Annotated in this window: 45 protein-coding genes and 2 pseudogenes (1 of these 47 running past the window's edge); 28 read left to right on the top strand and 19 right to left on the bottom strand. The window is 71.1% G+C overall.

Annotated elements, in window-relative coordinates:
• A protein-coding gene (locus ACGF5U_RS06030) for a proline--tRNA ligase (protein ID WP_392710743.1) crosses the window boundary here: on the top strand, positions 1-1153 show its 3' portion. The gene continues 542 nt to the left of window position 1, outside the view; the window shows 1153 of its 1695 coding nt (coding positions 543-1695); the start codon falls outside the window, past its left edge; it ends in the stop codon at positions 1151-1153.
• A gap of 50 nt (positions 1154-1203) precedes the next feature.
• Here ACGF5U_RS06030 and ACGF5U_RS06025 read toward each other — a convergent pair whose 3' ends face one another.
• The 4 genes from ACGF5U_RS06025 to ACGF5U_RS06010 all read right to left on the bottom strand — a co-directional run bounded on the left by ACGF5U_RS06025 (position 1204) and on the right by ACGF5U_RS06010 (position 4407).
• Complete coding sequence (locus tag ACGF5U_RS06025) at positions 1204-2151, bottom strand: slipin family protein (RefSeq protein WP_392711273.1); 948 nt, start codon at positions 2149-2151, stop codon at positions 1204-1206.
• Positions 2152-2265: 114 nt separating this feature from the next.
• Positions 2266-3171: an aminoglycoside phosphotransferase family protein gene (locus ACGF5U_RS06020; protein ID WP_392710742.1), complete on the bottom strand. Its 906-nt coding sequence runs from the start codon at positions 3169-3171 to the stop codon at positions 2266-2268.
• 88 nt (positions 3172-3259) lie between these two features.
• On the bottom strand, positions 3260-3667 hold the full coding sequence (locus ACGF5U_RS06015; RefSeq protein WP_392711272.1) for a ferritin-like domain-containing protein: 408 nt from the start codon (positions 3665-3667) through the stop codon (positions 3260-3262).
• A gap of 185 nt (positions 3668-3852) precedes the next feature.
• A complete protein-coding gene (locus ACGF5U_RS06010; protein WP_392710741.1) occupies positions 3853-4407 on the bottom strand; it encodes a hypothetical protein in 555 nt (184 codons plus the stop codon).
• Positions 4408-4559: 152 nt separating this feature from the next.
• On the opposite strand from ACGF5U_RS06010, the gene rimP reads away from it, so the two are divergent.
• From rimP to ACGF5U_RS05960, 10 genes and pseudogenes are all read left to right on the top strand, one after another.
• The gene (gene rimP / locus ACGF5U_RS06005; RefSeq protein ID WP_392710739.1) at positions 4560-5057 is read left to right on the top strand and encodes a ribosome maturation factor RimP; all 498 of its coding nucleotides are present in this window, start codon (positions 4560-4562) and stop codon (positions 5055-5057) included.
• A 2-nt stretch (positions 5058-5059) separates the two neighbouring features.
• On the top strand, positions 5060-6103 hold the full coding sequence (gene nusA, locus ACGF5U_RS06000; protein WP_392710738.1) for a transcription termination factor NusA: 1044 nt from the start codon (positions 5060-5062) through the stop codon (positions 6101-6103).
• Between the two features lie 169 nt (positions 6104-6272).
• Positions 6273-6551: a YlxR family protein gene (locus ACGF5U_RS05995; protein WP_392710737.1), complete on the top strand. Its 279-nt coding sequence runs from the start codon at positions 6273-6275 to the stop codon at positions 6549-6551.
• A gap of 149 nt (positions 6552-6700) precedes the next feature.
• The gene (infB, locus tag ACGF5U_RS05990) at positions 6701-9787 is read left to right on the top strand and encodes a translation initiation factor IF-2 (RefSeq protein ID WP_392710736.1); all 3087 of its coding nucleotides are present in this window, start codon (positions 6701-6703) and stop codon (positions 9785-9787) included.
• A 138-nt stretch (positions 9788-9925) separates the two neighbouring features.
• Positions 9926-10219 carry a DUF503 domain-containing protein gene (locus ACGF5U_RS05985; protein WP_392710734.1) on the top strand — a complete coding sequence of 98 codons (294 nt, stop codon included), beginning with the start codon at positions 9926-9928 and terminating at the stop codon, positions 10217-10219.
• A gap of 27 nt (positions 10220-10246) precedes the next feature.
• A pseudogene (gene rbfA / locus ACGF5U_RS05980) lies at positions 10247-10705 on the top strand (30S ribosome-binding factor RbfA); the annotation flags it as partial.
• Positions 10706-10875: 170 nt separating this feature from the next.
• The gene (gene truB, locus ACGF5U_RS05975; RefSeq protein ID WP_392710732.1) at positions 10876-11775 is read left to right on the top strand and encodes a tRNA pseudouridine(55) synthase TruB; all 900 of its coding nucleotides are present in this window, start codon (positions 10876-10878) and stop codon (positions 11773-11775) included.
• Positions 11776-12051: 276 nt separating this feature from the next.
• Positions 12052-15825: a serine protease gene (locus ACGF5U_RS05970; protein ID WP_392710731.1), complete on the top strand. Its 3774-nt coding sequence runs from the start codon at positions 12052-12054 to the stop codon at positions 15823-15825.
• Positions 15826-15866: 41 nt separating this feature from the next.
• Positions 15867-16832: a bifunctional riboflavin kinase/FAD synthetase gene (locus tag ACGF5U_RS05965; RefSeq protein ID WP_392710730.1), complete on the top strand. Its 966-nt coding sequence runs from the start codon at positions 15867-15869 to the stop codon at positions 16830-16832.
• A 402-nt stretch (positions 16833-17234) separates the two neighbouring features.
• Positions 17235-17609, top strand: a complete 375-nt coding sequence (locus ACGF5U_RS05960; RefSeq protein WP_392710729.1) for a DoxX family protein — start codon at positions 17235-17237, stop codon at positions 17607-17609.
• Between the two features lie 58 nt (positions 17610-17667).
• Here ACGF5U_RS05960 and ACGF5U_RS05955 read toward each other — a convergent pair whose 3' ends face one another.
• The 3 genes from ACGF5U_RS05955 to eccE form a co-directional block, all read right to left on the bottom strand.
• Positions 17668-20610: an SCO5717 family growth-regulating ATPase gene (locus ACGF5U_RS05955; protein WP_392710728.1), complete on the bottom strand. Its 2943-nt coding sequence runs from the start codon at positions 20608-20610 to the stop codon at positions 17668-17670.
• Between the two features lie 303 nt (positions 20611-20913).
• Positions 20914-21804 (bottom strand): hypothetical protein, encoded by an 891-nt coding sequence (locus ACGF5U_RS05950; RefSeq protein ID WP_392711271.1) that lies wholly within the window; start codon positions 21802-21804, stop codon positions 20914-20916.
• Between the two features lie 50 nt (positions 21805-21854).
• Entirely contained in the window at positions 21855-23189 is a 1335-nt protein-coding gene (eccE, locus tag ACGF5U_RS05945; protein ID WP_392710726.1) for a type VII secretion protein EccE, read from the bottom strand.
• A gap of 199 nt (positions 23190-23388) precedes the next feature.
• On the opposite strand from eccE, the gene eccB reads away from it, so the two are divergent.
• From eccB to ACGF5U_RS05910, 7 genes are all read left to right on the top strand, one after another.
• Positions 23389-24942 (top strand): type VII secretion protein EccB, encoded by a 1554-nt coding sequence (eccB, locus tag ACGF5U_RS05940; protein WP_392710724.1) that lies wholly within the window; start codon positions 23389-23391, stop codon positions 24940-24942.
• 17 nt (positions 24943-24959) lie between these two features.
• Entirely contained in the window at positions 24960-26219 is a 1260-nt protein-coding gene (gene mycP / locus ACGF5U_RS05935) for a type VII secretion-associated serine protease mycosin (protein WP_392710723.1), read from the top strand.
• Positions 26220-26389: 170 nt separating this feature from the next.
• Positions 26390-26767: a hypothetical protein gene (locus ACGF5U_RS05930; protein ID WP_392710721.1), complete on the top strand. Its 378-nt coding sequence runs from the start codon at positions 26390-26392 to the stop codon at positions 26765-26767.
• Positions 26768-26784: 17 nt separating this feature from the next.
• Positions 26785-28125, top strand: a complete 1341-nt coding sequence (locus ACGF5U_RS05925) for a hypothetical protein (RefSeq protein ID WP_392710720.1) — start codon at positions 26785-26787, stop codon at positions 28123-28125.
• A gap of 122 nt (positions 28126-28247) precedes the next feature.
• Positions 28248-29372 (top strand): S8 family serine peptidase, encoded by a 1125-nt coding sequence (locus ACGF5U_RS05920; RefSeq protein WP_392710718.1) that lies wholly within the window; start codon positions 28248-28250, stop codon positions 29370-29372.
• Positions 29373-29412: 40 nt separating this feature from the next.
• Positions 29413-29742: a hypothetical protein gene (locus tag ACGF5U_RS05915; RefSeq protein WP_392710717.1), complete on the top strand. Its 330-nt coding sequence runs from the start codon at positions 29413-29415 to the stop codon at positions 29740-29742.
• 69 nt (positions 29743-29811) lie between these two features.
• Positions 29812-30120: a WXG100 family type VII secretion target gene (locus ACGF5U_RS05910; protein WP_392710715.1), complete on the top strand. Its 309-nt coding sequence runs from the start codon at positions 29812-29814 to the stop codon at positions 30118-30120.
• Between the two features lie 73 nt (positions 30121-30193).
• Here ACGF5U_RS05910 and ACGF5U_RS05905 read toward each other — a convergent pair whose 3' ends face one another.
• The 10 genes from ACGF5U_RS05905 to eccCa form a co-directional block, all read right to left on the bottom strand.
• Positions 30194-30451: a GntR family transcriptional regulator gene (locus ACGF5U_RS05905; RefSeq protein WP_392710714.1), complete on the bottom strand. Its 258-nt coding sequence runs from the start codon at positions 30449-30451 to the stop codon at positions 30194-30196.
• Between the two features lie 841 nt (positions 30452-31292).
• Positions 31293-31526: a DUF397 domain-containing protein gene (locus tag ACGF5U_RS05900; RefSeq protein WP_392710712.1), complete on the bottom strand. Its 234-nt coding sequence runs from the start codon at positions 31524-31526 to the stop codon at positions 31293-31295.
• Positions 31527-31620: 94 nt separating this feature from the next.
• On the bottom strand, positions 31621-32652 hold the full coding sequence (locus ACGF5U_RS05895) for a hypothetical protein (protein WP_392710711.1): 1032 nt from the start codon (positions 32650-32652) through the stop codon (positions 31621-31623).
• Positions 32653-32828: 176 nt separating this feature from the next.
• Complete coding sequence (locus ACGF5U_RS05890) at positions 32829-33764, bottom strand: hypothetical protein (protein ID WP_392710710.1); 936 nt, start codon at positions 33762-33764, stop codon at positions 32829-32831.
• A gap of 267 nt (positions 33765-34031) precedes the next feature.
• Positions 34032-34946 (bottom strand): hypothetical protein, encoded by a 915-nt coding sequence (locus tag ACGF5U_RS05885; RefSeq protein WP_392710709.1) that lies wholly within the window; start codon positions 34944-34946, stop codon positions 34032-34034.
• A 487-nt stretch (positions 34947-35433) separates the two neighbouring features.
• A complete protein-coding gene (locus ACGF5U_RS05880; RefSeq protein ID WP_392710707.1) occupies positions 35434-36123 on the bottom strand; it encodes a hypothetical protein in 690 nt (229 codons plus the stop codon).
• 441 nt (positions 36124-36564) lie between these two features.
• Positions 36565-37626 (bottom strand): hypothetical protein, encoded by a 1062-nt coding sequence (locus ACGF5U_RS05875; RefSeq protein ID WP_392710706.1) that lies wholly within the window; start codon positions 37624-37626, stop codon positions 36565-36567.
• Between the two features lie 9 nt (positions 37627-37635).
• On the bottom strand, positions 37636-39915 hold the full coding sequence (locus tag ACGF5U_RS05870; RefSeq protein ID WP_392710704.1) for a hypothetical protein: 2280 nt from the start codon (positions 39913-39915) through the stop codon (positions 37636-37638).
• An 85-nt stretch (positions 39916-40000) separates the two neighbouring features.
• Positions 40001-40504 (bottom strand): hypothetical protein, encoded by a 504-nt coding sequence (locus tag ACGF5U_RS05865; protein ID WP_392710703.1) that lies wholly within the window; start codon positions 40502-40504, stop codon positions 40001-40003.
• A gap of 109 nt (positions 40505-40613) precedes the next feature.
• Entirely contained in the window at positions 40614-44573 is a 3960-nt protein-coding gene (gene eccCa, locus ACGF5U_RS05860) for a type VII secretion protein EccCa (protein WP_392710701.1), read from the bottom strand.
• Between the two features lie 573 nt (positions 44574-45146).
• On the opposite strand from eccCa, the gene eccD reads away from it, so the two are divergent.
• The 6 genes from eccD (at position 45147) to ACGF5U_RS05830 (ending at position 52545) form a co-directional block, all read left to right on the top strand.
• Positions 45147-46616, top strand: coding sequence for a type VII secretion integral membrane protein EccD (gene eccD, locus ACGF5U_RS05855; RefSeq protein WP_392710700.1), 1470 nt, complete (start codon positions 45147-45149; stop codon positions 46614-46616).
• A gap of 344 nt (positions 46617-46960) precedes the next feature.
• Positions 46961-47251, top strand: coding sequence for a 30S ribosomal protein S15 (gene rpsO / locus ACGF5U_RS05850; RefSeq protein WP_006346214.1), 291 nt, complete (start codon positions 46961-46963; stop codon positions 47249-47251).
• A gap of 411 nt (positions 47252-47662) precedes the next feature.
• Complete coding sequence (locus ACGF5U_RS05845; protein ID WP_392710699.1) at positions 47663-49882, top strand: polyribonucleotide nucleotidyltransferase; 2220 nt, start codon at positions 47663-47665, stop codon at positions 49880-49882.
• Positions 49879-51258, top strand: coding sequence for a M16 family metallopeptidase (locus ACGF5U_RS05840; protein WP_392710697.1), 1380 nt, complete (start codon positions 49879-49881; stop codon positions 51256-51258). The genes ACGF5U_RS05845 and ACGF5U_RS05840 overlap by 4 nt, the downstream gene beginning before the upstream one ends.
• A gap of 70 nt (positions 51259-51328) precedes the next feature.
• Positions 51329-52084, top strand: coding sequence for a 4-hydroxy-tetrahydrodipicolinate reductase (gene dapB, locus ACGF5U_RS05835; RefSeq protein WP_392710696.1), 756 nt, complete (start codon positions 51329-51331; stop codon positions 52082-52084).
• 8 nt (positions 52085-52092) lie between these two features.
• On the top strand, positions 52093-52545 hold the full coding sequence (locus ACGF5U_RS05830) for a hypothetical protein (RefSeq protein ID WP_392710695.1): 453 nt from the start codon (positions 52093-52095) through the stop codon (positions 52543-52545).
• A gap of 48 nt (positions 52546-52593) precedes the next feature.
• Here the strand turns inward: ACGF5U_RS05830 and ACGF5U_RS05825 are convergent, their stop codons facing one another.
• Together ACGF5U_RS05825 and ACGF5U_RS05820 are read right to left on the bottom strand one after the other, a co-directional pair.
• Positions 52594-53145, bottom strand: a complete 552-nt coding sequence (locus tag ACGF5U_RS05825; RefSeq protein ID WP_392710694.1) for a hypothetical protein — start codon at positions 53143-53145, stop codon at positions 52594-52596.
• Positions 53146-53272: 127 nt separating this feature from the next.
• Positions 53273-53512: a hypothetical protein gene (locus ACGF5U_RS05820; protein WP_392710693.1), complete on the bottom strand. Its 240-nt coding sequence runs from the start codon at positions 53510-53512 to the stop codon at positions 53273-53275.
• Between the two features lie 192 nt (positions 53513-53704).
• Here ACGF5U_RS05820 and thyX point away from each other — a divergent pair, with 192 nt between their 5' ends.
• The 4 genes and pseudogenes from thyX to ACGF5U_RS05800 all read left to right on the top strand — a co-directional run.
• Positions 53705-54445 carry an FAD-dependent thymidylate synthase gene (gene thyX, locus ACGF5U_RS05815; protein ID WP_392710691.1) on the top strand — a complete coding sequence of 247 codons (741 nt, stop codon included), beginning with the start codon at positions 53705-53707 and terminating at the stop codon, positions 54443-54445.
• Positions 54446-54633: 188 nt separating this feature from the next.
• The gene (dapA, locus tag ACGF5U_RS05810) at positions 54634-55533 is read left to right on the top strand and encodes a 4-hydroxy-tetrahydrodipicolinate synthase (RefSeq protein ID WP_392710690.1); all 900 of its coding nucleotides are present in this window, start codon (positions 54634-54636) and stop codon (positions 55531-55533) included.
• A 126-nt stretch (positions 55534-55659) separates the two neighbouring features.
• Positions 55660-57345: a ribonuclease J gene (locus tag ACGF5U_RS05805; RefSeq protein ID WP_392710688.1), complete on the top strand. Its 1686-nt coding sequence runs from the start codon at positions 55660-55662 to the stop codon at positions 57343-57345.
• Positions 57346-57451: 106 nt separating this feature from the next.
• Positions 57452-57671, top strand: a pseudogene (locus tag ACGF5U_RS05800) (hypothetical protein); the annotation flags it as partial.

Genomic DNA, 57671 nt, shown 5'->3' with positions numbered 1-57671 from the left:
CCGCGAGGCGTACATCAAGATCTTCGAGCGCCTCGGCCTCAAGCACAAGATCGTCTCCGCCGTCTCCGGCGCCATGGGCGGCTCCGCCTCCGAGGAGTTCCTCGCCCCGGCCGCCGCCGGTGAGGACACGTTCGTCTACTGCTCCTCCTGTGACTACGCGGCCAACACCGAGGCCGTCACCTTCCGGGCCGAGCCCGCCGACGCCTCGGCGCACGGCCCGGTCGAGGAGCTGGACACCCCGGACACCCCGACCATCGAGACGCTCGCCGAGCACCTGGGCGTCCCCGCCTCCGCGACCCTGAAGAACCTGCTGGTCAAGGTCGACGGCGAGATCGTCGCCGTCGGCGTCCCCGGCGACCGCGAGGTCGACATGGGCAAGCTGGAGGACCACCTCGCCCCGGCCGCGGTCGAGCTGGTCACCGCCGACGACTTCACCGGCCGCCCCGACCTGGTCCGCGGCTACGTCGGCCCGCAGGGCCTGGACAAGGTCCGCTACATCGCCGACCCCCGCGTCGCCCCCGGCACCGCCTGGATCACCGGCGCCAACAAGCCCGACACGCACGCCGCGAACGTCGTCGCCGGCCGTGACTTCGAGGTCGACGACTACCTGGACGTCGTCGTGGTCGAGGAGAACGACCCCTGCCCCAACTGCGGCAGCGACCTCAAGCTCGACCGCGCCATCGAGATCGGCCACATCTTCCAGCTGGGCCGCAAGTACGCCGACGCCTTCCAGCTCGACGTCCTCGGCCAGAACGGCAAGCCCGTCCGCGTCACCATGGGCTCGTACGGTGTCGGAGTCTCGCGCGCCGTCGCCGCCCTGGCCGAGCAGACCGCCGACGAGCAGGGCCTGTGCTGGCCCCGCGAGATCGCCCCGGCCGACGTGCACGTGGTCGCCGCCGGTAAGGCGCTCCAGACCGAACTGGCCCTGGACGTCTCCGACAAGCTCGCCGAGGCCGGCCTGCGGGTCCTGGTGGACGACCGCGCGGGCGTGTCCCCCGGCGTGAAGTTCACCGACGCGGAGCTCATCGGCGTGCCGAAGATCCTGGTCGCCGGCCGCCGCTCGGCCGAGGGCGTCCTGGAGCTGAAGGACCGCCGCACCGGCGAGCGCGAGGAGCTCACCGTGGACGAGGCGATCGCCCGCCTCCGCGCCTGACCGCGGTCGGGCGACACGCCCGCGCCCGGCGCACCGCGAGGCGACACGCCTCAGATGCACCCCGCCGTACCGGCGTCGTCGTCCAGGACAGGGACGGTCGGCGCCGGTTCGTGCGCCCGGGGCGCCGCGCCACCGCCGCCCCGGGCACCGGCCGGAGCGAACGTCGCGGGTACCTGCGGCTGGTCCGTACGCCCCGCCTCCACGGCTCCCGTCGCCGCCGCCACCTGATGCTCGGCGGACTCGGCGGACCGCTCCAGGAACCGCAGCAGCTCCACCGGGATCGGCAGCACCAGCGTCGAGTTCTTCTCGGCTGCCACCGCCATCACCGTCTGCAGCAGCCGCAGCTGCAGCGCCGACGGGGTGTCCGACATCTCCCTGGCCGCCTCCGACAGCTTCTTCGACGCCTGGAGCTCCGCGTCCGCGTTGATCAGCCGGGCGCGCCGCTCGCGGTCGGCCTCGGCCTGCCTGGCCATCGAGCGCTTCATCGTCTCCGGCAGCGACACGTCCTTGATCTCGACGCGGTCGATGGTCACACCCCATTCGACGGCCGGGTTGTCGATCATCAGCTCCAGGCCCTGGTTGAGCTTCTCCCGGTTGGACAGCAGATCGTCCAGGTCGCTCTTGCCGATGATCGACCGCAGGGACGTCTGGGCGATCTGGGACACCGCGAAGCGGTAGTCCTCGACCCGGATGACGGCCGCCGCCGCGTCGACCACCTTGAAGTAGATGACGGCGTCGACGCGCACCGTGACGTTGTCCCGGGTGATGCCGTCCTGGGCGGGCACGGGCAGCGTCACGATCTGCATGTTCACCTTGCGCATCCGGTCCACGAACGGAACGATCATGGTGAAGCCGGGGCCCTTGACGCCGCTGCGCAGCCGCCCGAAGCGCAGGACGACACCCTTCTCGTACTGCTTGACGACCTTCGCGGCGGCGGCCACGTACGCGACGGCGGCCGTGCCCGTCAGCGCTGCCGCGGTGAGCAGTTCCTCGACCATGACGATCCCCTGCCGTCGGAAGCCGGGCGTACCGGTGGTGGTATGCCCCATAGTGCACCCGTACGGCCCACTGTGGGAGCCCGGCCGCCCGATGGCAGTGCCCTGGCCCTGGCCCTACAGCCAGCCCGCGAACTCCAGCAGCAGCTCGCCGTCCTGCCGCCGCCCGGCCGCCAGCGCCCGCGTCCCGGACTCCACCGCGCGGAACAGCGTCCAGCCGCGCAGCCGGTCACGGTCCACCTCCAGCGAGTCCGCCAGCCGGTTCACCCGGCGGCGCGCCGACGACGCCCCGGCAGACGCCGCGACCAGGTCCTCCACCCGGTCGCGGACCAGCCGCGCCAGGTCGTACGCCCGCTCGCCCACCACCGGGTCAGGGCCCACCGCGAGCCAGGGCACCCGGTCACCCGCCAGCACCTTGCCCTGCCGGAAGCAGCCGTGCAGCAGCAGCGCCTCCGGCGCGGCCGCCACCAGCTCGTCCCGCGCCTCCAGGGCCGCCGCGACCAGCGGCCCCGCCACGTCGTCCGCCCGGTGCCGCTCCATCGCCGCCGCCTGCTCCGCCGTGCGCTCGGCCACCGACGCGAAACCGTGCCCCTCGGGCGGTTCCACCCACAGCCGGCGCACCGTGCCCGCCGCCTCCAGCAGCGCCTTGGCCTCCGGCAGTGAGCGCAGCGACACGTCGGGCCTGAGCCGCTCAAGCAGCAGTCCCGGCCCCGGGCCCGCCGGATCGTCCAGCAGCCGTACGGCGCCGAAGCCGTTCCAGTGCGCGAGCGCGGCCCGCTTCCGTTCGGGTGCGGCGAACGGCGGGGCGACCTTCAGCGCCGCCGGCGTCCCGTCGGACCGGCGCACCAGGACGACCAGGCTGCTCCGGCCGCCCGGCGCCACGACCCGGTCGGTCGCCAGGCCGCGCAGGTCCACCGCTTCCCGGGCGAGCTCGGGCAGCCGGGCGAGCCAGTCGCCCGCGACGGCGTCCCCGTACGTCTCGCCGAGCGCCCGCTCCAGTCGTCGCGGCGGTTCAAAACCCATGCGTGCGTTGTTCCCTCTCAGAGCCGGTGCTCACGGACGCCCAGGACCGGAAACCCAGGACCGGACGCCCCAGGACCGGAGGCCGGGCTCACGGACGCTCGGCGAGCCCAGGAAAGGCTACGCCGGTGCCGCGCCACCGTACGGCCCGCACCGCGGCTTCCCGCAGGGCGCCCGCGGCCTCCCGCCGCAGCGGCCCGTCGGCCGCCCGTACGAGGTCGGAGTAGACGCCCGCCACCCGGTCCTCCAGCTCGGCCGCGAGCCGTACCGCCGCCGCCGCGTCCGGCACCGGGAACGGCAGGGCGTACGCCGGTGCCGAGGCGCCCGGCCTGCCGCCCAGGTCCCGCACGGTCCGCTCCAGCGCGTCCCGCCGTGCCCGGTGCGCGGCGAGCGCCGCCGTCGCCTCCGCCCGCCGGTCGTCCCCGGCGCGGCCGCCGACGACGCCGTAGCCGTACACGGCCGCGTGCTCCGCCGCGAGCGCCGCCTGGGCGGCCTCCAGGGCTTTCGCGGCCTCCCCGGCCTTCGGCGCCCCAGGTGCCGGTGATGCCGATGGCGCCTGGGGGGCTGGTGGAGCCTGGGGGGCTGGTGGAGCCTGGGGTGTCTCCAGCGCTCCCGTGCCCAGCGGTGTCTGCGGTGTCAGCGGCGTCAGCGGCGTCAGCGTGTGCTGCGGTGTCCGCGCGGCGGTCATGACCGGCTCCCCTCCGTGAGCAGGTACGCGTGTGCGGAGCCCGCCGCGGCGACGGACGCGAGCAGCCGGGCGTACTCCGGCGGCGCGGTCATCAGCGTGGCGGTGTGGGCGGCGGCGGTACGCGAGGACAGCGCGGCCAGCTCCTTCAGCGCGGCCCCCGGCTCCGCCGGCACGGCGGGCGGGGCGGTCGTGGAGGGCGCCGCCGAGGGCGCCTCGGGTGCGGGGGACGGCGGGCCCTCCGGCTCGTCCGGCGGGGCCAGCGCCTTCACGTGCAGGGCGACCGCCTCGCGCAGCGGCGCCAGTCTCGACCGCAGCGTCGGATGGGCGCCGAGCACCTCGTCGTACCGCGACAGCAGCGCACGGCTCGACGCGGCCGCCCCGTGCCGCAGAGTCGTTTCCGCCCGTCGTGCGCGCTCCGCCGCCGACGGACCGCGCGGGCCGTCGGGCTCGTCGCCCGCGCACCCGGCCAGCAGCCCGGAGGCCAGCGCGGAGGCGGCCACCGCGCCCGTCGCGACGAGCGCACGCCTGCGTGTCGTTCCCGTGCGCCCCACGCGTCACTCCCTCGGCCCGGCTGAAGATCACCGCAGGCGAGCGTACCCGCGGGTCGTCCGGAGGTGGACGGCAACACCCCCCGGGACCGGATACCCTTTGATCTGACACACGACGATCCCACAACAGCACACGCGGCCGAGGAGTCACCCGGATGAGCACCACCCAGAGCGAGAGGCTGCGCGGGCTGCTGGAACCGCTGGTCACCGTCAGGCACCTGGATCTCGAAGAGATCGAGATCTCCCGGGCGGGGCGGCGGCGGATGCTGAGGATCATCGTCGACTCGGACGAGGGCGTGGAGCTCGACGCCTGCGCCGAGCTGAGCCGCGCCATCTCGGAGAAGCTCGACGAGACGGACGCGATGGGCGAGGGCGAGTACGTCCTCGAAGTGAGCTCGCCGGGCGCCGACCGCCCGCTGACCGAGCACCGCCACTACGTACGGGCCACCGGCCGCCTCGTGAAGTTCCAGCTGCACGAGGGTGGCGAGCTGGTCGCCCGGATCCTCGGCGTGGACGACGAGGGGCTCGATCTGGAGGTGCCGGGCGTGAAGGGGCGCAAGCCGACCGCCCGCCGTGTGGAGTTCCCCGCCATCGCGAAGGCGCGCGTGGAGATCGAGTTCAGCCGCAAGGACAAGAAGGAAGAGGAGGCGTAGCCGTGGACATCGACGTGAAGCTCCTTAAGGGCTTGGCACAAGAGAAGGAGATCCCCTTCGACCTGCTGGTCGAGACCATCGAGTCGGCCCTCCTCATCGCCTACCACCGCACCGAGGGAGCCCGCCGCCACGCCCGTGTCGTGCTGGACCGCCAGACCGGTCATGTCACGGTGTGGGCGAAGGAAGACCCCGCCGACCTGGAAGAGGGCCAGGAGCCCAAGGAGTTCGACGACACGCCGTCGGACTTCGGCCGGATCGCCGCGACGACCACCCGGCAGGTCATCCAGCAGCGACTGCGGGACGCCGAGAACGACGTCACCTTCGGCGAGTACGCCGGCCGTGAGGGCGACGTCGTGCACGGCCAGGTGCAGCAGGGCAAGGACCCCAAGAACGTCCTGATCAAGCTGGACGACAAGCTTGAGGCGATCCTGCCGGTGCAGGAGCAGGTGCCCGGCGAGGAGTACACGCACGGCACCTGGCTGCGCACGTACGTCGTGCGCGTCGCCAAGGGCGTCCGCGGTCCCTCCGTCACCCTGTCGCGCACCCACCCCAACCTGGTGAAGAAGCTCTTCGCGCGCGAGGTGCCGGAGATCGCGGACGGTTCCGTCGAGATCGCGGCCATCGCCCGTGAGGCCGGCCACCGCACCAAGATCGCCGTCCGGTCCACCCGTTCGGGGCTGAACGCCAAGGGTGCCTGCATCGGCCCCATGGGCAGCCGTGTGCGCAACGTCATGACGGAGCTGCACGGCGAGAAGATCGACATCGTCGACTGGTCGGACGACCCGGCCGAGATGGTGGCGAACGCGCTCTCCCCGGCCCGCGTCTCCAAGGTCGAGGTCGTGGACCTCGCCGCCCGCTCGGCCCGGGTGACCGTGCCGGACTACCAGCTGTCGCTGGCGATCGGCAAGGAAGGGCAGAACGCCCGGCTCGCCGCCCGCCTCACCGGCTGGCGCATCGACATCCGCCCGGACACCGAGCAGAGCGCGGACCGTGACGGGGACCAGCGCCCCGGCCGGGACGCCGAGCGCGGAGCCGGCCGGAGCTGACCCGAGCCGGCCGGAGCCGATCGGCCCCTGGGGCTGCTTCGGTGACGGCCGGGAATGGATTCCGTCGTGGTCACGTTGAGCAACGACGGAAGCACGACGAGATCACGACAACAACCGTTCGATTTTTGCCCCAAAGGGGTGGGGTCGGTGCGGGGAGGTAGACTTAGCCGTGTCTGGCCGGACGCACGCCCGTGTATGCCCTGAACGCACCTGTGTGGGATGCCGGGAGCGAGCGGCCAAGAGCGATCTGCTGCGCATCGTGGTGATCAAGGGCGCCTGCGCCCCCGATCCTCGCGGTACGCTGCCCGGCCGGGGTGCGTATCTGCATCCCGTCCCGGCCTGTCTGGACCTGGCGGTCCGCCGCCGGGCGTTCCCCCGGAGCCTCAGGGTTCCAGGACCGCTCGACACCGCGGACGTACGCCAATACGTCGAGCAGGCGACACCGTAAGAAGAAGTACGGCACGGATCACCCCGTGCGGTCAGGTACCTCGCGAGTTGGAAGTAGGTCGAGATTGCGATGAGCACTCGATGAGTACGCGATGAGTACGCCCATGAAGTAGCAACGGTCCGGCGGTAACCGGACCTCAAAGGAGCGAAGTGGCTAAGGTCCGGGTATACGAACTCGCCAAGGAGTTCGGCGTGGAGAGCAAGGTCGTCATGGCCAAGCTCCAAGAACTCGGTGAATTCGTCCGTTCGGCGTCATCGACGATCGAGGCGCCGGTTGTCCGCAAGTTGACCGATGCTTTGCAGGGCCCCGGCGGCACCGCCGGCAAGTCCGCTGCCAAGCCCGGCGCGCCCCGCAAGGCCGCGCCCGCCCCCGCCGCCAAGCGCGCCGGTGGCACCCCCTCGTCCGCCGCGCCGTCCCCGGCGCAGGTGGCCCGTCCCGCCGCCCCGAAGCCCGGCGCTCCCGCGCCGAAGCCCGCGGCGGCCGAGAAGCCCGCGGCGCCGGCCCCCGGCCCGCGTCCCACCCCGGGCCCCAAGCCCGCCGCCGCGCCGAAGCCGGCGCCCGCGGCCCCGGCCAAGCCCGAGTTCACCGCGCCTCCGTCGGCTCCGGCCGCCGGTACGCGGCCCGGTGCCGCCCCCGGCCCCCGTCCCGCCGGCCGCCCGCAGGGCGAGCGCGGTCAGGGCGGTGCCCGTCCCGGCGCCCCGCGTCCGGGCGGTCAGCAGGCCCCGCGTCCGGGCGGTGCCCGTCCCGCGGGTCCGCGTCCCGGCAACAACCCGTTCACCTCTGGTGGCTCCACCGGGATGGCGCGCCCGCAGGCGCCCCGTCCGGGCGGCGCACCCCGACCGGCCGGCGGCCACGGCGGCCCCGGTGCCCCCGGTGGCGGTCCGCGCCCGCAGGGTGCTCCCGGCCAGGGCGGTCCCCGTCCGCAGGCGGGCCCCGGCGGTCCGCGTCCCACCCCCGGCTCCATGCCGCGCCCGCAGGCCCCGCGCCCGGGTGGCGGTCCGGCCGGTAACCGCCCGAACCCGGGCATGATGCCGCAGCGTCCCGCTGCCGGCCCGCGTCCCGGCCCCGGTGGCGGCGGTCGCGGTCCCGCGAGCGGCGGCCGTCCGGGTGGTCCCGGCGGCGGTCGTCCCGGTGGCGGCGGCTTCGCCGGCCGTCCCGGCGGTGGCGGTGGCGGCTTCGCCGGCCGTCCGGCCGGTCCCGGTGGTGGCGGCGGCGGTCGTCCCGGTGGTCCCGGCGGCGGTGGCGGCGGCTTCGGCGGTCGTCCCGGCGGCTTCGGCGGCCGTCCCGGTGGCCCCGGTGGCCGTGGTGGCACGCAGGGCGCCTTCGGTCGCCCCGGCGGTCCCGCGCGTCGTGGCCGTAAGTCGAAGCGGCAGAGGCGCCAGGAGTACGAGGCCATGCAGGCCCCGTCGGTCGGCGGCGTGATGCTGCCTCGCGGCAACGGCGAGACCGTTCGCCTGTCGCGCGGTGCGTCCCTCACCGACTTCGCGGAGAAGATCAACGCCAACCCGGCGTCGCTCGTCGCGGTCATGATGAACCTCGGCGAGATGGTCACGGCCACGCAGTCCGTCTCCGACGAGACGCTGCAGCTCCTCGGCGACGAGATGAACTACACGGTTCAGATCGTCAGCCCGGAGGAGGAGGACCGCGAGCTGCTCGAGTCCTTCGACCTCGAGTGGGGCGAGGACGAGGGCGGCGAGGAGTACCTGACGCCGCGTCCGCCGGTCGTGACCGTCATGGGTCACGTCGACCACGGTAAGACCCGACTGCTCGACGCCATCCGCAAGACCAACGTCGTCGCGGGCGAGGCCGGTGGCATCACCCAGCACATCGGTGCGTACCAGGTGGCCACCCAGGTCAACGACGAAGAGCGCCGGATCACCTTCATCGACACCCCCGGTCACGAGGCGTTCACCGCCATGCGTGCCCGTGGTGCCAAGTCCACCGACATCGCGATCCTCGTGGTGGCGGCGAACGACGGTGTGATGCCCCAGACGATCGAGGCGCTGAACCACGCCAAGGCGGCCGACGTGCCGATCGTGGTCGCGGTCAACAAGATCGACGTCGAGGGTGCCGACCCGGTCAAGGTGCGCGGTCAGCTGACCGAGTACGGCCTGGTCGCCGAGGAGTACGGCGGCGACACCATGTTCGTCGACATCTCCGCCAAGCAGGGTCTGCACATCGACTCCCTGCTGGAGGCCGTGATCCTCACGGCGGACGCCTCGCTCGACCTGCGGGCCAACCCGGAGCAGGACGCGCAGGGCATCGCCATCGAGTCGCACCTCGACCGTGGCCGCGGCGCCGTCGCGACCGTCCTGGTCCAGCGCGGCACGCTGCGGGTCGGCGACACGATGGTCGTCGGCGACGCGTACGGCCGTGTCCGGGCCATGCTCGACGACAAGGGCAACAACGTCGAGGAAGCGGGTCCCTCGACCCCCGTCCTGGTCCTGGGTCTCACCAACGTCCCGGGCGCCGGCGACAACTTCCTCGTCGTGGACGAGGACCGCACGGCCCGCCAGATCGCCGAGAAGCGCGCTGCGCGCGAGCGCAACGCCGCCTTCGCCAAGCGCACCCGCCGGGTGTCCCTCGAGGACCTCGACAAGGTGCTCAAGGCCGGTCAGATCCAGGAACTCAACCTCATCATCAAGGGCGACGCGTCCGGTTCGGTCGAGGCTCTCGAGTCCTCGCTGCTCCAGCTCGACGTCGGTGAAGAGGTCGACATCCGGGTCCTGCACCGCGGTGTGGGTGCGGTCACCGAGTCCGACATCGACCTGGCGATGGGCTCCGACGCCATCGTCATCGGCTTCAACGTCCGTGCGGCCGGCCGTGCCGCGCAGATGGCGGAGCGCGAGGGCGTCGACGTCCGCTACTACTCGGTGATCTACCAGGCCATCGAGGAGATCGAGGCGGCCCTCAAGGGCATGCTCAAGCCGGAGTACGAAGAGGTCGAGCTCGGCACGGCGGAGATCCGCGAGGTCTTCCGCTCGTCCAAGCTGGGCAACATCGCGGGTGTTCTCATCCGCTCCGGCGAGGTCAAGCGCAACACCAAGGCCCGCCTCATCCGCGACGGCAAGGTCATCGCGGAGAACCTCAACATCGAGGGTCTGCGTCGCTTCAAGGACGACGTCACCGAGATCCGCGAAGGCTTCGAGGGTGGTATCAACCTCGGGAACTTCAACGACATCAAGGTCGACGACGTCATCGCGACGTACGAGATGCGCGAGAAGCCGCGCGGCTGACGCGCGAGCCGATGGCCGGGGCCGGTCGGCGGAAGAATTTCCGTCGAGCGGCCCCGGCCGCTGCGTGTACGGTTCTGGTGACCCCGCCAGGCTCTGACGGGGCCACCGAACCCGAACCGGCGGGACATCCGGGCACACATGTATGTGGGGACTCTGTCCTTCGACCTGCTTCTCGGCGACGTACGGTCGCTGAAGGAGAAGCGCTCCGTCGTCCGCCCGATCGTCGCCGAGCTCCAGCGGAAATTCGCGGTGAGCGTGGCGGAGACCGGAGCACACGATCTCCATCGCAGGGCCGAGATAGGCGTCGCGATGGTGTCCGGGGACGTGGGGCACCTGACCGGGGTACTGGACCGGTGCGAGCGTCTCGTCGCCGCCCGGCCCGAGGTGGAGCTGCTGTCCGTACGGCGGCGGATGCACACCGATGAAGACTGAACGCAAGACGAAAGAGGAGACGGACCGGTGGCCGACAACGCGCGGGCCCGCAAGCTGGCCGATCGCATCCAGGTCGTGGTCGCGGAGACCCTGGATCGGCGTATCAAGGATCCGCGACTGGGGTTCGTGACCATCACGGACGCCCGTGTCACCGGTGACCTGCGGGAGGCCACGGTCTTCTACACGGTTTACGGCGACGACGAGGAGCGGGCCGCCTCCGCGGCCGCACTGGAGTCCGCCAAGGGCATCCTGCGCTCCGAGGTCGGCAAGCAGACCGGGGTCCGCTTCACGCCGACCCTGACGTTCGTGCCCGACGCCCTGCCCGACAACGCGCGCACCATCGAGGACCTCCTCCACCAGGCGCGCGCCAAGGACGCCGAGGTACGCGAGGTCTCCACGGGCAAGACGTACGCCGGCGACGCCGACCCGTACCGCAAGCCCGGCGACGAGGACGCCGAGGACGGTCCGGAGGGCGGTTCCGAGGGTGGTTCCGTGGTCGGTTCCGAGGTCGGTTCCGGCGGTGGTTCTGAGGTCGGTTCCGGCGGTGGTTCCGAGGGTGGTTCTGAGGTCGGTTCCGATGCCGGTTCCGACGGCGGTTCCGACGGCGGTTCCGGTGGCGCCCGCGGCGGGGACGACAAGGACGGCGCCGGCGCCTGATGAGCAACGCTAGCCGCACGCCCGACGGACTTGTCATCGTCGACAAGCCGTCGGGCTTCACTTCGCACGACGTCGTCGCCAAGATGCGGGGCATCGCCCGCACCCGGCGCGTCGGACACGCCGGCACGCTGGACCCCATGGCCACCGGCGTCCTCGTGCTCGGCGTCGAGAAGGCCACCAAGCTCCTCGGCCACCTCGCGCTGACCGAGAAGGAGTACCTGGGCACCATCCGGCTCGGCCAGAACACGATCACCGACGACGCCGAGGGCGAGATCACCTCGTCCACCGACGCCTCCCGGGTCACCCGTGAAGCCGTCGACGCCGGCGTCGCCAAGCTGACCGGCGACATCATGCAGGTGCCGTCCAAGGTCAGCGCCATCAAGATCGACGGCAAGCGGTCGTACGCCCGCGTGCGCGGCGGCGAGGAGTTCGACATCCCCGCCCGGCCGGTCACGGTGGACCAGTTCGCCGTGTACGACATGCGCGACGCCGTTGCCGAGGACGGCACTCCCGTGGTCGACCTGGTCGTCTCCGTGGTCTGCTCCTCCGGTACGTACATCCGCGCCCTCGCCCGTGACCTCGGAGCGGACCTCGGCGTCGGCGGACACCTCACGGCGCTGCGCCGCACCCGCGTCGGACCGTACAAACTGGACGCGGCACGGACACTCGACCAGCTCCAGGAGGAGCTGACCGTCATGCCCATCGCCGACGCGGCCGCAGCCGCGTTCCCGCGCTGGGTCGTCGACGAGCGCCGCGCCAAGCTGCTCCTCAACGGGGTACGCGTCGACATGCCCGCGTACGACACGGCACCCGTCGCCGTCTTCGGGCCCGACAACCGGTTCCTCGCCCTGGTCGAGGAGCGGGGCGGCAAGGCCAAGAGCCTCGCGGTCTTCGGCTGACGCCCCAGGACGTCCCACTGCCCCGTCGCGGCTTCGCGGCGGGGCAGTGTCGCGGTGGGGTGGTGTGGGGTGGTGTGGGGTGGAGCGGGCGGGTCGCCGTGTCGCCGCGTTGGCGGTCTGCCGCGCTCCACGATCCCCCTCCTGCGGGATCTATCCGCGCCCGCCCCTGGATTCACTCGGTTGGGCAGGCGCTCGAAGTGAATCGCGGGGGCACTCGGGGGCGCTTTTCCCCGGCGTCCTTCTCCCGGTGATCACCACGGACCTACCGTCGAACCCATGGCACGCGGGGACCTGGCAACGCTGGTACGGATCTGCGATCTGGCGGGCCGCCCACGCGGTACCGGCTTCGTCGCTGACGACCTCGGCACCGTCGTCACCAGCCACGAAGCGGTGGACGGCCTGGTGCGGGTCGTCCTGCACGCGCCCGGCGACCGTACGTGCCTCGCCGAGGCGGACGCCATCGTTCCGCTGGCCGACGACGCCTTGGCACTCATCCGTACCGAGGGCCTCGGCGTCGCACCCCTGCCCGTGGCGGGCCGCACGGACATCGCGACCGGTACCTACGTCCGGCTGCCCGCCGACGGCTGGCGCGAGGCCCGTGTCCTGGGCGCGTCGCAGGTGACCTACACCGCGACGGACCGCTTCCACCTGCTCGGCGACGCCCTGGAGCTGGCCATGGGGACGGACGCCAGGGAGGCGCTGCGGCTGGGTGGCGAGGCCGCCGGGGGGCCCGTTCTGGACGCCGCGACCGGGGCGGTGCTCGGCGTCCTGGGGACCGCCCTGCACGCCGAACACCGTGCGGCGGGGTTCGCCGTGCCGCTCGCCGCGGCGGCCGTACGGGATCCCGAAGGGCCGCTGGCCGCGCTGCTGCGGCGCAACGCGGCCGCCGCGCCCGCGTACGGGCCCGACCTGAACGTCGCCGGAGTGCTGGCCCTGACGGCGACCACCGGAGCGATGGGCCGGGGCGGCGGCGCGGGCCGTGCCTGGCCCGAACCCGTCGAGCGACCCGTGGTGAACCGGGAGCTGGCCCGGTTCGCCGTGTCGGACGCGCTGGTGTGCGCCCTGGTCGGCGACCCGGGTACGGGACGTACGACCGAGCTGGCCGCGTTCGCCGCGCGGCGGGCGCGCGGTCCCGAACCGGCGCCCACGCTGTGGTTGCGCGGCGCGGACCTGCGGGCCGACGACCTCTCCCTCGCGGACGCGGCGGGCCGCGCGTTGCGCACGGCCGGGCGGATCGTCGCGGGCGGGCGGATGGCTGCGGGTGGGGGGAGCGTCGCGGGTGGGCTGATGGTGGCGGGTGGGGGAGTGGCGGGTGGTACGGATGACCTGCCCGGTGGGGGGTCCGGGCCCCTCCGGGCTCACCTCCTCGGCGTCGGCGGGTTCGGCCCCCGGTCCGCGCAGCCCCGCGGATCCGCCGACGCCTGCGGGGGCGACCCTCCGCGGCCCGTCCCGCCGGGGGAGAGCCTCGGCGCCGTGCCCGCCCGGGTGGCGCGCATCGCGGCGAGCGCGGGGCGGCCGCTGGTCGTCCTCCTCGACGGACCCGAGGAGATGCCGCCCGCACTCGCGCAGCGGCTCCCCGAGTGGACCTCCGGGACCGTCGCCTGGCTGCGCGCACACGGTGTACGACTCGTGGTGGGCTGCCGTACGGAACACTGGGAGCGGGCGCGCGGTCTGTATCCGGCCGGTACGGTGCACCGGCCGCGCGAGGGCGCCGCGCCGCGGGTGCCGGACGCGCTGCGGCTGGGCGACCTGTCCGCCCGGGAGGCCCGGCGGGCCCGCGAGCGGTACGGACTGCCGGGGCTCGCCGTCGCGGCCGACGACGCCCGCCATCCGCTGGCGCTGCGGCTGCTCGCCGAGGTACGCGAGGCGCTGCCGGCGGACGCACCGGGGCGGCCGGGCCGGGAGGAGATCTTCTCCGCCCACCTCGACCTGTCGTGCCTGCGCGTCGCGGTGCGGATCGCGGCCGGAACGGCAGACGCCGCCGCCGTGCGGCGGCTCGCCGCCCGCGTGGCGGGACGCGTGCACGAGGCGGCGCGCCGCTGCCTCGGCCCCGGGCAGGGCGAACTGGACCGTGCGGCGTTCGAGGAACTGTTCCCCTGGGCCACGGGCTGGGCGTCGGCCGTGCTCACCGAGGGCCTGTTCGTTCCCGCGGGTACGGGCTACCGGTTCGCGCACGAGGAGGTCGCCGACCGGGTGCAGGGCGCCCATCTCGATCTGGACGGCGCCCTGTACGCGCTGGTCCACCGCTGGCACGAGGAGCCTTCGGGGGACGACGCCGGTTCCCTGCCGGTGCCGAGGCACCGGATCGGGCCCGTGCTGCAGGCGCTGCTGCTGCTGGAGCGCGTCCGTGGCGCGCAGGCGCTCGCCCGGCGGCTGGAGGCCCTGGCCGATGCGCTGGACCGGCTGTCCGGCGGCGAGGGCTCACCGGCCGGGCGGATCGAGGACGCCGTGTGGTGGGCCGCCAGGTTGCTCAGGGAGGTGCTGCTCCGGGTGCGGGACGCCCGGCCGTACCTGGGCGTCCTGCGCACACTGGCCGACCGGATCACCGCGTGCTCCGGCGGCTTCGAGGAGTTCGGGCCTTGGTTCTGGGAAGCCCTGGGCCTGGGCGAGGACGACCGGCTCGACCTGCTGCGCCGGCTGGTACCCGCCGACGGACCGTACGGGTCGGGCGGGGCCGAGGGGCGGTTCCTCGACGTGGCCGCCGCGCGGCTGGAGGCCGACCCCCGGGGCGTACAGCCACTGCTGTGCCGTTGGTTCGGCGACGAACGCCCGCTGCCCGCCGCGCCGGGTGCCCACGTGCGCCCGACCGTCGCGGGCGTCGCGCAGGCCCTGCTGTACGCGCGGCGGGACCTGGCCGTCGACGATCTGTGCGAGGCACTCGTCACGACCGCCCACCCGCGTGCCGACGAGCTGCTCGCCGCCCTCGCCGAGGACGAGCCCTCCGCGCTGTGCCGGGCGGTCGACCGCTGGGCCCACGACGACACGCGAGCGGGCCGCCGGGTCGCGGCGGCCGCGTACGGGCGGCTGGTGTGCGAGTACGTCACCGAGGACGCCGACAGGGAGCTGCTGCGCTTCGCCGCCCTCGCGCTCCTCGCCCGCCCCGGGGACGTCGCCCTGCACGGTCCGGCGCTCGGCCTCCTCGTCCGCGACCCGCACACCCGGTGCCGCCACCTGCCGCGGGCGCTGGCCGTGTTCCGGTCGGGTGACCCGGGGCTGCCCGCCACCGCGCTGGCCGCCGCCATGACGACGCACCCGGAGCCGGTTGTCGCCGCCTTCCGCGCGCGGCTGCGCGAGCCATGGCGGGCGGCCACCGGCTACGACGGCGGCGCGGCCGAGCTGCTGGGCGCGCTGGCCACGGTGAACACGCCCGCGCTGGCCCGCCGCGCCGCCGCGCTGGTGCGCGAGTACGTCGACCTGCACCCGGCGGGTGCCGTGCACGCCGCCGCCTATGTCGACCGGCGACTGGAGCAGGGGACCGCCGCACGCGCCGTACTGTTCCCGCTCGTCGCCGGCCTGCTCCGGAGCGGCCGCGTCGAGGTGCGTTCCGCCCTCGCCCCCGTCCTTGCGGCGCCCGGCTCGGCCGCCTCGCGAGCGCTGCGGGCCGAACTCCTCGACGTACTGCTGGAGTACGAGGGGTGCGAGAGCCGTGACCCGGCCGTGCCGGACGCCCTGCTCCGCGCGGCCGCCCTCGGTGCGGCGCGGCGCCCGGAGGCCCGTACCCGGGAGCTGGTGCGCCGCTCGGCGCTGCTCCTGCTCCGTACGGCCGAGGGCGCGACCCGCTTCGACGGGCGACTGGTCGAGCTCGCCCGGGAGGTTCCGGGGTTCGCGGCCCTGGTCGCGGGATGGCTGGCGGAGGAGCCCGGCGAGTGGGCAGCGGTCGTCGGGCCGAGCGCACGCCGTACGATCGAGTCGATCGCGGGTCCGGTCAGGGTGGCCCTCACCGTGCCGTCGCCCACGGCCGCGCAGCCGGTGCCGATGCCGGAACGCGAGCCTCCGCCGATGCCGGTGCGGGCCGAGAGCCGTGGGCATGGCAGTCTTAGACCTGCGTAATCGGTCATGACGTACACGGGTTCGGGCGAGGAGCGGTCACAGTGCAGCGCTGGCGTGGCTTGGAGGACATCCCCCAGGACTGGGGGCGCAGCGTCGTCACCATCGGCTCCTATGACGGGGTGCACCGAGGACACCAGCTGATCATCGGGCGGGCCGTGGAGCGCGCCCGTGAGCTGGGCGTCCCGGCCGTCGTCGTCACGTTCGACCCGCACCCCTCCGAGGTCGTCCGCCCCGGCAGCCACCCGCCGCTGCTGGCGCCGCACCACCGGCGTGCGGAGCTGATGGCGGGCCTCGGCGTCGACGCCGTACTCGTGCTTCCCTTCACTCAGGAGTTCTCGCAGCTGTCGCCCGCCGACTTCATCGTGAAGGTCCTGGTTGACAAGTTGCACGCCCGCGCGGTCATCGAGGGACCCAACTTCCGGTTCGGTCACCGGGCCGCCGGGAACGTCGAGTTCCTCGCCGAACTCGGTACCACGTACGACTACGAGGTCGAGGTCGTCGACCTGTACGTGACGGGTGAGGCGGGCGGCGGACAGCCGTTCTCGTCCACGCTGACCCGCCGCCTGGTGGCGGAGGGCGACGTCCAGGGCGCCGGCGAGATCCTCGGCCGCCCACACCGCGTCGAAGGCGTGGTCGTACGCGGTGCGCAGCGCGGCCGCGAGCTCGGCTACCCGACGGCGAACGTGGAGACCCTGCCGCACACCGCGATCCCGGCCGACGGCGTCTACGCGGGCTGGCTCACGGCGGACGGCGAGCGCATGCCGGCCGCCATCTCGGTCGGCACGAACCCGCAGTTCGACGGCACCGAGCGGACGGTCGAGGCGTACGCGATCGACCGCGTCGGACTCGACCTGTACGGGCTGCACGTGGCGGTGGACTTCCTCGCGTACGTGCGCGGCCAGCAGAAGTTCGAGTCGATCGAGGCGCTGCTGGAGGCGATCGCCACGGACGTGAAGCAGTGCCGTGACCTCACCGCCGCGTACGACGCCCACGACGGCGAGGAGTAGGCGGCGCGCACGGCGCGGCACGACGCACGACGCGTCGACAGGGGCCTCCGGCGGTGTCCGCACCGACCGGGGGCTCTTTCGCGTCCGGGGACGGCCGCCCTCGTGAGGGGGGCGTGGGGACTGCGGGTGGGTGGTCGCCTTCGCGGGGACTGTGGGTCGGTGGGGTGGTCGCCTTGTCGGGGACTGTTGGTGGGTGGTGCGTGGTGGTGGGTGGGGTGTGGCGGGGGGCGGGGACTGTCGGTGGGTGGGGTGTCGCTCTCTCGGGGGCTGTCGTGGGTGTGGGTGTGGGTGTGGGTGTGGGTGTGGGTGTGGGTGTGGGTGGCGGGGGTTGTGGGGGTGGCTTCGCTGGCTCATGATTACTCGCCAGTAATGCCGCCGTTTCGCCTACCCCCGGGATCTCAGATGGCTTCGAACGACCGCTCGTCCCTGCTGCTGGCCGGCCTGCTCGCCACCGCCGGCATCGCCCATTTCGTCGCGCCCCGGCAGTTCGACGCGATCGTGCCCGAAGCGCTGCCCGGCAGTCCGAGGACCTGGACCCGGGCGAGCGGTGCGGTGGAACTCGCCCTCGCGGCGGGCCTCGCCACCTCCCGTACGCGCCGCCGGAGCGCGCAGGCCGCTGCGCTCTTCTTCGTCGGGGTGTTCCCGGCCAACGTGAAGATGGCCTACGACTGGCGGCACCGTCCCGCTCCGGCGCGGGCGGTCGCGCTCGGCAGGCTGCCGCTGCAGGTGCCTCTCGTGCTCTGGGCCCGGTCGATCGGCCGTCGCTCGGCCGGGTGAGCGCAACAGGGCCCGCACCATGGACGGTGCGGGCCCTGCCGCGTTGGCTGCCGCTGCCCTACTGCTGCGGAGGCGGCGGGAGCTGGGGTGGCTGCTGAGGCTGCGGCTGCTGCGGAGCCTGCTGCGGCCAGCCCTGGGGCGGGAACTGCCCCGGGGCGTTCGGATCCGGCTGGCCAGGCGCCGCCGGGGCGCCCGGGTGCTGCTGCCAGTCCTGCGGCGGGTACGGCTGACCCGCCATCTGCTGCGGCGGGTACGGCCCGGTCTGTCCCGGCGGCATGCCGTGCCCTGGCACGGGCTGGCCCGGCATCGGCTGGCCGGGGGGCATGCCGTGCCCCGGCATGGGCGGTGCCATGTGCGGCGGCATGGCGCCCTGGCCGTCCGACGTCCACAGTCCCTGCGCCTGCTGGGCCCGTACGAAGTCCTCGGCGACCATCGCGGAGAGGTTGAAGTACGCCTCACGGGTCTTCGGGCGCATCATGTCGAGGTCGACCTCGGCACCGGCGGCGAGGTGCTCGTCGAACGGTACGACGACCACCCCTCGGCAGCGCGTCTCGAAGTGCTGCACGATGTCCTCGACCTTGATCATCTTGCCCGTTTCGCGGACGCCCGAGATGACCGTGATGGAGCGCTGCACCAGCTCCGCGTATCCGTGTGCGGAGAGCCAGTCGAGCGTGGTCGACGCGCTGGACGCGCCGTCCACGGAGGGCGTGGAGATGATGATCAGCTGGTCGGCGAGGTCGAGCACGCCGCGCATCGCGCTGTACAGCAGACCCGTGCCCGAGTCGGTCAGGATGACCGGGTACTGCTTGCCGAGGACGTCGATCGCCCGGCGGTAGTCCTCGTCGTTGAAGGTCGTGGAGACCGCCGGGTCGACGTCGTTGGCGATGATCTCCAGGCCGGAGGGCGCCTGGGACGTGAACCGGCGGATGTCCATGTACGAGTTGAGGTACGGGATCGCCTGCACGAGGTCACGGATGGTCGCCCCGGTCTCGCGCCGCACGCGGCGGCCGAGCGTACCGGCGTCCGGGTTGGCGTCGATCGCCAGGATCTTGTCCTGCCGCTCGGTGGCGAGGGTCGCGCCCAGCGCGGTCGTCGTCGTGGTCTTGCCGACGCCGCCCTTGAGGGAGATGACCGCGATCCGGTAGCAGGAAAGCACCGGCGTACGGATCAGCTCCAGCTTGCGCTGCCGCTCCGCCTCCTCCTTCTTGCCGCCGAGCTTGAAGCGCGCGGCCCCGGACGGCGTCCGGCTGCTCTTGGGCTTCTGCTTGCTGTTGCGCAGGAGGCGGTCGGAGGAGAGCTCCACGGCCGCCGTGTAGCCGAGGGGGGCGCCCGGGACGGAACGCTCGCGCTGGTCGTGCGTCACGCTGTTCGGCCAGGCCGCGCCGGTGCGCGGGTCCACGGGCGGCATCTGCGCCCCGGGGTGCCCGGGGTGGCCCTGCTGGACCGGCTGTCCGGGCTGGACCGGCTGTCCGGGCTGCCCCGGGTGTCCGGGCTGGCCCGGCTGCCCCTGCGGGCCCGGCGGGGGGAATCCGTAGCCGCCCTGCTGGGGCTGGGGCTGGGGCTGGGGTACCTGCGGGGCCGGGGGAGTCGGCTGCTGGCCGGGGTGCGGGAACCCGTAACCGCCCTGCGGCGCGGGCTGGTTGGGTACCGGAGCCTGCGGATGCGGAGCCTGCGGGAGCTGCGGCTGGCCGTGCTGGCCCGGGTGTCCCTGCTGGCCCGGGTGCGGGAAGCCGTAACCGCCCTGCGGGGCCGGGGGTGCGGGCTGCTGGCCGGGGTGCGGGAAGCCGTAACCGCCCTGCGGCGCGGGCGCGTTCGGGTCGCCCGCCTGCGGGGCCTGCGGGGCCTGCGGCGGCAGTGGCGCGGGCGCGGGCAGCGGTGCGGGGGCGGGCACGGGCCACGCGGGCGCCGGTGCCGGTACGGCAGGCGGCTGCGTGACCGCAGGCGCGGCAGACTGGTCCGCGCTCGGCGCCGGAACAGGCCACTGCGGCGCGCCGGTCGGCGCGGCCGGCTGGAACGCGGGCGGCAGCGGCGGGAGTTCCGCGCCCTGCGGCCCCGGCTGCACCGCCCACGGCTGGACCGCCCCGGGCGGTGTGTCCTGCGGTGTTTCAGGGGTTTGAGGCGTTTCAGGGGCGGCGGCGTCATCGGCCGACGGCTGCGAGCCCGTGTCGGTCTCGGTCTCCGCGTCGGCCCCCTTCTCGGTGTCCGTGACGGCGGCCGCGTCTGTCCTGGTGTCGGCGGGCGGGGTGCTCTCGGCGGCGGCGCCTCCGGGCTCCTCGTCGGAACCGTCCGTACTGTCCGAACCCTCCGTGCCGTACGGGCTGTCGGCGTCCTGGACGTCACGCTCGCCGTCGCCGGAACCGCCCGGGGCCTCCGCCTCGGCGGTCTCCTCCGTCGGCTCGGCGTTGCCGGCGAGTTCGGCCATCTCGCGCTTCAGCGCGGCGGGCGAGAAGCGCATCGTGGCGCCGCTCTCCACGTCACCGGCGCCGAAGGGCTGCGGCGCCTCACCCGTGGCCGCCTCGGCGACCGGGGGCGCGACGGGACCAGCGGGCGCCGGGTCGACAGCGGCGGGAGCGGGGGCCGGTGGAACCGGCGCTGCGGGAGCCGGAGCCGGAGCCGGATCCTGGACCGGAGCCGGAGCCGGAGCCGGAGCCGGAGCCGGGGCGGCCGGGGGCGCGGGCGGTGTGGGCGTCGTCGTCCAGCTCGGCTCGAACCCGCCGGCCTGCGGGAGCCCGGGTACCGCGACGGGCTCGCCATGCGGCGGCGGGGGAGGGGTGGTGGCGCCCGGGGCGGGCGCGGGTGCGGGAGCGGGTGCCGGGGCGGGGAAGGCCCCACCGGCCGGTGCCGCGCCGCCGGAGGTGTCCCCCGCGTTCTGCGTGTACCAGGCGGGCGGGGTGTAGTCGATGGTGAACTCACCCGTCATCTCGGCGGGATCCGCGTCGGACTGATCGTCGACGGGAGGCGCGTTCCAGCCCCCGCGGATCTCGTCCCGATCGCCGTTCACTTTGCCTCCTGGTGTGGTCGAGCACCCTTGTGCCGTCGTGGGTGGGGGCGACCGTTCCTGTCGTCCGTCCGCCCGGCTCTCCCCCTTGGGACGCCGCGCACTGCGCGCGGGCTCGTGCCGCGCCCTTCCACCCTAATCGCCAACGGTGTCCGTACGTCAGGCCCGTCGGTCCACCATCGGCCGTCCCCCACATTCCCCCACATCCCCTGCTTCCCCCAAGTGACGCCGCTACGCCGCAGCGTGAGAACAAGGCCCGTGAAATCGGTACATACGGGCATCGATTCCCGGGGGGTGGGGGGTCTCTCAGTCCATGCGGCGCGCGCTGCCCAACAATCCGGTCTCGGCGTCCGTGGCCTGCGTCATGACGAACTGCCGGTCGCTGCCGGCGCACCAGAGCGTGACACCGTCGGCGAGGGTGGACAGGGCGTCCGTCTCGGGGCGCGAAAGGTTCAGGACGCGTCCGATCTGGGTTGCTTCGTCCGGTGACACCCGCTGCACGCCGACGAGTCCCGACTTCTCCATCAGACGCGGTGCCACGGGGCTGAGGTACGGCAGCAGCGTCACGACCGACTGCCACGGCCCGGACACCACGCGCCCGCGCGGCGGCCGCATGCCGCAGTCCCTGACGACGACCACCGGACTGCCCGCCGACGCTCCCTGCGGTGGTACGCGCCCCACGTCGTGCAGCGTGATGCACGGCTGCCCGCCGCCCGCCGCCTGCGCGAGCGCGGTCCACACCGGGGCGCGGCCGGTCTCCACGGCGACCCGCGCACCGGTCGCGGCCGCGCGCAGCGCCATCACCTGGGCGGTCCACAGGCCGCCGATGAGCGTGATCTCGTACGGGGTCGGGCGGTTGACGCCCAGGACGGCGGGCCGCCCATCGGCGTTGACGCCGATGACCATGCCGTCGTCACCGACCGGCAGCCCGAGGGACTCCAGCTGGTCCAGCGTCACCGCGTGCCGGTCGCGGCGCGGTCCGATGAGACCGAAGCCGATCCGTGGCCGTCCGCCGCGTCCACCGCCGCGTCCGGCACCGCCGCGGCCGCCCCCGGCGGCCGGAACCGGCCCCGAAGGCCCCGAAGGCCCCGAGGACCCGGCGGGTCCCGGAGGTGCCGAGCCGGGAGCCGCTCCCGTACCCGGAACGCCTGGAGCCGCGGCCCCCGGCGTCCAGGGAGCCGCGGCCCCCGGTGCCATGCCGCCGGGAACCGTCCCCGGAACCGGCGGCTGGGTGTGAACGGACGACATCAGCGGGCACCCCCGAGCGGCAGAGTGGCGAGCATCGCGGGCAGCTGCTCGCGGTCGAGCCGGACCAGTCCGGTCTTCACGCCGCGTGCCGCGCGCTCCAGTTCATGGCGGGCGGCCACGAGCTCCTCGTCGCTCCGCCCCGTGATGCGCACGTGCCCGGTGACGGTGGCCTCCTGCCGGTCGCCGCCGGAGAGGGTGAGGCTGAACGTCGTGGCGAGGGCCGGTATCGACGTCAGCAGCGCGACCAGCTGCGGCAGCGACGCGCCGCCCGCGCCGAGCTGCGGCCAGCGGCCCACCCAGTACGTGGTGTGCCGCCGGTCGTCGCAGCGCCAGGTCCGCGAGGTCTCCCGGGTCCTCCGCCCCTGCGCCCGCACCCGCCCGGCCTGCGCTATCGCGAGCGGGTTGGCGCACGTCGACGTGGCGAGGGCCGAGGTCAGTTCCTGTTCGGTGAGCACCGTCGCCCGGAACCCGGCACCGGTCAGCCGGCTCGCCAGCTGGTCGGCCGCGCGGAGCACGCACTTCTGCGCGCCCTCCAGGCCGCCGCCGCGCGCGGCCACGGCCTCCGGGCACAGTTCGGGATCCAGCTTCAGCGCGATCCAGGTGATGCGTACGGCGGGCGAGCCGGTCTGCGCCTGCAGCGGGGCGTAGTTGCGGGCGGCCACCGACTGCTGCGGCAGATGCGGTGCGGGGGCCGGCTGGGTGTGCTGCACGACCTGCGCCGACTCCAGCCGTATGCCGTCGACCTCCAGCACGTCCCGTACGAGACCGAGCGGCAGCGGCCGCGCGGACCGGTCCGGGCGCAGCGCGGTGGCGTTCGACTCGACCTGGAGCACGGCCGTCAGAAACGTTCCGTCGCCGATCAGGCCGACCGGCCGCCGGTCCCGGTCGCTGTAGGTGTACGTCCGCAGGGCGGGGTCGCACTCCACGACGGGCGCCAGCCCCGGCTCCGTACCCTCCGGCACCGTCTGCGACGCGGCCCGACGGGTACGCGCGCGCAGCGCGAGGACCGTCGACAGCCACTCGGGCAGCGACCGCCGGTGCCTGCGCACGACCGCCAGCAGCACCAGCAGCGCGGCCACCACACCGGCCGGGACCAGCATCAGCGGGTCGATGACCCACGCCACGAGCAGCAGCGCCGCCGCGAGCTCGATCAGGACGAGCTGTTGCAATCGGAACGGGCCGAAGCGTCCAGGACGCCCCTTCAGCCGGGGTGCCGCGCCCGGGTGGACCTGCGGCGACGGTGTCCCGGAGGAGGTCCGCCCCCTGCCCCTGCCCCGGGACCGCGCCCTGGTCGGCGCGGCCGCGGCGGGCCGTGACCGCGTCGCGGAAGCCATGATGGAGATCCCCCAATTCGTCCCGATCACCCTGGCCTGCCAGGGCTTTGGCGGCTGGATCACCCTACCCGCCACACAAGCGCCTACGGACAACAGGCATAGTAGGGGGCCGGTCCGACAATGAGCCCGCGGGTGTCATGCCCCCCGCAGGTCGCTCATGGCGGACCGTGCCTTTCGAAGAATTCGAAGACGGGGACTCATGGCATCACGGCGGGATGAGCTCAACGCATACACCTTTGCGAAGAAACGCACGGTGGCCGCATTCCTCCAACCCTCGGCCGCGGGTACGGAGGAGGGGGCGCCGCGCCCGCTGCGCGCCGTCCTGCCCAGCCTGATCGTGGCCGCCCTGGTCCTGGCCGGGTTCGGTGCCTGGGGCATGTTCAAGCCCAAGGCGCCCAAGGGCTGGGACAACCCCGGCGAGAAGGTGATCGTCGGCAAGCAGTCCACGACCCGCTACGTGGTCCTCACCACGGGCAAGGGCAAGGACAAGAAGACGCTGCTGCACCCCGTGCTGAACCTCGCCTCCGCCCGTCTGCTGCTCCTGCCGCAGAAGTTCGCGGTGATCCAGGTCAGTGACGACATCCTGGACGCGGGCAAGCCGCCGCGCGGCCCCATCCTCGGCATCCCGTACGCCCCGGACCGCCTCCCCAGCGACACCGAGGCGGCGAAGGCCAAGCGCTGGGCGGTGTGCGTTCAGCCCGGCGGCGGCAAGGGCTCCAGCGTGCAGAAGGCCACGTTCGTGTTCGCCGAACGGGACTTCGGCCTCACCGAAGGCAAGCAGCGCCTGTCGGGCGGCCAGGTCCTGTACGTGAAGGGGCAGAAGGGCACCCGGTACCTGGTCGACGCGTCAGGCACCAGGTACGAGGTGCGCGGCACGCCCACCGACGCGGCCGTCCTCACCCGCGCCCTCGTCGGCAGCGAGGAGCCGCAGCCCGTCACCGAGGACTGGCTGGCCACGCTCCACGAGGGCAGCCCCGTCGACTTCCCCGTCATCCCCGGCACGGTCGGCGCCGACGCGGGCATCGGCGGCGGGCTGAGCGACGCCGAGGACCGGGTCGGCATGGTCCTCCAGGCCCAGACCGGCTCGGGCCCGCAGCACTACGTCGTCCTGCCCGGCAAGGTCCAGCCGGTGTCCGACTTCACGGCATGGCTGCTCATCAACAGCCCGCAGACCGACGACCTCGACATGGACGGCAAGCCGTCCACCGTCGACGCGGCGTCCTTCGCGCCCGAAGCGCGGGACTTCGGCGCCGAGTACCGCTGGCCCGCCGAACGCGCCGAGCAGGTCAACGCGACCGGCGGCGGCGACGGCGGCGCCCGCGACACCGTGTGCAGCGTTCTGCGCAAGGTGGACGACAAGGGCCGCACCACCCTGTCCACCTGGGCCGGCACCACCTACCCCGCCGACATCACCGCCGGCGGCACCAGTACATACGTCACCCCCGGCACCGGGCTCCTCTACACCCAGGTCCAGGGCAAGCAGACCCGGCCCGACGGGTCCCTGTTCCTCGTCACCGACACCGGGCTGCGCTACGCGGTCCAGGCCAACGGCGACAGCGACTCCGAGCGCTCCGACATCGGCACCGGCGACCAGTCGAAGGCCGAGGACGGCCGCCCCGAGCCGAGCCAGGCGCAGATACGGCTCGGATACGAGAAGGTGACGCCGTCGCTCGTCCCCATCGTCTGGTCGGAGTTCCTGTCCAAGGGGCCGCGCCTCGACACCAACAGCGCGCGCCAGCCGCAGGGTTCGTAAGGGGAATGGGGACGACCATGCCGTACCGCACCCTGACCGCGGCCGCCGCGCTGGCGTCCGCCGCGGCGCTGCTCACCCCGGCCTCCGCCGCCCACGCCGCCGAGGCGCCCCAGCCACCCCGGCTGTACCTGAACGGCAGCGGCGAGTGCACGTTCCCGATGAAGAAGCAGATCGAGGGCACGCCGTGGCCGCTCCAGCGGGTGCTGCTGGACGAGCTGTGGCAGGACACCAAGGGCGAGGGCGTACGGGTCGCCGTCATCGACACCGGCGTGGACGACGTCAACCCCCAGCTGAAACCCGCCGTCGACGCGAAGGCGGGCGCGGACTTCCTCAAGCCCGAGAAGGACGACCGCGACAGCAAACGCGGGAAGACCGACGGCACGGTGGACGAGGTCGGCCACGGCACCAAGGTCGCCGGCATCATCGCGGCCCGGCCCCGCAAGGGCACCGGCTTCGTCGGCCTCGCGCCGGAGGCGACGATCATCCCGATCCGCCAGAACGACGAGAAGAACAGCGGCACGTCCAACACGATGGCCGACGCGATCGACCACGCCATCGCCAAGGGCGCCCACGTCATCAACATCTCCCAGGACACCACGCAGGCCCTCGGCCCGGACTCCAACCTCGGCAAGGCGGTCGCCCGAGCCCTGGCCAAGGACATCGTGGTGGTGGCGTCGGCGGGCAACGACGGCCTGGACGGCAAGCTGAAGAACACCTACCCGGCCGCCTTCCAGGGCGTCCTGGCGGTCGCGTCGTCGGACCGCAACAACGAACGCGCGGCCTTCTCCCAGGCGGGCGAGTTCGTCGGCGTCGCCGCCCCCGGCGTGGACGTCGTCTCGACGGTCCCCGGCGGCGGCCAGTGCGTCGACAACGGCACCAGCTTCTCCGCCCCCTACGTGGCGGGCGTCGCCGCCCTGATCCGGGCCAAGTACCCCAAGTGGAAGGCCAACCAGGTCGTCGCGCAGATCGAGCAGACGGCCGAGCGCTCCATCAACGGCCATGACAACTACGTCGGTTGGGGCGTGGTCGACCCGGTACGCGCCCTGGACGGCGACGCGGGCCCCATCGAGGCCCCTCGCCCCGACCCGGGCCCACCCAAGCCCCCGGCGCCCGAAGCCGCCCACCTGGCCATGACGGAAACCCCCCAGGAGCGCGACGAACGCCTGGCGACGTACGCGCTCGGCATCGCGGGGATCCTGGTCGCGGTGGTGGCGGGCACGGCGACGGTGATCAGAGACACCGGCCGCAGACGCCGGAGGCATGTGCGAGCCGAGTGAAATGCCTCTCACGGCAGACCGGTAACGCGTGTTGGGCCATGGGTAGGTATTGACTAGAGTGATGATCGGATTCACGAGTGTGACGAGGGGGCACTGAAGTGGAAGCGCCGATCGGGGGCGGCAAGGGCCTGGACGTCAAAGGGGTAACCCTCCAGACGTTCCGGAACCGCATGGACGAACTTCTGAGGTCGCTGGCGGAGTCGCCGGCGGAACACAAGAAGATCGGTGAGCAGAAGGTCACAGCGGACGCGTACGGCACGGGCTTCAGCGCGGCGACGGACCTCCACACCGCGTACGAAAAGGTACGCACCCGCCTGGAGGGACTGTCCCGGACGTTCGGCGAGACGATCGAGGCGCTGGGGATCACCGTGGATATCGCCCAGAAGGGCTACGGCGGTATCGACCAGGAAGAGAAGGAGCGCTTCGAGCAGATCCAGAAGCGCAACGAGGACTTCTACAAGCCGAACACCGCTCAGGACGGCACGGGCAAGGGTGAGACCAAGCCGAAGCAGCCCGCCGACACCGGTGATTCCGGCGGATTCAGCTGACGGGGGAGTACGGACACATGGCAGGAAGCGAGTTCGAGGGCAAGTCCCTGGATGCTCTGTACGCGATGATCGCCTCCGCCAGGCCGGGCGAACTCACCGCAGTGGGCGACGCCTTGGAAGCGGCGATTCCGGAAATCATCAGCATCGCCACGGATCTGCGCCTCTACATCGACAACGTGCAGTGGAAGGGCGAGGGCGGCGACGCGTTCCGGATCTGGGGCGCCGACATGGTCTCGGAGACCCTGAGGCTCGGCGACTTCACCCAGGTCGTGGCGAGCGAGATGCAGCGCGCGGGTCAGGCGCTGAGCGAGGCGAAGAAGGCCATTCCCAAGCCGGCCGGTATGTGCTTCGCGGACCCGGACAAGGAGAAGGCCCGCATCGAGGCGGAGACCGGCCCGAAGCTCCAGGAGGCGATCCACCAGCTGGAGCGGCTGTCGTCGTACTACAAGACGACGCACGAGCGGATCGCTTCTCAGCCGGAGCCGGAGTTCGCTCCGCCTAGGCCTCCTGAGACCGGGGAACGGGCCTACGCCTCCGGCGGCGGCGCAGGTGCGGGCTCGACGTACTCGTCCGGCGGGGGCGCCTACGCCGGATCGCCGTACTCGACGGCGGGGGGTGCTTCGGCGAGCTCGGCCGGTCGACAGGTCTCCGAGCCGGTGATCCGTCCTACCGCACCACCTGTGGTGCCGGAGGTTCCCGTTGGCACGAACCTCGACAGTGTCGGCACGCTTCCTCCGGAATCGACTACCCGTCCCGGGCCGCAGGCTCCGGTAACGCCGCCGACGGCTGGTGGACCCAACACTCCGCCCGGTCCGCTGCTCCCGCCCGTCGCTCCGGTGGTGGGCCCGCAGACCGGCGGTGGCCCGTCCCGCACGCCATCCGTTCCGACCGGTACCGGCGGACCGCGCGGCACGGGTCCGTTCGGTGCGCTGCCGCCTCGCGCCGGGGGCGGTGACGGCATCGTCGGTGGGAAGCAGATGCCGGGCCGGGCCGGTGGCCCTGTCATGCCTCGACTGCCCATGGGAACCGTGGTCGGCGAGGAGCGCACCGGGTTCGGCCGTGGAGCCGGCATGCCCGGGTACGGTGCCGGAATGCAGGGCGCACCCGGAGCAGGTACGGGTGGTGGCCGTCGACTGGCGACCCAGCCTGGTGGAACCGTCGGGGCTCCTGGTGCGTCAGGTGCCAGTGGGCGCGGCGCGTTCACACCTGGCGGGACCGGCCTGGTCCGCCCGCCCGCCTCGACAGCCTCGCCCCAGGAAGAGCGCCGGGGGTCCTCCACGCGACCCGACTACCTGGCCGAGGACGAAGAGACGTGGGCGATGGGTCAGCGCAAGATCGTTCCGCCCGTCATCGACTAGGAGCTCCACTGATGTCCCCCCTTGCCCGACCCTTCCACAGGCGTGCGATCGGTCTTCTCGGTGCCCTGACAGCGGTGATCGCCTTCTGGACAGTGGGAGCGCCCGCGGCCCAGGCCGAGGACATGCGCGCGCGTCAGTGGTACCTGGACGCGATGAAGGCCGAGCAGCTGTGGAAGGTATCCACGGGCAAGGGGATCACGGTCGCCGTCCTGGACACCGGCGTCGACTCCACGGTGTCTGAACTCCAGGGTGTCCAGGTCCTGCCCGGCCGCAACTTCTTCGACGAAGGAGGCGGCCCGGGCCGTATCGACGAGAAGGACCGGGAGCGGCACGGCACCAACATGGCGATGACCATCGCCGGGAACGGCCTCGGTGGTGGCGTCAAAGGCCTGGCGCCCGAAGCGAAGATCCTGCCGGTGAAGGTAGGCATCCACGGACTCATGGCGCTGGGGCCCGCCACCAAGGGCATCCGCTACGCCGTGGACAACGGTGCGAAGGTCATCAACATGTCCTTCGGTGGATCCGATGACCAGGACGAGACCGCACAGTGGCAGGCGGCCGTCGACTACGCCCTGCAGAAGGGCGCACTGGTGCTTGCCAGCGCCGGTAACAACGGTCTCGAGGCGAAGAGGCACCCGGCGGGCATCCCCGGTGTGATCGCGGTCGGAGCGCTGGACACCAAGGGCAAGGTGACCAAGTTCTCCAACTACGGTGACCACGTCGCACTCGCCGCCCCCGGAGACGACATCCCCGGCCGCTGCTCCAACGACAAGAACACCTACTGCGAGACGTTCGGCACCAGCCAAGCCACCGCCATCGCCTCCGCGTCCGCCGCGCTGATCTGGTCCGCGCACCCCGACTGGACCGCCAACCAGGTCCTGCGCGTCATGATGGAGACCGCCGGTCACGTCGGCCCGGTGCCGAGCAAGTACATCGGCTACGGCTCCATCCGCCCCGCCCAGGTCCTCCTGGAGGGCAAGGGCGACCCGGGCCCGCCGGACGTCAACCCGCTGCTCGCCGCGCGGGCGAGTCAGTCACCCGCACCACAGACCTCCCCCTCTCCTGAGAGCACGGGGGCGAGCGACGGCGGCCAGTCGTCCCAGGGATCGCCGTCCAAGGCTCCTGAGACGGCGGCCGGGTCCGATGAGGGCGGCCTTCCGCTCTGGGCCATCGTCGCCAGTGCCGCCGCCGGCGTCGTCGTCATCGGCGTCGTCGTGGCGGTGAGCGTACGCAGCAGGAGAGCGTAGCTGCACGCATGACGACCACTCCCACAACAAGGAGCTTCATATGACCAACCCCGCAGGCGGGTTCGGACTTGCCGACGACCCGGTCGTCCAGGCGAAGAACAAGGTCATGGAGACCGGCACCGCGGTGAGCAAGCAGGCGCGTGAGCTGGCCAACATCCTGGAGACGTGCAGCGCCGGCTGGACCGGTGTGGGTGCCCAGGGCTTCAAGAAGGCCCAGGTCCTCCTCAACGAGGACCACGACACCATTCGCCGTCTGCTCAACGTACTGCTGAACGCGGTCGGCCAGACCAAGAACCTCAGCAACGCCAACGACGAGGACGTGCGCGCCACGTTCGCCGCCGCCAACAAGTCGGCTCTGAACAACATCTGAGCGACTTCAGCGCGGCGCTCGCGCCCGGGTGCCGCCGCACATACTCACTGACACGCGAAGGGGAACAGCATGGCCGGGGATGACATCGGTACCAAGGTCCGGTATGAGAGCGTCCAGGAGATGGCGAACCGTATTCGCGCCGTCTCGCAGAACATCGTCAACGACCTGATGGAGATGGACGCCGCGCTGAAAGTCGTCACGGGCACGTGGGACGGTGACGCGCACCAGGAGTACACGATCCTCCAGGGCAAGTACAAGAAGCGGGCCGAGGACATGAGGGACCGCCTGGAGATGGTCGCCAAGATCATCGAGAACGGCAAGGACAGCTACCGCTCGACCGACGTGAAGGCCTCGCGCCTGTTCACCGAGGCTTACTGACACCGACCCCTCGGGGGTACGAGAAGGGGCCCGCTCCACCGGAGCGTGCCCCTTCTGGCATGTTCGGGCCGGATCAGTGACCCGGCGCCCCCGGCTCCTGGGGCCGCTGCTCCGACACGAACGTGCCCAGACGCGGAACGGTGTAGACGACGCCCTCGTCCCGGAGGTGCGCGATCACCTTGCGGGCGGTTCCGCGCGCGATGCCGAACTCTCCTATGAGCTGGTTCTCCGACGGCATCGGTTGACGCGGCCGGTATGTGCCGTCGGTGATGCGTTTCCGCAGCTCCTCGGCGACCTGAACCCACCTGTAGCGGTCTGCAGCGAACTCCATACCAAGAACGTAGACGCACACGAACGAGTGAGTGCGTCCGGGTATCAACATGCTTAAGCATGTACAAGCATGATGTAGCCGCTACGGTTGTCCAGGACCGAGAAGACCCCGGCGACGGAGGCAAGCCGTCCCGGGGCATGGCCGACCTGTCAGGAGCAGACCGACATGAAGGACCCTATCCGCGCCCTCCTCCTCTGGGCGAGACTCAGGTTCGCTTCAGGACCCGCGAGTGGCCGGCACCGGCGGCGGCCGGTTCGACGTACGTCTGCCACGGGTCGCCCCAGCCCGGCCGTGGCCACGGCGGCGCCCGGGCGTCCGGTGCGGGGCCGGCTACCCGTACCGCGTTCCCCGTACGGGCTGGACGTGCCGCTGGACGGCGCCGCGACGGTGATGGTCCGTCCGTATCTCGTCGCTGACGAGCGGCGGGCGTGGCGGCTCGACGCCCTGGCGGTGACCCTGTGAGCGAGGAGGAGCCCGACTGCTTCCGTTGTGGTGATCGGGACGGACCGCTGCGGGCGACCGGTGAGCGGTACCCGTCCGGTGCGCAGGTGCTGGTGTGTGCGGCCGACTGCCGGAGGGGGCCCTGGAGGCCTGCCGGAACCGGTCGCCGCCCGGTGCGGATGTGCGTGCGCTGCGAGCGGCTGACCGACACCCCGGTCGTGGTGTGCGAGGTGCATGCGGCTTCGGGGCCGGGGTTCACCGTCTACGCGTGTGCGGCGTGCGCCGGGTCGCTTCCGAGGCCGCCGGGCCCGTTCGAGGGGGTGTAGCCCGGCCGATGGACGAGACGACGCCGGGGGAGGCCGCCGCGCAGAGCGGACCCCCCGGCGTCGACCGGCTCGGCTCACTGCAGGTCGAACTCACCGTCTTTCGCGCCCAGGACGAACGCGCGCCACTCCGCCTCGGTGTAGCGCAGCACGGTGTCGGGGTCGAGGGACGACCGCATGGCGACGGCACCGCCCGGCAGGTGGGCGATCTCCACGCGCTCCTCGTCCGGACTCGTGCCCGGGGCGCCCTGCCACTCCACCCCGCTGATGTCGAGCGCGTACAGCTCGTCCTTCTCCTGCTGAGTGCCCATCAGGCGCTTCCCCTTCGTGCCGGTGGCGGTGGTACAGCGTTGCGGGGTCAATTATCCGCAGGTGAGCGCAGCGCGACACGAGAACGACGGAACGTCAGCCGGCCAGTCTGCCGAGGAACTCGACGCGGGCGGCGTCCGCGCGGTTGACGGAGCCGTTGACGAGTCCGGACAGGGCGGTGGCCTTCATGCCGCGTGCCTGACCCCAGATACGGGTCATGTCGGCGCCCTGGCGCTCCAGATACGGTGCCCGTTCCTCCGCCTTGGCGGTGGCGAGGCCCTTCCGCCAGGTGCCGGTGATGTGCTCGGCGGGCCGGTCCTCGAAGGACGGCACGTCGTCGGAGTCGTCATCGGCGAGGGCGTCGATGACGCTCCGCTGCCAGGCGTCGGCCTCCTCCTTCGTACGGTCGCGCATCACGTCCGTGGCGACCGCGTCGAGGGCGGCGAACGCGCGGGCCGCGCTGGACGGGGGTACGGACAGGGCGAACCCGGCCGCCTTGCGGTCGACGGCGGCGAGTTCGTCGGCGGCGTACCGGGTCTCGGCGGTCCGCAGGCGCACGTACGCGTCGGGGTCGTCCGACACGGCACGCATGACCCGCAGCAGCGGGTCCTTGAGAACGGCCATGTGGAACCCGTCCTTGGCCTCCCAGGCGTCATCGGCGGGGGAGGCGTTGCGGGTGTACTGGGCGTCGCCTACGCCCAGCATCCGGTGGGTGTCGACCACATAGTCCGCGAGTGCGGCGGCGACGGGCCCGCGCAGTTCGGCATGGAGCTTCTGGCCGGGGCCGGCCCGGCGGATCTCGTCGTCCAGGGCGTAGATGACGCTCTTCATCGCCTGGGCCTGCTCCTTGGAGTGGCGCCGCTGCGGCTCGTCCCCGACGGCGGCCTCCTGGATCGCCTCGCCGAGGTCCTCGCAGCTCAGGTCATCTTCGTACGCGTCGCCGAGCGCCCGCTCGATGCGCGGATCCTTGACCAGGGCCGTACACGCGCCGGAGCCACCGCCCGACCCCAGCGCCAGCCAGGCCCCGGTCCCACCGACGGCCACGACGCAGGCGACCGCCGGTACGAGGACCCGGGGCCCGAATCTCGCGGTCTTGGGGGCGGCCTCGGTCACGGGTATCTCGGACATGCCTGTTCCTTGTGCTCGTCGCGGTTTTCAGCCAGGACCCGATCCGGATGATCGGCGAGTGAACGATAGAACCCCGCCGCCCGTGCTGTCGCCGCAGGCGAGCGCCTTGACCGCATACACCCGATACGCCCGCCGACCCGGCACCGGCCGTCCAGTGGACGGGCGGGCGGGAGGGGTCACCGGGTCACGTCCCGGTAGACGCTGAGCCGGGTCTCCTCCACTTCGCTCAGCAGGGCCTGCCGTGTCGGCTCGTCAGTGCCCCGCGCTCCGGTCCAGGTGCGGGCCATGTCGACCGCCTGGGTGGCGAGACGGTCCGAACGCTCCCCGGTCGGCGTCGTCTTCAGGTCGCGGAGCCACGCTGTGACGAGGTGACCGGCCGGGTCGTCCTGGTAGCGATGCTCGGTGGCGGGCTCGCGCAGCAGCCCGGCGACGACCGCCGTGCGCCAGGCTTCGCCCTTCCCCTCGTCCTCGGAGACGGTGGCCGCGATGCCGTCCAGGAAACCGAGCGCCCGCCCGTTCTTCAGCGCCGGGAGCGAGAGGTCGGCCCCGGTGGCCCCGGCCTCGACAGCGGCAAGCCGCCGCGCCCCCTCCCGGGTCTGGGCCATGCGCAGGGTGACGTAGGCCGTGGGGTCCTGCGAGATCGCCCGCACGATGTCGCCGAAGAACGTGTGGGGCACCGCGAGGTGGTAGGTACCGCCCTCCTCCCACGGCGGGTTCGTCCTGCCGGCGTTCGTCACGTAGTCGGAGTCGAGGCCGGCGAGCATCTCGTGGACGTCGGGAGCGTAGTCCGCGAGCGCGGTGGCGAGGGGTGCGCGCAGTGCCGGGTCGAGAGCCAGGTTCTCCGGGTTCCCGCCTTCCAGCGCGAAGAGCACGTCCTTGAGCACCTGAGCCTGCTGCTGGGTGTGACGACCGGGCTCGCTGCCGGCGCTCGCCCTGACGATCGCGTCGCCGACCTCGGCGCAGCTCATGCCCGGTTCGAGGGCCGCTCCCAAGGACGTCCGCACCCGCTCGTGCTCGGGCAGCCCGTTGCACGGAGCGGCCGTCGTCTCCCGCCCGAAGACGAGCCACGCCCCGACCCCGCCCAGCAACAGCGCGAGGCAGCCCCCGAGCACGATCAGAAGCCTCCCGGGTACGGGTCGGAGGGTGGTTCCCTGTATCACGATCTCCCTCGTCTGTGCGGTCTTCCGGCGTGAGCCCGACGCGGTCGCCAACCACGACCCGGGCCACGCGATTCGGGTGTTCTCAGCCCCAGGGCTGTCACGGGGCGAGCCAAGGCAGCGGCGATCTGAGCCCGGTCAGCTTCATAGAGCTCATCCGACACCCCTGGTTGCTGTCACGGAGCGTCCGGTTGAGTCCGGTGATGTCCGCCGCCGAGGTGTTCAGTGTGAATCTTGTGCACCCGCGCGCCTCAGATACACGTCCCGCGCCTCGGAGAGGATGTCTTCCAGCCGCGCTGTGCGCTCGGGCGTGCTGTGGCCCGAAAATTCTCCAGCGCGGCTTCTGAACAGTCGCTCCAGGTGCGGGAAGCCATAGAGTCGGTAGTCTCTGGCAGCTTCCGCTACTTTTTCGCCGCTGTGTGCGGTAATCGCCTGAAGCCGCGCCTTGCGGAGTGTGCCGGTTACCTTGCCTGTAACGCGGGCGAGACCAATCGCAGTATCGCCCTTTTGGGGTTGCCCAGGCTCCCCTCTCGACTTACCGGCGAAGTCGCCATCGGTCAAAGTGCCGATTTCCTTGGCCATGTGTTCGAACATGCCCGAGCGGACGAGTCGGAATGAAGCCTCATCTTCTGCGAGTCCTCGCAGAAAGTCAGTCATCTCGGGACTGTCGACGTCAATTGCGTTTGGTTTAGTTGCATGGTCCGGTGATGAATAGTCGACCTGTCCACCAATGATCTGGTATACATCCGGAAGGTAATATGTGACAGCATTGGCCAGATTGGGGATGATCTCTCTTGGGATGGGTGCTGCTGTTCCATCCAGCCCGGTGGCCCCGTATTTTCTAGCCACGGCTTCGAAGGCCGCGCTCTGCTTTGCGGGGAGTTGGATTGCCGCGCCCTTCGTGGGCTGGCCGGCAGGCCTACCGGTCATTGCGGTCTCCAGTGCGTCTCCGCACTCGCTGATGGAACTGGGTGCGCCGACTCCCACTCCCAGTTGTTCAAGTACTTGGACGCATCCTTGCAGGTTCTTGTCTTCGCTGTCCTCTCTGGGCCAGACAAAGTATGCGGCGCCAATGGCCACCGCCACGGCTGCACTCAAGAACACGAGAAAGAGGTGGGCTTTTCTGGTTCTGGTCATCGTTCTTCCTTAGCACCCTTCGCGCGCTTGATGCAGTCACCGGATGATCGTTCCGCCCCACCGAACACATCACCCATGCGGCCGTCGGACTTCTGTCGGTCCTCGGGAGAGATCCCGACCAGATCGGCACGCTCGTAGAACATGTCTCGCGGCCGAGCGGCCCGAAGCCGTCGTACATCCCGATGTCGTTGCGCATGAACAGGCTCCGCGCGCCGAGCAGCGCGTTCTGCTCCCTGTTCAGCCGGCCGCTTCATAGATGGCGGCCGCCGCTTGGCGGTTGCTGTGCCCTTGTTGTGCGGGGCCTTCCGCGGCGCTGCGTCAGTCGGTTGTGTGGCGTCGAGACCTGTGACCCGGGACGGAGTCCCCTCGGAACGGGTCGGCCCCTGGGTTCAGCGGCCGAAGCGATCGCGGGGGAAGGCTTCGGCCCCTGGCGGTGATGGCCGGACGCGCCGCCAGCGTTCGATACAGCGATCGCTGCCACTCCCGTTCATCGAGAGAAGCTCTCCCTCGCTGTCGCAATAATTTCCTCAAGGCGCCCCTTACCTTCGGAGGTGCTGGTTACGCCAAGTCCCTGCGCGCGAGTCTGGAAAATTTGCGCAAGCCGGGAGAACTGATACCTCTTGTAGTCGCCGACAAGGGCTTCTTCGAGCTTGCTTTCGTCGCCCTGATGCTGACGCTTGAGGGCCTGGAAACGGATTTTGCGCAGGCTTCCGGTTGCGGCCCCTGCTTGACGTGCTGCCCCCAATGCCTGGTCTACGTAGGGCTTGCCTGTATTATTCCTCGGCTCGTCCGTGAAGTCGCTTCTTCCCAAGGAGTTGATCTGATTCTCCGCAGATTCGAAGACCGACTCGCGGACGAGCCGGAATGCGCCCTCATCGTCGGCCACGACCCCGAGGAATTCGGTCATGGTGAAGGCGTCGACCTTGATGCTGTTCGGCGCGGTGGAGTAGTCCGGGTCCGAGAAGTCGACGCTGATTCCGAGGATGTCGTACACGTCATTTCGGTAATAAGTCAGGGCGTTGGCGAGGTTGTATCGCGTTTTACTCGACATGCTCGCACTGCTGGAGTTCGCCTGGGCCGCATATGTACTGACCGCCTGCTCGAAGGCGTGGATTTGTTGCTGAGACATCTCGGTGGCGGCGTCGGGGGCTGGTCGCCCCGCTGGATTGCCAGTCATCTTGGACTCCAGGGCGTCCCCGCAATCTCCTGTAGATCGGGATGGTGAAGCGGCGTCGAGTTCAGTGAGAATATTCCAGCAAGTTCGGTCCTGTGATGCGATGTCCTCGCTGCGAGGCCAGAGCCAAACTGCCGAACCGATGGCCAAAGTGAGTGCTGCTGTCGCGGCCAGAGCAGTTGCTGACCGACGAGACGTGGCGGGGTTAGTCATATGGTTGATCAGCGGTCTTTCCGGTAGCATCCTTGGCGCTGTCGACGGCTTCCGATTAGTCGGCGCCAGCAGCTGCACGAATGAGACGCCGATGCTGATCGGCTTTCTCGGTCGGGCGTGATCAGAGGACGGGGCCAGCTCAGGGAGAGCTTCACCGCAGGACGTCCGTCCATGCTTCCCGCCGTTGCCACCAGAACCTCTGGTGGCAACGGCGGGCGCCTACCTTGCGTATCACTGCCCGGTGATACCCGTGCATCCGAGTTCGGTGCCGACCTTGTCGGTGAATGTTTTGAAGAGCGCTCGTGACTTCGGGGCCTCAGGTCGTTCCACGGATCGGAAGTACTGCTCGCCCAAGCGCATGGCGAAGTATGTGTCCGTGCCCGAACAGTCTGCGACCACGTGCATGTCGTCGACTCCCGAAACCTGCCACCCCGGGACGGGCGATGCTTCGGAATAGTCGGGAGACTTCTTCAGACCTGCCAGGATGACGGGATCCTGTACCACCGAGTACGTGAGATAACCCGACGTACGCAGAGCGGGCTCGGAGTTGTCATCCAGCATCACAGAGCATGACCAGATCGGACTCGGAGCCTCGGGCACAGTCTCCCCGATCTTCGCGTTCGAGTCTGCTGCCGTGGCGGGGAGCGCAAGCCCCTTGACGCCGCAGAGCTTCTGCGGGTCGGCGGTGCGTGCCTTGGGCGCGGGCTGCAGCGTGGTCGGCGCCTGCAAGGTCGTATCGCTGCAGCCGGTGCGTTCGGCGAGCCTGTTCGCCGTGTCCACCAGCAGTCGAGTGAGCGCCATTCGGCTTTCCGCGGTGGCCTCACCGCGCCGGATGTCACCTCTCACCACGGCCGCCTCGTCCGTCGCGCAGGAGACCGGCAGCCAGACCCACGCCCTGTCGTCGTCCACTACCGCACCCGTGGCTTCACCCGAGAAGAACGCGAGGGTGGCTGGATTGGGCCCGCCGTTGTCGGTGAAGGGAAAGTCCGCTCGTTCTCTGGTCACCGAGATGAAGAGTTCTTGATCGTCACTGCCGGGAATGGCGGACTTGCTCACGATGGTGCAGTCGAACACCAGGCGGTCATCGCTTGAGCCGGTAGGGCCGTCCTGATCGGAAAGCCTTCCCGTCTGTGAGAAGGCCGCCTCAGCCGACTTCGAGGGCACACGTCCACCGCAGAGCTGATCTGCGCCCAGGATGTTGGTGTTCATGCCGAGGTGCAGGCCGGCCAGGCTTACAGCGACCACGGACAGCAGTCCGGTGATCTTCCAACCACGGGTGATGTTCTTCGGCATGGCTCTTTCTCAGCTCCTGGTTCGCAGAGCCGTGTACGCATCCTCACGGCCGCTCTTGTAGCTCTGGTCTGCTTCCCCCCTGGCGTTCTTGAACGCTTCGGAATTCTCCACACCTCGCTGCTCCGCCCACCCTTGGAGCAGCATGTTCGTTCCCGTAAGGCCGCTGGCTGCGTCCTTGCTGTCCTTGGCCCTGGCGACATCGTTCTTTTCGGCTATGACGTCCTTGGACCATTCGTAGGTCACGGCGTCCACCATCCGCTGTGCCGCATCGCCGACCACGGGAATGGTGTTGAAGATGCCGCCCACCCCGTGATAGGCGTAACGGGCGTCGTCGTTGATCTTCCCGACGGCGGCATCGCGGACGTCGAGCGTCATGTCGGACCCGATTCCCGTCATCGTGCCCATCACCGCCGAGACTTCCCGGGACTTGGTGTTCCAGTCGCCGACGACGTTGTCCACCTGGTGCTGCGGTGCGTCCCGGGCGGATACGAGGTGCTCGGCTGCCATCTGCTTCTGAGCCTCGTAGAGCGCATCGAACACGCGTATGGGCTCGCCTTCTGGAGTCTGTCCGAGGACGCCGTCCGAAACGCCGCGCATCACCCTGATCAGGCTGTGTTCACCATTGGCGATCCGGGATTGGTCTCCATTCGGCTCGATAGCGGGGAGTCCGCCCGGGCTGTAGGAGGGCTGTCCGCTCAACATGGAGAAGACGTCCTGGGAATAGTCGTTGAGGGCGCGTCCGAACGGAACCTTGAGGTTCTCCGGAATGGAGTCGCCCTTGCTGTCCCGATCCAGAATCTCGATGGTCTCGTGCATGATGCGGGCCTGGACCTCGCTGTGCGGGCCGGGGGCACCCACGGGGGTGCCCGGCTTGTCCCCGGTGGTGGCCGCTTCCAAGGCTGCGGCGAACCCGACACGAGCGTCGCCGTCCTCCACTGCGGGTCCCTCGGCGACACGTGACGTTTCCACGTTAGCGCCCCACTCCGAGAATTCGGGAACGATGCCCTTCCAGTCACGCTCGCGAAGCAGGTAGTTGAGAGCCGAGCCTTCGGGCTTGGAACCGGGGTCAAGGAACTGGGATGCGGCATCGGGATGCTTGCTGAGGATGCCCAACGCGCTGTCCAGCGGGTCATTGACGAACCAGGAGGCGTTCTTCTCGTTGTACGCCTGGTTGATGTCCCAGATGTTGCCCTTGCTGTCCTTCTCGGCTGCGTAGATGTCCTGGGTCAGGCCCTTGACGAAGTCGGGGTCGTACTTTCCCGTGTCGCCGTGTTCCATGATGCCCATGAGGACCTGGTAGCCCAGGACCTTCCCGTCCGACCCCTTGGCCGGGGTGCCGGGGCCGATCGGTCCGTCGAACTCCTTGACACCGACGTTTCTCATGTCATCGCGCCACTGCTTCTGGAACTTGGCGTCGGTGTTCGCCGTGGCGATGGTGTTGGCGAGGCCGCCCTTGATGGACTCGTACGTCCCCTTGTTGTCCTTGTCCTTGATGTAGGCCAGGGAGTCGACCTTGTTCGCGAGCTTGAGTGTCCCTTCCGCCCCCATGCTGTTGAGGAAGGTGTGGCTGAAGGTCTTGTCCTTGCTGTTGTCGCGCAGGGATCGGTTCAGTTCCGCGTAGTCCGCGGCCGAGACGTTCTCGCCCTTGTTGATCCGGGTCGCGATGTCCGTCGCGTTGCGGGCCTCGTACTCCTCGATGTCGCCCTGCGCCTTGGCGTTGAAGCCGACGCCGGCCGTCTCGTCGTTGCCGCCGATGCCCTCGTCCTTGACGACCGCCTCCAGGGCGATCTTGACGCCGGCGTCGGCGTCGTCGAACGCCTTCACGATGTCCTGGATGCGCTTGGTCCAGTACTCCTCGCGCTGCCGCTTGGCCGCCTGGGCCTCGGGGACGTGGGAGAGCTCGTTCTGTTCCGCGCGGCTGATGGACTTGGGGTCGCGGGTGGCCCTGCCATTCTCGTCGATCAGCATGTGTTCGGCGCGGGCGCCCGACAGGACGCCGTCCAGCCGGCCCTTCAGCTCCGTGAACTGTTCGTGGGCGTCCCGCAGCAGTTTGGCTATCGCCTTGGCCTGGGTCTGGGCGGCCGCGTACTCGTAGCGGGTCGCGGCGAAGTTGGTGTAGGCGGTGCCCACGGCCATGCCGCTCCAGTCGGGGCCCATCGTGATCTTCTGGACGCTGTCGCCGTAGCTCGTCTCGATCTTCTTGAACTCGCGGGCCACCTCGTCCCACTTGTCGGCGGCCGTCGTCAGGTGGCCGAACTTGGTGGTGGTGACTTCCTGGTACGTGAGCACTGCTTCTGTTCCCCGTTCCCGTTCCCGTTCCCGTTCTCAGATCCCGGCCGGCGTGGCGCTGTGTCGTGGCGTCGTCGTCATCGCCTCACACGCCGTCCAGGCCCGACTTGCGGTTCAGCGGCCCGAAGCCGTCGTACGTACCGATGTCGTTGCGCATGAACAGGCTCCGCGCGCCGAGCAGCGCGTTCTGCTCCCTGTTCAGCCGGCCGATGAGCATCTTGACCTGGTCCTCCCAGGTCTTCTGGACCTTCTTCAGGCCCGCGCAGGTGTCCCAGCCGCCGAAGCCGCTGATGGCGGTCTTCATCGACTCGTCGGCCAGGTCGGACGCCCACTGGGTGCTCGGCTTCAGATCGTTCTCGATCTTGCCCGCTGCGGACCTCTTCTGCGCCGGCGTCGAACCGAACGTGCCCGAGCCGCCGCCCGGACCGGCACCCGGGCCCATTCCCGGGGCCCAGGGGCCGTAGACCGGGGGAGGGGTCGAACCACCGCCGCCTTCCGGGGCCAGCTGGTTCAGTTGCATGCCGGCGTCGCCGTCCACCGCCTGCGTCGCCTCCGTGCGCAGATCGGCCCACTCCTGCTCGAATCCCATGTCCTTCTCCCCGTTCGTGCCGCCCCGGCCAGGACCTGGGGCGGACGTCTGTCGTCAATTGAAGGTGCGTCGGGCGGGGCGGGCCCAGCCACCCCGCCCGTGGCTTCCGTCACATCTCCGGCGTGCGTCCCAGCTGCACCAGCGACACCCCGCCCTTGCGGGACGCGAAGTAGCCGCGGCCCGCCGGCATCGGGCGGGGGCGGACGTTGCCGATGAGGTCGCCCTCCTGCGGGTCGCCGGACAGGACCACGCCCTGGGCGCCCAGTTCCTTGATGCGCTGCATGAACGCCTCGTACATCGACCGGGACGCGCCCGCCGTGTTACGGGCGATGATGAAGCGCACGCCCGTGTCACGGGCGAACGGCAGGTACTCGGCGAGCGGCGCCAGTGGGTTGCCCGAGCTCGTGGCGACCAGGTCGTAGTCGTCCACGATGATGAACACCTGCGGGCCCGACCACCAGCTGCGGTCCCGCAGCTGCTGCGGGGTGACGTCGGTCGGCGGCTGGCGCCGCGCGAACACGCCGGACAGCGCCTCCATGTGCATCTGCATGGCGCTCGCCATCGGCGCGTACTCCAGCAGATGGCTTTCGGGCAGCGCGCCCAGCAGCGCACGCCGGTAGTCGCCGACGACGAGCTTCGCCTCGTCGGGGCTGTACCGCTCGGCGATCCGCTGCGCGATGAGCCGCAGCAGGTTCGTCTTGCCGGACTCGCTCTCACCGAACACCAGGAAGAACGGATCGGTCTCGAAGTCGACGAACACCGGCTCCAGGTTCGTCTCGTCGATGCCGATCGCGATGCCGTGCTGCGGGAACTCGAACCCCTTCGGCAGCCGGTCCGCCGACAGGTCGCGCGGCAGCAGCCGCACCCCGGGCGCGGCGGGCCCGGACCAGCTGCCGCGTACGGCCTGCACGAAGGCGGCCGTGCCGTCGGACAGGTCCGACGCCTCGCTGGAGCCGTCGATCCTCGGCAGCGCGCCCATGAAGTGCAGCTTCTCCGGGACCTGGCCGCGCCCGGGTACGCCCGTCGGGACGTTCGCGGCGACCTTCCGGTCGAACTCGGAGTCCATGACGTCTCCGAGCCGCAGTTCCAGCCGGTTCAGCATCAGGTCCTTGATGGCGGCGCGGATCTCCATGTACCGGGCCGCGGTGATCACCACGTGGACGCCGTAGCCGAGACCGCGCGCGGCGATGTCGGTGACCATCGACTCCAGGCCCTCGTAGTCGTTGCGGAACGTGCCCCAGCCGTCGACCACCAGGAACACATCGCCCCACGCCTCGCCGGGCAGGTCGCCGGCCGCGCGCTTGCGCCGGTACGTGGCGATCGAGTCGACGCCGTGGGAGCGGAAGAACTCCTCACGCCGGTTCAGTACGCCCATGACCTCGGCGACCGTCCGGCGTACCCGCTCCGGGTCCAGCCGGGACGCGACCCCGCCCACGTGCGGCAGGTCGGCGAGCGCCGACAGACCGCCACCGCCGAAGTCCAGTGCGTAGAACTGCACCTCGTGCGGGGTGTGCGTGAGCGCGAACGACGAGATCAGCGTCCGCATCAGCGTCGACTTGCCGGACTGCGGACCGCCCACCACCATCATGTGGCCCGCCGCGCCCGAGAAGTCCCGGTACAGCACCTCACGCCGCTGCTCGAACGGCTTGTCGATGAGACCGAGCGGCACGGTCAGACCGCCGGGACGCGTGTACTCGGTCGCCGTCAGCCCCCGCTCCGCCGTCGGCGCGAGCCCCGGCAGCAGCTGGTCCAGCGAAGGCGCCCGGTCCAGCGGCGGCAGCCACACCTGGTGCGCGGGCACGCCCTGCCCCTCCAGCCGGCGCACGATCACATCGAGCACCGTGTCCGCGAGGGCCTCGTCCTCCTCCTCGGCGGCGCGTGAGGCGGCGAGCTGCGCCGGATCGGGTGCCGCGTACACGACCGGCACCGGCGTCGCCGTGAACACGGCGGGGCGCCGCTCGACCGGGAGCTGCCCGGCCGACAGCTGCGGACCGCCCGTGCGGTACGTACCGGAGACGTACGCCGCCTTGAACCGGACCATCTCGTCCGTACCGAACTTGAGGTAGCCGGAGCCGGGCACGGACGGCAGGTGGTACGCGTCGGGCACGCCGAGCGCCGTACGGGACTCGGCGGCCGAGAACGTCCGCAGACCGATCCGGTAGGACAGGTACGTGTCAAGGCCGCGCAGCTTGCCCTCTTCCAGGCGCTGCGACGCGAGCAGCAGATGCACACCCAGCGACCGGCCGATGCGGCCGATCTGGATGAACATGTCGATGAAGTCCGGCTTCGCGGTGAGGAGTTCGGAGAACTCGTCGATGACGAGGACGAGCGAGGCCAGCGGTTCGAGGGGCGCGCCCGCCGCCCGCGCCTTCTCGTAGTCGTGGATGTTGGCGTAGTTGCCGGCCGAGCGCAGCAGCTCCTGGCGCCGCTGGAGTTCGCCGCGGATCGCGTCGCCCATCCGGTCCACCAGCGTCAGGTCGTCGGCGAGGTTCGTGATCACGGCCGCGACGTGCGGCATCTGCGACATGCCCGCGAACGTGGCGCCGCCCTTGAAGTCCGCGAGGACGAAGTTCAGCGTCTCGGACGAGTGGGTGACCGCGAGGCCGAGCACCAGCGTCCGCAGCAGCTCCGACTTGCCGGAACCGGTCGCGCCCACGCACAGCCCGTGCGGGCCCATGCCCTCCTGCGCGGCCTCCTTCAGGTCCAGCATCACGGGCGAGCCGTCCTCGCCGACACCGATCGGCACGCGCAGCCGCTCCGCGACCGACCGGGGCCGCCACGTCCGGGCCACGTCCACCCCGGCCGCGTCGCCCAGGTTCAGCAGGTCGGTGAAGTCCAGGTTCGCCAGCAGCGGCTCGTCGTCGTCGCCCCCGCCCATGCGCAGCGGGGCCAGCTGCCGGGCCAGCGCCTCGGCGGCCTCCATCGACATGGTGTCCGGCGCGCCCTCGTACGCGTAGCCCGTGCCCGACTCCAGTCGCAGCCGGCCCGGCCGTACGACCACCGAAAGGCCACCGCGCGGCTCGTCCAGCTCGCCGGGCACCACCTCGATGATGGTGACGCCCTGGATGCCCTCGGGCGCCGCGAACAGCGAGTCCGGCGGCACCATCCCGCCGTCCAGGACGACCACGACGTGCGGCTGGTCCAGCACCGGCTGGCTGTCCCGGCCGAACCGGGGACGCCCCTCCAGGCGGGGCCGCAGCAACTGCTCCAGCTCGCCGAGGTCGTCGCCGAACAGCCGTTTCGTGCCGGCGCCGTCGATCTGCCCGGCCACCTGGGTGTGCGGCAGCCACTTCGTCCAGTCCCAGCGCGGTACGGCGCCGGGCGCGGCGACCACCGCGACCATCAGGTCCTCGGGGGAGTGCAGGGTGCTCAGCTGGGCGACGAGCGCCCGCGCGGTGCCACGCGCCGACTCCGGGTCGCCGGACACGGTCACGTGGTAGAACGCCCGCATCGACACGGCCATCGGCAGCCCGTCAAGCGAGCCGTGCACGGCCAGGAACTGCTGCATCGCACCGGCGCAGAGCGGCTCCAGCTCGTCGACCGGTGCCGTGTCGGGCGCGACGAGGGGCGTCGACAGCTGCTGGGCGCCGAGCCCGACCCGTATCTGCCCGAAGTCCTTGTCGCCGACGCGGCGTTCCCAGACCCGCGAGCCCTCGGCCACCACCGACCACAGCTGTTCGGGGGATGGGTGCAGATAGAGCTGGGCGTCGCGCTGGGCGCGGGCCGTGCGGCGGACCGTACGACGCGTCTGGGCGAGGTATTTGAGGTAGTCGCGCCGAACGTCGGCTATTTGCCCCTGCGTACCCTTCCGGTACCGGACGACCTGTGCGATGACCATCGCGAGGGTCGACACCAGCATCAGGATGCCCATGATCCGCATGAACGGATGGGCGCCCGGCATGAAGAAGAAGACGACGGACGACCCCATGCCGAGCATCGGGAGGACCTGCATCAGCATGCCCTCCTGCTGCCCGCGCGGCAGTTCGGGAGGGGACTCCAGCTTCAGCTCCTCCGTGGGGACTTCCGGCGGAAGAGACCTCGGCGGTCGCTTGACGACGATCTGGCTCACCGGAGCATCATTCCCTCGATACGGACGGAAGACGGTCGGCAGATTCCGTACCGGCGCCCCCGCGACAGGTTCGGCTGGCGGACGTCCACGGGCGGACGACCCGGACGTCCCACGGGCGGACGGCCGTTGCGTGTGCGGGCGGACGACCGCTCGGTACGCGGGCGTCGGCCGCCCGGCGGACACCGGCGCGCCCTCACGTCGGAGCCCGCGCCCGCGCAAGTCCCCCGCGTCCACGGAACGTTCACCGCATCCGCCGGAGGCCGCCGCGAACGGCCGCCGGGAAGCCCCGCGCAGCACCTCATGAGGCCCCCCGCGACACCTCCGCGCGGCCCGCGGCCGTGCGAGCCCGCCGCGTCCGCGACGGTCCGCCGCGTCCGCGTGACGTCCACGCGGGCGCCGAGGTCCGGTGCGGCACCGAGGCCGACAGCCCGGCCGCGGCGTCGCCAACGGACCTCCGCGCGACGGTGATCCTACTTGCAGGCCGTCCCGCCACGTCCCGGTAGGGTGGCGCGCGCGGCGTGCGCAACCGCGAATCAGGGAAAACCAGTCAGGGAATCCAGGGGGTCCAGACACGTGAGTACGACCGCAGCGACCGGCTTCTGCCGCGTCACCGTCGTGGCGCCGGACAGCCGTATCGATGTCGCACTCCCCGAGGACATCGCCGTCGCCGACGTCTACCCGGAGATCCTGCGGCTCACCGGCCAGACCCAGGCGGCCGGCGCCCCCACCGGCTACCACCTCGTCCGCCGTGACGGCACCGTCCTCGACGGTGCCCGCAGCCTCGCCGCGCAGCAGGTACTCGACGGCGAACTGCTCTCCCTGCGCCCCTTCGCCGAGTCCCTGCCGCCCGCCGTCTTCGACGACGTCTCCGACGCCGTCGCCTCCGCCGTCACCCGCGACCGCCACCTGTGGAGCGACGACCTGCTGCGCGGCGCCGGCCTCGTCGGCGGTGTCCTGCTGCTCGTCCTGATGGGCTTCGTCCTCTGGTACGCCGACCCCGTCCGCCACGACATGCACGGACTGCCCGGCATCATCGCGGGCGCCGTCGGCGTCCTGCTCACCGCGTTCGCGGGCGTACGGGCCCGGGTATACGGCGACCGGGCCAGTGCCGTCGCGCTCGGCCTGGGCGCGCTGCCGCTGCTCCTCATCGCGGGCTCCGGCATCATCGGCCCGGACGCCGGCCAGGGGCCCGGCCGGCTGCAGTTCCTGCTCGGCTGCGTGACCGTGCTGGTCGCGTCCGTCGCCCTCGTCGCGCTCACCCCCAGCGGCGACGCCCCCTTCGTCGCCGCCACGTTCCTCGCGGTGACCGGCACCCTGGCCACGTTCGCGGCGATACTCACCGAGGCGTCCGCCACCGGCACCGCGGCCGTCTGCGCCCCGGTCGCCATCGGCCTGGTCGCCTTCCTCCCGGGGCTCTCCGCCCGCTTCGCCCGGCTCCCCATCGGATACGCCGCGCCCCGCAGCGCCACCGGCGACTTCGACACCGACCCGGACGGGACGGCACCTGAGGCCCAGCCCGTCGACGCGGAGCGCATCGCCCTCCAGGCGCGGCGCGGCCACGAGATGCTGCTCGGTCTCGTCGGCGGATGCGCGGCCGTCGTCGTCGGCTCGGCGGCCGTGCTCGGGTTCGCGGGCAACATGTGGGGCCAGCTCCTCGCCCTCGCGGCGGGGCTCGCGATGCTGCTGCGCGCCCGGCTGTTCCGTTACACCTCGCAGGTGGCCTGCGCCCTGGTGGCGGGCATCGGCGCGATCGCGCTGCTGATCCTCGGCCTGTCCCTGAACCCGCCCGCCGACCTGGTCCGCGAACTGCTGCTGTACGGCGACCACGGCGGTCTCGACATCCGTACGATCTGGCTCACCGCGAGCGTCGCGGCGGGCGCGGCACTGATCACCGCGATCGGGCTGATCATCCCGAAGAAGGGGCTCTCGCCCTTCTGGGGCCGTCTCCTGGACATCACCGAGGGGGCCGTCCTGCTCTCCCTGGTGCCGCTCTGCCTCGCCGTACTGGACGTCTTCGACGCCGCCCGGTCCCTCACCAGCTGACCAGGGGCGCGAGCGGGTGCCGCCGGGGCCGGCCGACCGGGGGCGCCGCGACGCCCAGGGTCCGGACCGACCGCGACGCCCAGGGTCCGGACCGACCGCGACGCCCAGGGCCGGACCGACCGCGACCGCCCCGGGCCCCGCAGGCGGGGGCGTTCCGGGCCCGGCCCGCAGCGCCTGCCCCGGCTGGTACGCTGTGTGACGGCCGTTTGTGTACGCGATCACCGGAGTCTCCACGACTCTGGAGTCCAGCGCTCATCGTGCCTTCGCCTCCGAGTCACGGAAGCTCCCCTGAGACACAGACCAGGGGCACTCGCGGGCGCATCGAACACCAAGAGGAGTACCGAGTGTCTCTCGACGCCGCTACGAAGAAGCAGATCATGGCCGAGTTCGGCACCAAGGAGGGCGACACCGGCTCCCCCGAGGTCCAGGTCGCGATGCTCTCCCGTCGCATCTCGGACCTGACCGAGCACCTCAAGACCCACAAGCACGACCACCACTCCCGTCGTGGTCTGCTGATCCTGGTCGGCCAGCGTCGCCGCCTCCTGCAGTACCTGGCCAAGAAGGACATCCAGCGCTTCCGTACGCTGGTCGACCGCCTCGGCATCCGCCGCGGTGCGGCCGGCGGCGCGAAGTAAGACGCTGTGAAGGGAGCGGTTCCCAGGATCCGGGAACCGCTCCCTTCGCCGTATACGCGGACGGGCCGGCCCCCGGCCACCCCCTCCGCACGATGATCGGAATGCGATCCCGGGCCCGGGCTCAGTAATCTGGTCGCACAACGCCATAACGAAACACCACGACCACGACGCCATGACGCGGACCTCACGCGAAGATGGCGCACAGGAGAGAGACCGCCCTCGCCGTCGCCGGTCCTCGGTAGTGGCCCCCGGGCCCCAGGGAACGCCGCCCACCGGGCGGACACCCAGGGCGCACCCGGGTGCTTCGATCGAAGACCGGCCCGCAGACAAGGCGTGTCTCTCCACCCCACGTCCCCCGCCACACGGGCGCACGGGGACGAAAAGACGACAAAGTAAACGGAGAAGACACTGGTGGAGAACGAGACCCACTACGCCGAGGCCGTCATCGACAACGGCTCCTTCGGCACCCGCACCATCCGCTTCGAGACGGGCCGCCTGGCCAAGCAGGCCGCCGGTTCCGCCGTGGCGTACCTGGACGACGACACCATGGTGCTGTCGGCCACCACCGCTTCCAAGAAGCCCAAGGACCAGCTCGACTTCTTCCCCCTCACGGTGGACGTCGAGGAGCGGATGTACGCGGCCGGCAAGATCCCCGGCTCCTTCTTCCGCCGCGAGGGCCGGCCCTCCGAGGACGCGATCCTCACCTGCCGCCTGATCGACAGGCCGCTGCGCCCCTCCTTCAAGAAGGGCCTGCGCAACGAGATCCAGATCGTCGAGACGATCATGGCGCTCAACCCCGACCACCTGTACGACGTGGTCGCGATCAACGCCGCCTCCTGCTCCACGCAGCTGGCCGGCCTGCCCTTCTCCGGCCCGATCGGCGGCACCCGTGTCGCGCTGATCAAGGGCCAGTGGGTCGCCTTCCCGACGCACACCGAGCTCGAGGACGCCGTCTTCGACATGGTCGTCGCGGGTCGCGTCCTGGAGGACGGCGACGTCGCGATCATGATGGTCGAGGCCGAGGCCACCGAGAAGACCATCGAGCTCGTCAAGGGCGGCGCCGAGGCGCCGACCGAGGAGATCGTGGCCGCCGGTCTCGAAGCCGCGAAGCCGTTCATCAAGGTCCTGTGCAAGGCGCAGTCGGACCTCGCAGCGAAGGCCGCCAAGCCGGTCGGCGAGTTCCCGGTCTTCCTCGACTACCAGGACGACGTCCTGGAGGCGCTCACCGCCGCCGTCAAGACGGAGCTCGCCCAGGCGCTCACCATCGCCGGCAAGCAGGAGCGCGAGACCGAGCTCGACCGCATCAAGGACCTCGCCGCCGAGAAGCTGCTCCCGGCCTTCGAGGGCCGCGAGAAGGAGATCGCGGGCGCGTACCGCGCGCTGACCAAGAAGCTGGTCCGCGAGCGCATCATCAAGGACAAGGTGCGCATCGACGGCCGTGGCATCACGGACATCCGTACGCTCGCCGCCGAGGTCGAGGCCATCCCGCGCGTGCACGGTTCCGCGCTGTTCGAGCGTGGCGAGACCCAGATCCTGGGCGTCACCACCCTCAACATGCTCCGTATGGAGCAGCAGCTGGACACCCTCTCGCCGGTGACCCGCAAGCGGTACATGCACAACTACAACTTCCCGCCGTACTCCGTCGGTGAGACCGGCCGCGTCGGTTCGCCGAAGCGCCGCGAGATCGGCCACGGCGCCCTCGCCGAGCGCGCGCTCGTGCCGGTGCTGCCGACGCGCGAGGAGTTCCCGTACGCGATCCGCCAGGTGTCCGAGGCCCTCGGCTCCAACGGCTCGACGTCCATGGGTTCGGTCTGCGCCTCCACCATGTCGCTGCTGAACGCCGGTGTGCCGCTGAAGGCCCCGGTCGCCGGTATCGCCATGGGCCTGATCTCGCAGGAGATCGACGGCGAGACGCACTACGTCGCCCTCACCGACATCCTCGGTGCGGAGGACGCGTTCGGCGACATGGACTTCAAGGTCGCCGGTACGAAGGAGTTCGTCACCGCCCTCCAGCTCGACACCAAGCTGGACGGCATCCCGGCCTCCGTCCTGGCGGCGGCCCTCAAGCAGGCCCGCGACGCCCGTCTGCACATCCTCGACGTGATGATGGAGGCGATCGACCGTCCGGACGAGATGTCCCCGAACGCCCCGCGGATCATCACCGTCAAGATCCCGGTGGACAAGATCGGTGAGGTCATCGGCCCCAAGGGCAAGATGATCAACCAGATCCAGGAGGACACCGGCGCCGAGATCACCATCGAGGACGACGGCACCATCTACATCGGTGCCGCCGACGGCCCGGCCGCCGAGGCCGCCCGTACGACGATCAACGGCATCGCCAACCCGACCATGCCGGAGGTCGGCGAGCGCTACCTGGGCACGGTCGTCAAGACCACCACCTTCGGTGCGTTCGTGTCCCTGCTCCCGGGCAAGGACGGCCTGCTGCACATCTCGCAGATCCGCAAGCTCGCCGGTGGCAAGCGCGTGGAGAACGTCGAGGACGTGCTCGCGGTCGGCTCCAAGGTCCAGGTCGAGATCGCCGAGATCGACCAGCGCGGCAAGCTCTCCCTGATCCCCGTGATCGCGGACGAGGACGCCTCCGAGGGCGACAAGGACGACACCGACCAGTGACGTCCCGTAGTTCCAGGACGACGGCCCGCACCTCTTCGGAGGCGCGGGCCGTCGCCCGTACCCAAACGCTTCTGAAGGGCAAGGACGGCATCGGCACCGTCCGCCGCACCACCCTGCCCGGTGGGCTGCGCATCGTCACCGAGACCCTGCCCTCCGTACGCTCCGCGACCTTCGGCATCTGGGCGCACGTCGGCTCGCGTGACGAGACGCCCGCCCTGAACGGCGCCACCCACTACCTGGAGCACCTCCTGTTCAAGGGCACGCGGCAGCGCAGCGCCCTCGACATCTCCTCCGCCATCGACGCGGTCGGCGGCGAGATGAACGCCTTCACGGCGAAGGAGTACACCTGCTACTACGCGCGGGTCCTCGACAACGACCTGCCGCTCGCCATCGACGTGGTCTGCGACATGCTCACCGGCTCGCTGATCCAGGAGGAGGACGTCGACGCCGAGCGCGGCGTGATCCTCGAGGAGATCGCGATGACCGAGGACGACCCGGGGGACGTCGTCCACGACCTGTTCGCCAAGACCATGTTCGGCGACAGCCCCCTCGGCCGTCCGGTCCTCGGTACCGTCGACACCGTCGAGGGCCTCTCCGCGGACCGCATCCGCCGCTTCTACAGGAAGCACTACGACCCGACGCACCTGGTCGTCGCCGCCGCCGGCAACATCGACCACGCCACCGTCGTACGCCTGGTCCGCCGCGCCTTCGAGAAGGCCGGCGCCCTCACGCGTACGGACGCCGTTCCCGTCGCGCCCCGCGACGGCAGCCGCGTCATCCGGACGGCGGGCCGGGTCGAGATGCTGGGCCGGAAGACCGAGCAGGCCCATGTCGTTCTCGGCATGCCCGGCCTCGCCCGCACCGACGACCGCCGCTGGGCGCTCGGCGTGCTGAACACGGCGCTCGGCGGCGGCATGTCCTCGCGGCTCTTCCAGGAGGTCAGGGAGAAGCGCGGCCTGGCCTACAGCGTCTACTCGTACACGTCCGGCTTCGCCGACTGCGGCCTGTTCGGCGTGTACGCGGGCTGCCGCCCCAGCCAGGTCCACGACGTCCTGCGGATCTGCCGCGACGAACTGGACCGGGTCGCCGCTGACGGCCTGGCCGACGACGAGATCAGCCGCGCGATCGGCCAGCTCGCCGGCTCCACCGTCCTCGGCCTGGAGGACACCGGCGCCCTGATGAACCGCATCGGCAAGAGCGAGCTGTGCTGGGGCGACCAGATGTCGGTCGACGACATGCTCGCCAGGATCGCGGCCGTCACCCCCGACGACGTACGGGAGGTGGCCGCCGAGCTCCTCGGACAGCGGCCCTCGCTGTCGGTGATCGGCCCGCTGAAGGACAGGCAGGCGGACCGGCTCCACGAAGCGGTGGCCTGAGACCCTTTCCCCGCGGCCCGCCGTCCCGGTGGGCCGCGGGGACGGATCCGTAATCGAAGGAAGTACGAGCATGAGCAGCAAGCTGCGGGTCGCGGTGATCGGCGCCAGGGGACGCATCGGCTCCGAAGCCGTCCGTGCCGTCGAGGCCGCCGACGACATGGAACTGGTCGCCGCGCTCGGCCGGGGCGACAAGCTGGAGACCCTCGCCGAGACCGGTGCGCAGGTCGCCGTCGAGCTGACCACTCCCGCCTCGGTGATGGGCAATCTCGACTTCTGCGTACGGCACGGCATCCACGCGGTCGTCGGCACGACGGGCTGGACGGAGGACCGGCTCACGCAGCTCACCACCTGGCTGGACGGCGCACCCGGGACCGGCGTCCTCATCGCCCCGAACTTCTCCATCGGCGCGGTCCTCACCATGAAGTTCGCGCAGATCGCCGCGCCGTACTTCGAGTCGGTCGAGGTCGTGGAGCTGCACCACCCCAACAAGGTCGACGCCCCCTCCGGCACCGCGACCCGCACCGCCCAGCTCATCGCCGCCGCCCGCGCGGAGGCCGGCTGCGCCCCGCAGCCCGACGCCACCGCCACCGCCCTGGACGGGGCGCGCGGCGCGGACGTCGACGGCGTCCCGGTGCACGCCGTACGCCTCCGGGGGCTCCTCGCCCATCAGGAGGTACTGCTCGGCGGGGAGGGCGAGACGCTCACGATCCGGCACGACTCGCTGCACCACAGCAGCTTCATGCCGGGCATCCTCCTCGGCGCCCGCCGTGTCATCACGACTCCCGGCCTCACGTTCGGCCTGGAACACTTCCTCGACCTGGGCTGACCGACATCATGCGCGCGAAGATCACCTATCTGCTGATGGCGGCGTTCCTCGTCGTCTGGCTCGTCCTGGTCGGCGGCCGCGGTGTGAAGCTCATCCAGCAGGGCACCGCCGTCACCGTCGTCCTCGGCGCGGCGGCGCTGGTCCTGCCCGCCATCGGCGTCTGGTTCCTGTGGATGAACACCCGGTTCGTCACCAGGGCCAACCGGCTGGCGGCCGAACTGGAGGCGGAGGGCGGCCTGCCCGTGGACGAGCTGCGGCGGACACCGGACGGCGGGATCGACCGCGACTCGGCCGACGAGGTCTTCAACCGGCGCCGCGAGGAGACCGAGGACGCACCGGACGACTGGCGCTGCTGGTTCCGGCTCGCGGTCGCCTACCGCGACGCGCGCGACACCCCGCGCGCCCGCAAGGCGATGCAACGCGCCATCGCCCTGCACGACAACCGCCCGGTCGCGTCCTAGCCCCCGGGCCCGGTCCGGGCCAGGACTGAGCCGGAGGCCAGGCGGTTGCTAGGCGGGCGCGTACTCGGCGCTCCACGCCTCGACGACGTCGGCGGCGCGGTCGAACGCCTCGACCCGGGACAGGAAGTCCGCGTTGTGGTCGGTGAGCAGCGTCAGCGGCTCACCGCCACCGCGGCGCTCCAGGACGAGCGCCTGCCCCTGCACGGTCCTCGGCAGCCCCAGCCAGCGCACGGGCTGCTGCACCGTGCGTACGGCGGCCGTCCGCTCCCAGGGGAGCGTCGTCGTCCGCAGGAACCCGACGCGGCGCACACCGCGCCGGCTGACCCAGGTGCCCACGCGCAGCAGCCGCAGCGCGATGACGATCACCAGCGTGGCCGCTCCCAGGCACACCCCGGCGCCGGGCATGGCCCCGGCCATCGCGATGATCAGCGTCGCCAGCAGCATGAACGAGGCGACCAGCAGAGCCGTCGCCGCCACGACGACGCGCCACGGCCCCGGGCGATAGGGACGGCGCCACTGGTCGTGGTCCTCGAACGGCAGGGCGACATCGTCACCCGCTGCCTCGAAAGCACGGTCGGCCGTCAGAAAGGGCAAGGGCACGACTGATCCTCACTCACACGCACGCTCGGTTGGGCTGTGCCGGGTGAGGCTACCCAGCGCCTCGGGAACCGGCCACTCCAGGGTGTCCGTACGGGGGTGTCCGTACGGGACGGGGTGTCCGTACGGGTCAGCGACCGTCGGCGGCCTCGGACTTCTGGGTCTGCCCGGCCGACGGCCCCGCCTCCAGGGCGGGCATTCCGAACAGCAGTGAGCCGACCAGGCCGGCCACCACCGTCAGTCCGATCAGCGTACGACCGGCGACCTGCGACAGGCTGGGACGCTGCCGTGCCGGAGGAGTGACGTTACTGCGGAAGCTGTCCGCCTCGGCGACGAACGCGAACGGGACAGCCTCTCGCCGGCCGGACATGACGCAACACTCCTCGGTGGGTGACGGGTGATCGGACGCTGCTACCCGTACAGACGCGGGTGACGGCGATTTGGTGCCCGAATTCCGCGCCTTGGTGAAAGAAGTCCGCACGCCCTCGCCGTGTCCTGCGGCGTCGGTGCCGGGCCGTAGAGTGGGCGCCGCCCCCGTGCGACGCAATTGGAAGGACCGCCGGTGACCGACACCCCCGCCGAAGATCTCAAGCCCAGCTTCCGCAGCGATGTGACCGTCGAGCTGGTCAAGCACAGCGCCGCGGACTCGGACGTGCTGTGGGCCGCGCGCGTCTCGACGGCCGGTGAGCAGTCGCTCGAAGAGCTGCAGAAGGACCCTGAGCGGTCCAAGGGGCTGATCAACTACCTGATGCGGGACCGCCACGGCAGCCCCTTCGAGCACAACTCGATGACCTTCTTCATCAGCGCCCCGATCTTCGTGTTCCGCGAGTTCATGCGGCACCGCGTGGGCTGGTCGTACAACGAGGAGTCCGGCCGCTACCGGGAGCTGCAGCCGGTCTTCTACGTCCCCGGCACCTCGCGCAAGCTGGTCCAGGAGGGGCGCCCCGGGAAGTACGTCTTCGTGGAGGGCAGCGCGGAGCAGCACGACCTCGTCACCCGCACGATGGAGTCGTCCTACGTCCAGGCGTACGAGGCGTACCAGGAGATGCTGGCGGCCGGAGTCGCCCGCGAGGTCGCCCGTGCGGTGCTCCCGGTTGGCCTGTTCTCGTCCATGTACGCGACGTGCAACGCGCGCTCGCTGATGCACTTCCTCGGCCTGCGCACCCAGCACGAGCTGGCGGCGGTGCCGTCGTTCCCGCAGCGGGAGATCGAGATGGTGGGCGAACTCATGGAGGCGGAGTGGGCGAAGCTCATGCCGCTGACGTACGCCGCGTTCAACAAGAACGGCCGTGTCGCCCCGTAGCCGACCCCGGTACAGATGTACGGATCAGCTGTCCGAAGTGTCCGTATTGCGGCGTTCCGAGAAGTTCATCTAGGCTGATCAAACGGACCCGGCACTGCTTGAACCCCCGAGCAGGCAGTGCCGGGCTCCACTTACATCACGTCCCCCGAGGGGACCCCACGCGCTGAGCAGCGAGTAGCGTGTTACCCATGGCTCCGATCTCCACTCCGCAGACCCCCTTCGGGCGGGTCCTCACCGCTATGGTCACGCCCTTCACGGCCGACGGCGCGCTCGACCTCGACGGCGCACAGCGGCTCGCTGCCCATCTGGTGGACGCAGGCAACGACGGCCTGGTCGTCAACGGCACCACCGGCGAGTCCCCGACCACCAGCGACGCGGAGAAAGACCAGCTCGTACGAGCCGTACTGGAAGCGGTCGGAGACCGCGCCCACGTGGTGGCCGGAATCGGTACCAACGACACCCGCCACACGCTGGAGCTCGCCCGCGCCGCCGAGCGCGCCGGCGCACACGGCCTGCTCGCCGTGACCCCGTACTACAACAAGCCCCCGCAGGAGGGCCTGTACCGCCACTTCACGGCCATCGCCGACGCCACGGAACTCCCCGTGATGCTGTACGACATCCCCGGCCGGAGCGGCGTCCCCATCGACACCGAGACCATCGTCCGCCTCGCCGAGCACCCGCGCATCGTCGCCAACAAGGACGCCAAGGGCGACCTCGGCCGCGCCAGCTGGGCCATCGCCCGCTCCGGCCTCGCCTGGTACTCCGGCGACGACATGCTCAACCTCCCACTGCTCTCCGTCGGCGCCATCGGCTTCGTCTCCGTCGTCGGCCACGTGGTCACCCCCGAGCTGCGCGCCCTCCTCGACGCCCACGTCAACGGTGACGTCCAGAAGGCCACGGAGATCCACCAGCGGCTCCTTCCCGTCTTCACCGGCATGTTCCGGACACAGGGCGTGATCACCACCAAGGCCGCCCTCGCCCTCCAGGGCCTGCCCGCTGGACCGCTGCGCCTGCCGCTCGTGGAGCTCTCTCCGGCGGAGACCGCTCAGCTCAGGAGCGACCTCGCCGCCGGCGGGGTACAGCTCTGACCAAAGACTTCATAACTGAATAGACGAACAACTGAACAAGAGATCAACAACAGCCACAGCAAGTGCACGAATGTCATGCGCGCCACGTGCCCCACGGCACGTGGCGCGTGTGGTGAGGAGAGTCTTTTGAGTCATCCGCATCCTGAACTCGGATCGCCCCCGAAGCTGCCCCAGGGCGGACTGCGCGTCACCCCGCTCGGCGGCCTCGGTGAGATCGGCCGCAACATGACCGTCTTCGAGTACGGCGGCCGACTGCTGATCGTCGACTGCGGCGTCCTCTTCCCCGAGGAGGAGCAGCCCGGAATCGACCTCATCCTGCCGGACTTCACCACCCTCCGGGACCGCCTCGACGACATCGAGGGCATCGTCCTCACGCATGGGCACGAGGACCACATCGGTGGCGTCCCCTACCTCCTGCGTCTGAAGCCGGACATCCCGCTGATCGGCTCCAAGCTGACCCTCGCCCTGATCGAGGCGAAGCTCCAGGAGCACCGCATCCGCCCGTACACCCTCGAAGTCGCCGAGGGGCAGCGGGAGCAGCTCGGCGCCTTCGACTGCGAGTTCATCGCGGTCAACCACTCCATCCCGGACGCCCTGGCCGTCGCCATCCGCACCCCCGCGGGCATGGTCGTGCACACGGGCGACTTCAAGATGGACCAGCTGCCGCTGGACAACCGCCTCACCGACCTGCACGCCTTCGCGCGGCTGAGCGAGGAGGGCATCGACCTCCTGCTCAGCGACTCCACGAACGCCGAGGTGCCGGGTTTCGTCCCGCCCGAGCGCGACATCTCGAACGTGATGCGGTCGGTCTTCGCCAACGCCCAGCGCCGCATCATCGTGGCCAGCTTCGCGAGCCACGTCCACCGCATCCAGCAGATCCTCGACGCCGCCCACGAGTACGGCCGCAGGGTCGCCTTCGTCGGCCGCTCGATGGTCCGCAACATGGGCATCGCCCGCGACCTCGGCTACCTCCGGGTTCCGGCCGGCCTCGTGGTCGACGTCAAGACCCTCGACGACCTCCCGGACCACGAGGTCGTCCTCGTGTGTACGGGTTCCCAGGGCGAGCCCATGGCGGCGCTGTCCCGCATGGCCAACCGGGACCACCAGATCCGCATCGTCCAGGGCGACACGGTGATCCTGGCGTCCTCGCTGATCCCGGGCAACGAGAACGCGGTCTACCGCGTGATCAACGGCCTGACCCGCTGGGGCGCCAACGTCATCCACAAGGGCAACGCCAAGGTGCACGTCTCCGGCCACGCCTCGGCCGGCGAGCTGCTGTACTTCTACAACATCTGCAGGCCGAAGAACCTGATGCCGGTGCACGGCGAATGGCGCCACCTGCGCGCCAACGCGGAGCTCGGCGCGCTGACGGGTGTCCCGAAGGACCGCATCGTCATCGCCGAGGACGGCGTGGTCGTGGACCTGGTCGACGGCAAGGCCAAGATCGTCGGCAAGGTGCAGGCCGGCTACGTCTACGTCGACGGTCTCTCCGTCGGCGACGTCACGGAGATGTCCCTCAAGGACCGGCGCATCCTCGGCGACGAGGGCATCATCTCGGTGTTCGTCGTGGTCGACGCCTCGACCGGCAAGATCGTCGGCGGCCCGCACGTCCAGGCACGCGGCTCCGGAATCGAGGACAACGCGTTCGACGCGGTCATCCCGAAGATCGAGGAAGCCCTGAACAAGTCCGCCCAGGACGGAGTCGTCGAGCCGCACCAGCTCCAGCAGCTGATCCGGCGCACGGTCGGCAAGTGGGTCTCCGACACCTACCGCCGCCGCCCGATGATCCTGCCGGTGGTCGTGGAGGTCTGACGCCCCACCAGCTCGCGTCCGGAGCGGGGCTCCTCGATTTGCATCGGGGCGCCCCGCTCCAGTACGTTTACGGCTCCGCCAGACGGGAACCCGATGCACTCAGGCAGTGAACAGGGACACCGGAAGGGGCGGGAAATCCGGCTCAGAACCTCTGATAAAGTCGGATCAGCCGAAAGGCAAAAGGCCCTCCAACGGCCACCGGAAACAGAATCCGACCGGAAACGGAACGGAAAAAGGATCTGGTAAGGTTGGAAACACCGAAGGGAAGCGCCCGGAGGAAAGCCCCAGAGAGTCTCTGCGGGTGAGTACAAAGGAAGCGTCCGTTC

Source organism: Streptomyces sp. NPDC047886 (genome assembly GCF_043204435.1).
Taxonomy (GTDB): Bacteria; Actinomycetota; Actinomycetes; order Streptomycetales; family Streptomycetaceae; genus Streptomyces.
This window is presented reverse-complemented; position numbering and strand designations above follow the sequence as displayed.

Bases quoted from the DNA above. Each gene is read 5' to 3' on its own strand.
- ACGF5U_RS05985 (WP_392710734.1), top strand. From the start codon at position 9,926: ATGTATGTGGGGACTCTGTCCTTCGACCTGCTTCTCGGCGACGTACGG.
- ACGF5U_RS05910 (WP_392710715.1), top strand. From the start codon at position 29,812: ATGGCCGGGGATGACATCGGTACCAAGGTCCGGTATGAGAGCGTCCAG.
- ACGF5U_RS05915 (WP_392710717.1), top strand. From the start codon at position 29,413: ATGACCAACCCCGCAGGCGGGTTCGGACTTGCCGACGACCCGGTCGTC.
- eccE (WP_392710726.1), bottom strand. From the start codon at position 23,189: ATGGCTTCCGCGACGCGGTCACGGCCCGCCGCGGCCGCGCCGACCAGG.
- ACGF5U_RS05925 (WP_392710720.1), top strand. From the start codon at position 26,785: ATGGCAGGAAGCGAGTTCGAGGGCAAGTCCCTGGATGCTCTGTACGCG.
- ACGF5U_RS05875 (WP_392710706.1), bottom strand. From the start codon at position 37,626: ATGCCGAAGAACATCACCCGTGGTTGGAAGATCACCGGACTGCTGTCC.
- dapB (WP_392710696.1), top strand. From the start codon at position 51,329: ATGAGCAGCAAGCTGCGGGTCGCGGTGATCGGCGCCAGGGGACGCATC.
- ACGF5U_RS05950 (WP_392711271.1), bottom strand. From the start codon at position 21,804: ATGGCACCGGGGGCCGCGGCTCCCTGGACGCCGGGGGCCGCGGCTCCA.
- ACGF5U_RS06020 (WP_392710742.1), bottom strand. From the start codon at position 3,171: ATGGGTTTTGAACCGCCGCGACGACTGGAGCGGGCGCTCGGCGAGACG.
- ACGF5U_RS05885 (WP_392710709.1), bottom strand. From the start codon at position 34,946: ATGACCAGAACCAGAAAAGCCCACCTCTTTCTCGTGTTCTTGAGTGCA.
- ACGF5U_RS05820 (WP_392710693.1), bottom strand. From the start codon at position 53,512: ATGTCCGGCCGGCGAGAGGCTGTCCCGTTCGCGTTCGTCGCCGAGGCG.
- eccB (WP_392710724.1), top strand. From the start codon at position 23,389: ATGGCATCACGGCGGGATGAGCTCAACGCATACACCTTTGCGAAGAAA.
- dapA (WP_392710690.1), top strand. From the start codon at position 54,634: ATGGCTCCGATCTCCACTCCGCAGACCCCCTTCGGGCGGGTCCTCACC.
- ACGF5U_RS05895 (WP_392710711.1), bottom strand. From the start codon at position 32,652: ATGTCCGAGATACCCGTGACCGAGGCCGCCCCCAAGACCGCGAGATTC.
- ACGF5U_RS05970 (WP_392710731.1), top strand. From the start codon at position 12,052: ATGGCACGCGGGGACCTGGCAACGCTGGTACGGATCTGCGATCTGGCG.
- truB (WP_392710732.1), top strand. From the start codon at position 10,876: ATGAGCAACGCTAGCCGCACGCCCGACGGACTTGTCATCGTCGACAAG.
- rimP (WP_392710739.1), top strand. From the start codon at position 4,560: ATGAGCACCACCCAGAGCGAGAGGCTGCGCGGGCTGCTGGAACCGCTG.
- ACGF5U_RS05830 (WP_392710695.1), top strand. From the start codon at position 52,093: ATGCGCGCGAAGATCACCTATCTGCTGATGGCGGCGTTCCTCGTCGTC.
- mycP (WP_392710723.1), top strand. From the start codon at position 24,960: ATGCCGTACCGCACCCTGACCGCGGCCGCCGCGCTGGCGTCCGCCGCG.
- ACGF5U_RS05900 (WP_392710712.1), bottom strand. From the start codon at position 31,526: ATGGGCACTCAGCAGGAGAAGGACGAGCTGTACGCGCTCGACATCAGC.
- ACGF5U_RS05865 (WP_392710703.1), bottom strand. From the start codon at position 40,504: ATGGGATTCGAGCAGGAGTGGGCCGATCTGCGCACGGAGGCGACGCAG.
- ACGF5U_RS05880 (WP_392710707.1), bottom strand. From the start codon at position 36,123: ATGACTGGCAATCCAGCGGGGCGACCAGCCCCCGACGCCGCCACCGAG.
- ACGF5U_RS05930 (WP_392710721.1), top strand. From the start codon at position 26,390: ATGGACGAACTTCTGAGGTCGCTGGCGGAGTCGCCGGCGGAACACAAG.
- ACGF5U_RS05920 (WP_392710718.1), top strand. From the start codon at position 28,248: ATGCGCGCGCGTCAGTGGTACCTGGACGCGATGAAGGCCGAGCAGCTG.
- ACGF5U_RS05960 (WP_392710729.1), top strand. From the start codon at position 17,235: ATGGCTTCGAACGACCGCTCGTCCCTGCTGCTGGCCGGCCTGCTCGCC.
- ACGF5U_RS06025 (WP_392711273.1), bottom strand. From the start codon at position 2,151: ATGGTCGAGGAACTGCTCACCGCGGCAGCGCTGACGGGCACGGCCGCC.
- ACGF5U_RS05905 (WP_392710714.1), bottom strand. From the start codon at position 30,451: ATGGAGTTCGCTGCAGACCGCTACAGGTGGGTTCAGGTCGCCGAGGAG.